Below are 57671 nucleotides of genomic sequence, written 5' to 3' on the forward strand. Positions count from 1 at the left end.
CCTGACCCTTGATGATGACCTGCTGGCCGCCCTCGATGCGCTCAGCGCCCGCCGCTGCTACCACAACCGTTCGGAGGCGGTACGCGATATTCTGCGCGACGCCCTCAACCAGGATCCTCCGTCGCCGGAATCACGGCGCGGGTATGCCGTTCTGTCGTACGTGTATGAACATGAGAAACGCGAACTGGCGAGCCGGCTGGTGGCCACCCAGCATCATCATCACGATCTCTCCGTCGCCACGCTGCATGTGCATATCAGTCATGACGACTGCCTGGAGATTGCGGTGCTGAAAGGTGATATGGCCGAGGTACAGCATTTTGCCGACGACGTGATTGCCCAGCGCGGCGTGCGCCATGGGCATTTGCAGTGTTTAGCGGATGATTAATTATTTGAAAATTCTTGGGTGGTTTATCAACAGTTGATAAACCACATAAACTATACGCTTTGTGAATTATCCCTCTTCGCCAATAATGGCGCCTCATTTAACGATCTCGTTATGGCGAGGCTCCTGCATAAATACAAGTTACCGCCCTGTTGGTATCGAGAGAGACCACTCAGGGAAATACAGGCTTCCATCGAATCAAGGTGTTGCCAAGGTAACTTCTGGCGGTCATGACCGTTCAGATACGTTATGCAGTGCTAAAACCAGGACGTAGGGATCTGCCTGCGCTAACCCTGTCTTGTTCGCCCCTATGAGTGATTTTTTATAGGGATTTTTAAACATGTCTTCCATTCAACTCTGCGCCGCCCATCAGGCGACCTCTGGCTTCGACGGCGATGCGATCGTCCAGTACATGCGTACCGATTTTATTACGCTGCAGGAACATCTCAGCGTTCATGAGGCGCGCGAACACTTTATCTCCCAGCTGGCCAGCGATGATATTCCCGGGCAGGTGTTTGTCGTCGCCGGCAAGAAGCTGCGTGGCAGCCTGTCGGTCAAAAAGCTACTCCAGGAAACGGATATCAACCAGTCTATCCGCCACCTGATGGACAGCTGCCTGTTTCGCGTCAAACCTGACGATGAGCGCCAGCAGGTGATTGCCGAGCTCAGCGAGCGCGGCCTCGACCTGGTCCCCGTCGTCGATAAAGGCGAGCTGGTCGGCTGCCTGATGGAGAAGGAGATCGCCCATCTGCTGGAGGATGACGTCACCGAAGATGCTCAGCTGCAGGGGGCAACGCTGCCGCTGGAAAAACCGTACCTCGAGATCAGCCCCTGGACGCTGTGGAAAAAACGCTCGGTGTGGCTGCTGCTGCTGTTCGTGGCCGAAGCCTACACCAGCAGCGTACTGCAGCATTTCGAAGAAGCCCTGGAATCGGCCATCGCGCTGGCCTTCTTTATTCCGCTGCTCATCGGCACCGGCGGCAACAGCGGAACGCAGATCACCTCGACGCTGGTGCGCTCGATGGCGCTGGGGGAAGTGCGACTGCGCGATATGGGGCGGGTGATCCGCAAAGAGGTATCGACCTCGTTTCTGATTGCCCTGACCCTGGGCCTGGCGGGCTGCCTGCGCGCCTGGATGATGGGGATTGGCATGGAAATCACGCTCATCGTCAGCCTGACGCTGGTGTGCATTACCCTGTGGAGCGCGATTGTCTCCTCGGTCATTCCGATGGTGCTTAAGCGGATCGGCATTGACCCGGCGGTAGTTTCCGCGCCGTTTATCGCCACGCTGATTGATGGCACCGGGCTGATTATCTATTTCAAAATCGCCCAGTATTTTCTTGGGTTGAACTGATCATATACGTCCGGGCACCAGGGCGCCCGGACGCGTAGATTACCCTTCCACCAGCGCCTGCGCGCAGGCCCAGGCGCTTGACCACGCCCACTGGAAGTTATACCCCCCGAGCCAGCCGGTAACGTCCATCACTTCGCCGATAAAGTAGAGACCCGGCGCCTTACGCGCCTCCATAGTACGCGACGAGAGTTCGTTGGTGTCCACGCCGCCGAGGGTCACCTCCGCCGTCCGGTAGCCTTCGGTGCCGTTCGGCTGCACGCGCCAGGCGGTTAACGTCTCCACCAGCGTCTGCTGATCGCGAACGTTCAGTTGCTTGAGCGTCACATCAGGTATCTGCCCCAGCTGCTGCAGACACTCCACCAGCCGCTTCGGCAGCTGCATCGCCAGGGTGTTCTTCAGGCTCTGGTTGGGATGCGCGCTGCGCTGCTCGTTAAGGAAGTCATCAAGATCGCAGTCCGGTAGCAGATTAACGGTGACGAACTCGCCGGGCTGCCAGTAGCTGGAAATTTGCAGCACCGCCGGTCCGGAAAGGCCGCGGTGGGTGAACAGCAGATTTTCGCGAAACAGAGTGCCGTTCTCGGCGGTAATGGTCGACGGCACCGACACGCCGGAGAGGACCTGCAGCTGCTCAAGCAATGGCTTGTGGAGGGTAAACGGCACCAGCCCCGCGCGGGTCGGCAGCACCTTCAGGCCGAACTGCTCGGCGACTTTATAGCCAAACGGCGAGGCGCCGAGCCCCGGCATCGACAAACCGCCGGAGGCGATCACCAGCTTTTTGGTCACCAGCGTTTCGCCGTTCACCTGTAGCCGGTAGCCTTGTTCATCGCGCTCCACGCTGAGGATTTCGCTGCGCAGACGGATCTGCACGCCGCCCTTTTCACATTCCGCGAGCAGCAGATTGACGATCTGCTCCGCCGAATCATCGCAAAACAGCTGGCCGAGGGTCTTCTCATGCCAGGCGATGCCGTATTTACCGACCAGCTCGATAAAGTCCCACTGGGTGTAGCGCGCCAGGGCAGATTTGCAAAAATGCGGGTTTTGGCTCAAATAGGCCGCCGGTTCAACATACATGTTGGTAAAGTTGCAGCGGCCGCCGCCGGACATCAGAATTTTTCGCCCCGGCTTTTTGCCGTTATCCAGCAGCAGGACGCGGCAGCCAAGCTGGCCCGCCTGCGCTGCGCAAAACATTCCCGCCGCTCCGGCGCCAACGACAATGGCATCAAACCTTTCCACACCGCGTTCCTCGTTCCCCAATTGTCGGGTTTTGTAAATATTTCACTCTGGTCACACCAGCGGGAAAAATCCCGCATTAGATACATCATTGAAAGATATAGGATTACTCCCAACAGGGTAAAACCTAAACAGGAAGAAAATCAAAAAAAGTCTATATTTCACTTTGCCCGCGCCGCTAAAGTCACTGATAATGCGCCGCGTTCATGTCCTCAAAATGGCGTAACGTCCTATGCTACATTTATTTGCCGGTCTGGATTTACATACCGGACTATTATTATTGCTTGCTTTAGCTTTTGTACTGTTTTACGAAGCGATTAACGGTTTCCATGATACCGCAAACGCGGTGGCTACGGTTATCTACACTCGCGCAATGCGCTCACAGCTCGCTGTGGCGATGGCGGCGCTCTTCAACTTCTTCGGCGTTCTGCTGGGCGGTCTCAGCGTAGCCTATGCCATCGTGCATATGCTGCCGACCGATCTGCTGCTTAACATGGGTTCCGCACATGGCCTCGCCATGGTGTTCTCTATGCTGCTGGCGGCGATCATCTGGAACCTCGGCACCTGGTACTTCGGTCTTCCAGCTTCCAGTTCTCATACCCTGATTGGCGCCATCATCGGCATTGGTTTAACCAATGCGCTGATGACCGGTACTTCCGTGGTTGATGCGCTGAATATCCCGAAAGTCATCGGTATTTTTGCTTCGCTTATCATCTCGCCGATCGTCGGTCTGGTGATCGCGGGCGGCCTGATTTTCCTGCTGCGTCGCTACTGGAGCGGAACCAAAAAACGCGCGCGTATCCACCTGACGCCCGCAGAGCGTGAAAAGAAAGACGGTAAGAAAAAGCCGCCGTTCTGGACCCGTATCGCGCTGATCCTGTCTGCTATTGGCGTGTCGTTCTCTCACGGTGCTAACGATGGGCAGAAAGGCATTGGCCTGGTGATGCTGGTGCTGATCGGCGTCGCGCCGGCGGGTTTCGTGGTGAATATGAATGCCTCTGGTTACGAAATCACCCGTACCCGCGATGCGGTCAACAACGTGGAAACCTTCTTCCAGCAGCGTCCTGAACTGCTGAAAAAAGCCACCGGCGTCGATCAGCTGGTGCCTTCTCCGGATACCAATACCGCGGCCAATGGCGAGTTCCACTGCCATCCGGCGAACACCATCAACGCCCTTGACCGCGTCAAAACCATGCTGACCGGCGTTGAGAACTACGAGTCGCTAAAACCGGAACAGCGCGGCCAGCTGCGTCGCATCATGCTCTGCATCTCCGACACCACCGACAAGGTGGCGAAGCTGCCGGATGTGAGCGCTGACGACCAGCGTCTGCTGAAGAAACTGAAAACCGATATGCTGAGCACCATCGAGTACGCGCCAATCTGGATTATCATGGCTGTCGCGCTGGCGCTGGGTATCGGCACCATGATCGGCTGGCGCCGCGTGGCGACCACCATCGGTGAGAAGATTGGTAAGAAAGGCATGACCTACGCTCAGGGGATGTCGGCTCAGATGACCGCAGCGGTTTCTATCGGTCTGGCGAGCTACACCGGGATGCCGGTTTCCACCACCCACGTACTCTCCTCCTCGGTAGCGGGGACGATGCTGGTGGATGGCGGTGGTCTGCAGAAAAAGACGGTGACCAGCATTCTGATGGCCTGGGTGCTGACCCTGCCGGCAGCGATTATCCTTTCAGGCGTCCTTTACTGGCTCTCCCTGAAACTGATTTAAGCGTTATTCGTTCAAAACGGGCCAGCTTGCTGGCCCGTTTTTTTATTCTGAAACGTTAGTGCCAGATCATCAGCGCAATCAGGCTCACCACCACCAGGCCGCACAGGGCGCTGGTCAGGATAAACTGGCGACGAACACGTTCGCAGCGACGAATAAATTCATCATCGTGATGGTCACGGTAGCGCTGGGCATAGATATACCACACCAGCCGCATCTGTTTGCTGGGCTGCCCGTGCGAGGTAAAAAAGCCGCCGCCATCAACATACTGATAGAGCAAGGGATCGCAACCACGTAGCACCACCAATAATGCACGCAACGATGAGAAGTAGCGTGCCATATTCACCACACAAACGACACACAGGGCCCAAAACAGCGCAATAGTGCTGATCATACCTCCTCCCCGGCGACCCGCCTACGGAGAAAACCTCCGCGGCTACCGCTCCCCAAATAACCCACGACGATACCGTAAAGAGTGCGATTCCGATCACATTTATTTTTCCGACCGGCTCATTAAATAGTGTAGGAGATCCATTAATTTTTTTACCACAAGGTTATTCGTTATCAATACGTAAGACGGATAAATTTGTTTAACTTTTAGGTGAACCCAGTGCATTGACGGAGTGCGGGGGGCGCTATAAGGTAGGAAATATCTTCTACAATGAAGTCCTTAAAGGCTACCCTCCCGCGAATGTAGCACGCAGGACGCGGGCGAAACGGCAGCGCCAGCTGTCAGGTCCAATGGTCATCGACAAACTTATGGAAGGAGTAACACTATGGCTTACAAACATATTCTGATTGCAGTAGACCTGTCCCCGGAGAGTAAAGTACTGGTTGAAAAAGCCGTTTCTATGGCCCGCCCGTATAACGCGAAAGTCTCCCTGATCCATGTGGATGTGAATTACTCCGACCTCTACACCGGGCTGATTGACGTTAACCTCGGCGACATGCAAAAACGCATCTCCGAAGAGACCCATCACGCGCTGACCGAGCTCTCGACCAACGCAGGCTATCCCATCACCGAGACCCTGAGCGGCAGCGGCGACCTTGGCCAGGTGCTGGTCGATGCGATTAAAAAATACGATATGGACCTGGTGGTCTGCGGCCATCATCAGGACTTCTGGAGCAAGCTGATGTCCTCTGCCCGCCAGCTGATTAACACCGTTCATGTCGACATGCTGATCGTCCCGCTGCGCGACGAAGAAGACGAATAACCGTCTCGTTTTATCCGCGCAATACGCCCGCCGATGCGGGCGTTTTTTATTTTCGCTTTCCCTCGCCATGCGGCAGAACTTCAATCCATAAAATCGCCATTCAATTAGTGTGATCAACCAGTTATTCGGCGAAATATCTATATAATAATCTATTCCATAAGCCAATAACCGCAGCATGGCGAGTTATCAGACATTTTCGGCGCGTTCTGGCATACGCGTTCATACTTTTTGGGAAAGTAATACAAGGCGAAGGAATATGAATACAACTGCACCTACGGGCTTGCTGCAGCAACCTCGTCCGTTCTTTATGATCTTCTTTGTGGAGCTCTGGGAACGTTTTGGCTATTACGGCGTTCAGGGGATCCTGGCGGTCTTCTTTGTTAAACAGCTGGGCTTCTCTCAGGAACAGGCCTTTATCACCTTCGGCGCCTTCGCGGCGCTGGTTTACGGGCTGATCTCCATCGGCGGCTACGTGGGCGACCATTTGCTGGGGACCAAACGCACGCTGGTGCTCGGCGCCATTGTGCTGGCTATCGGCTACTTTATGACCGGGATGTCGCTGCTGAAACCGCAGCTGATCTTTATCGCTCTCGGCACCATCGCCGTCGGCAACGGTTTGTTTAAAGCCAACCCGGCGAGCCTGCTCTCCAAATGCTATCCGCCGAAGGATGCCCGTCTCGACGGGGCATTTACCCTGTTCTATATGTCGATAAACATCGGTTCGCTGCTGTCGCTGTCGCTGGCGCCGGTGATCGCCGAAAAATTTGGCTACGCGGTAACCTATAACCTGTGCGGCGCGGGGCTGATTATCGCGCTGCTGGTCTACTTCGCCTGCCGCGGGATGGTGAAAGATATTGGCTCCGAGCCGGATCATCGCCCCCTCAGCCTACGCAATCTGGCGCTGGTGCTGGCCGGTACGGTGGTAATGATTTTTCTCTGCGCCTGGCTGATGCATAACGTGATGATCGCCAACCTGGTGCTGATTGTTCTGTCGGTCGTGGTTATTGCGTTCTTTTTCCGTGAGGCGTTTCGCCTCGATAAAACCGGACGCAACAAAATGTTCGTCGCCTTTATTCTGATGATCGAGGCGGTGCTGTTTTACATTCTGTATGCCCAGATGCCGACCTCGCTGAACTTCTTCGCCATCAACAACGTCCATCATGAGATCCTTGGCTTTACCATCAACCCGGTCAGCTTCCAGGCGCTGAATCCCTTCTGGGTAGTGGTCGCCAGCCCGGTGCTGGCGGCGATCTACACCCATCTCGGTCATAAGGGTAAAGACCTGACCATGCCGGTGAAATTTACCCTCGGGATGTTCCTCTGCGCGCTGGGCTTTCTCACCGCCGCAGCCGCCGGGATGTGGTTCGCCGACGCCCAGGGGTTAACCTCGCCGTGGTTTATTGTGCTGGTTTATCTGTTCCAGAGTCTGGGCGAACTGTTAATCAGCGCTCTGGGGCTGGCGATGGTTGCCGCACTGGTGCCGCAGCATCTGATGGGCTTTATTCTGGGGATGTGGTTTCTGACCCAGGCCGCCGCGTTCCTGCTGGGCGGCTATGTGGCGACCTTTACCGCGGTGCCGGCAAACATCACCGATCCGCTGCAGACCTTGCCGGTCTATACCAATGTGTTCAGTAAAATTGGCCTGGTGACGCTGGGCGTCACGGTGGTGATGGCGCTGATGGTGCCGTGGCTGAACCGGATGATTAATACACCGGCCAGCGCCGAGTAACCGTTTAAGATGGCCGATCCGCACTGGCGCCGTTTGTTCAGATATTGTGGTTCCCGGCTTGCGCTACAATTTGGTAGCCCGGATAAGGCGCTTTGCCCGCTATCCGGGTGATATCACAACGGCGAAAAATTACGCCGGCGTACCGGCGTAAATATCAAACCGATGTCCTTTGGTCACCACCGCGTTAGGCGTGGCGACATCCGCCAGCGGCGGCGCATAATCCGGGCGCTTGACCACCACTCGTTTGGTCGCCAACTGACGCGCTGGCGCCAACAGGCCATCGGCGTCTAAATCCGGCCCCACCAGCGACTTAAAGACGCGCATCTCTTTCTTCACCAGCGCGCTTTTCTGCTTATGCGGGAACATCGGATCGAGGTACACCACCTGCGGGCGCGGGGTGATATCGGTTAACGCCGTCAGGCTGGAGGCGTGGATCAGCTGCAGCCGCTCCTGCAGCCAGCCGCCGATTTCCGCGTCAGCATAGCCGCGCGCCAGGCCATCATCGAGCAGCGCGGCGACCACCGGATTACGCTCCAGCATCCGCACGCGACAGCCGACCGACGCCAGCACAAAGGCATCGCGTCCCAGCCCGGCCGTCGCATCGACGACATCCGGCAGGTAATCGCCTTTAATACCCACCGCTTTAGCCACCGCTTCGCCGCGGCCGCCGCCAAACTTGCGCCGGTGGGCCATCGCCCCGCCGACGAAATCGACGAAGATGCCGCCAAGCTTGGGCTCATCGCGCTTGCGTAGCTCCAGATGCTCCGTCGTCAGCACCAGCGCCATCGGGTTACCGTCATCCTGCTCCAGCCCCCAGCGGGCGGCTAAAACAGATAAGGCGCCGTCACCGGCGCCTGTTTCATCAATTAAGCAGATCTTCACGTAGCAATCAGCCTTTGATCCCGTAATGCTTCAGCATCGCGTCCAGCTGCGGCTCACGCCCGCGGAAGCGTTTGAACAGCTCCATCGGCTCTTCGGAACCGCCGCGGCTCAGGATATTGTCGAGGAACGACTGACCGGTTTCACGGTTGAAAATCCCCTCTTCTTCGAAGCGTGAGAAGGCGTCTGCCGCCAGCACGTCGGCCCACAGGTAGCTGTAGTAACCTGCCGCATAGCCGCCAGCGAAGATGTGGCTGAAGGCGTGCGGGAAGCGGCCCCAGGTCGGCCCCGGCACCACGGCGACCTGCTTTTTAATCTCGGCCAGGGTCTCAAGGATTTTCGCCCCCTGCTCCGGTTTGTACTCCGCATGCAGGCGGAAATCGAACAGGCCGAACTCCAGCTGGCGCAGAATAAACATCGCCGCCTGGTAGTTTTTCGCCGCCAGCATTTTCTCCAGCAGCTCCTGCGGCAGCGGTTCACCGGTTTCATAATGGCCGGAGATAAACGCCAGCGCTTCCGGCTCCCAGCACCAGTTCTCCATAAACTGGCTCGGCAGCTCGACCGCATCCCACGGCACCCCGCTGATGCCGGAAACCCCGGCGGTGTCGATGCGGGTCAGCATATGGTGCAGACCGTGGCCGAACTCGTGGAACAGGGTGATCACTTCGTCATGGGTGAACAGCGCCGGCTTGCCGTTGACCGGGCGGTTGAAGTTACAGGTCAGGTAGGCGACCGGCTTCTGCAGGGAACCATCCAGTTTACGCATCTGGCCGACGCAGTCGTCCATCCAGGCCCCCCCGCGCTTATGCTCGCGGGCATACAGGTCGAGATAGAAGCTGCCGCGCAGCTCGTTGTGTTCGTCATACAGCTCGAAGAAGCGCACTTCCGGATGCCACACATCGACATCGGTACGCTCTTTAGCGGTAATACCGTAAATGCGCTTAACCACTTCAAACAGGCCGCTAACGGCTTTGTTTTCCGGGAAATAGGGGCGCAGCTGCTCATCGCTGATGCTGTAGAGGTGCTGCTTCTGTTTTTCGCTGTAGTAGGCAATGTCCCACGGCTGCAGCTCATCGACGCCAAACTCGGCTTTGGCGAAGGCGCGCAGCTGGGCCAGCTCTTTTTCGCCCTGCGGACGGGCGCGTTTTGCCAGGTCGGTGAGGAAATCGAGCACCTGCTGCGGATCCTTCGCCATTTTGGTGGCGAGGGATTTATACGCATAGCTGTCAAAGCCCAACAGCTGCGCCAGCTCGTGACGCAGGGCGAGGATCTCCGCCATCACCGGGCTGTTATCCCATTTCCCGGCGTTCGGGCCCTGATCGGAGGCGCGGGTGGAATAGGCGCGATACATCTCTTCGCGCAGCGCCTGGTTATCGCAGTAGGTCATCACCGGCAGATAGCTCGGAATATCCAGGGTCAGCAGATACCCTTCCTGCTCTTTGGCCTGCGCCTGAGCCTGAGCGGCGGCCAGCGCGCTTTCCGGCATGCCGGCCAGATCAGCGACATCGGTCACCAGCTTGTTCCAGCCCATGGTGGCGTCGAGGACGTTGTTGCTGTACTGGTTGCCCAGCTCAGAGAGGCGCGCGGCGATTTCACCGTAGCGTTTCTGCGCCTCCGGCGGCAGGCCAATCCCGGATAATTCAAAATCGCGCAGCGCGTTATCAACCGCTTTTTTCTGCGCGGTATTCAGCGTGGCGTAGTTATCGCCATCGCGCAGGTCGCGATAGGCTTTATACAGGCCTTCATGCTGGCCGACCCAGGTGCTGTACTCGGAGAGCAGCGGCAGCGTCTGTTCGTAGGCCTCACGCAGTTCAGGGCTGTTTTTAACCGAATTCAGATGGCTGACAGGCGAGAAGATGCGTCCCAGCACATCGTCCACTTCCGCCAGCGGCTGGCAAAGATTTTCCCAGCTATACGGCGCGCCATGCGCCACCGCGCTTTCCACCGCGGCCCGGCAATCCTCCAGCGCTTTGGTGACCGCAGGGACCACGTGCTCTGGTTTGATCGCAGAAAAAGGCGGCAGGGAGAAAGGCGTCAATAATGGATTGGTCATATGCGCTGTCCTGTTGAAAAGGGTGAATGAAGCGCGCGTCCGGCGCTTATGCATGAGATCTAGAATGGGGGATAGTTGGGGGAATTTCAATGACGGGCGGTGCGTCAGCCTGGGTATTGCTGCGATAAGTCCGCCCGTTGCCGGAAAAGCGCGACACGCAGTGCAGCGTGCCGGAAACCACATTAATGCCTTTTTTGCGCCATCTCCCAGGCCGCCGACAGATTCAGCCGCTGCCAGAATTGCTGTTCGGGGGTGGCGCCGGATAGCGGGTAACCCGCCGGCAGCGCGGTGTTGACCATCAGCGCCCGACGCTGGGCCGCTGACAGATGCGGCAGGGCATCTTCCAGCAGCACTTCCGCCCCCTCCGGCACCTGTAAACGCGGCTGCGGACCCTTCTGCTGCGGCAGATCGTAGGTCATGGTGAAGCGAGAGAAATCACGCATCGCCGGATCGCGCCAGGGATCGTCTTTCACGCTGCTCTTCGCGCACTCGGCAAGCGATGTGCCGCAGGCCTTCGCCAGCGCGGCGCGCAGCTGATCGCGGGCTTCGTTAAATAATACCCGGTAGTGCGGATCGTTAAGATAGTGGGCCACGTTGCGCTCGGCCACCATCCGCGAGCCGATCACGTCCAGCGGGTAGTGGACGCCCAGCACGATGCGCGAGTAGCCATAGCGGGCGCCGCGCGCCACCAGCGCGTCGTAGCGCTCCGGGATCATCGCCGCCAGCAGCAACGCATCGGTATAGCCGGTGTTGGTGTGGCCGCTGGGGAACGAGCCGCCGTCGGCGGTGTAGGGCTGGTTATCTTTCACCACCACATCGTCAGGCACCAGGTGAATGGTGTTGCCCTGCACCAGAAACGGCCGCGGATTATTGAAGTGCTTTTTCGCCTCGCCGGTGCTGACCTCCGAGGCTTTGATCAACGCTGCCGCTTTCCCCAGCGCGCCCTGGTCATAGGCGGTCAGAAACGCTTTGCCAAGGCGTGGCCCCAGCGCATCGCTGAGGAAGTAGAGGTAGCTAATGCCTTCCGCATCGGCCAGCGCCTGACGGCGCGTGGTCTGCACGGCGTCGCGATTGATGGCGGTCACCGTCGCCAGATTCTGCTTCACGACGGTCTCCGGCAGGGTGCTGAACGCCGACAGCAGCGCAATGCCCGCCTGCTGGTTGGCCCGGGTCTGGAAGTCATAGCCGCTGGCCTTCAGCCAGGCGGTATCGGCCTGAGTTTGGTTTTGTTTGGTGTGCGCCAGCCGATCGCGGGTCAGCGTGGCGGCATTCCCCTGCAGAGCGTGGCGTAGCTGCGCCAGCGCCTGTTGCTCAAGATCGTCATACGCCTGGCTGGAGGCAGCCGGCGTCACGCTATTGGCGAGGGCCGCCGCCCTGTTCAGCGGGATGTCTTTAGCCAGAACCGGTTGCGCCAGCAGCAGCGCGACGGCCAGCAGCGAGAGTTGCCTTTTCATTATTTTTCCTTTTATTCAAATAATTACCTTGCCTGTACCCGACGCTAGCGCGGCCGTTTGACGTTTTTATGACAGCGTTATGTTTTGCAACGCTTTTGGCAGAAATGAAACAGCGCGGCGGCGCAGCGGTAATCTCGGCCGATCTGCGGTAAACTATCGGTTAACTTGTTTACTTCCCGGAATCTCTGCATCCATGCTCAGTTATCGCCACAGCTTTCACGCAGGCAACCACGCCGACGTCCTCAAACACACCGTTCAGAGCCTGATCATTGAATCACTGAAAGAGAAAGAAAAACCGTTTCTCTACCTGGACACTCACGCCGGCGCGGGCCGCTATCAGCTGAGCGGCGAGCACGCCGAACGTACCGGCGAATACCTTGAAGGCATCGCCCGCATCTGGCAGCAGGACGACCTGCCGGCAGAGCTGGAGCCGTATATTTCGGTCGTAGAACACTTCAACCGTAACGGCCAGCTGCGCTACTACCCGGGCTCGCCGCTGATTGCCCGCCAGCTGCTGCGCGAGCAGGACAGCCTGCAGATGACCGAGCTGCACCCGAGCGACTTCCCGCTGCTGCGCGCTGAATTCCAGAAAGACAGCCGCGCGCGCGTCGATAAAGCCGATGGCTACCAGCAGCTGAAAGCCAAGCTGCCGCCGGTATCGCGCCGCGGTTTGATTCTGATCGACCCGCCGTACGAAATTAAAACCGACTATCAGGCGGTGGTCACCGGGATTAACGAAGGCTACAAACGCTTCGCCACCGGCACCTACGCCCTGTGGTACCCGGTGGTGCTGCGCGCGCAAATCAAACGCATGATCAAAGAGTTAGAAGCCACCGGCATCCGCAAAATCCTGCAGATTGAGCTGGCGGTGCGTCCGGACAGCGACCAGCGCGGCATGACCGCCTCCGGGATGATCGTCATCAACCCGCCGTGGAAGCTGGAGCAGCAGATGAATAACGTGCTGCCGTGGCTGCACAGCAAACTGGTTCCGACCGGCACCGGCCACGCCACCGTCAGCTGGATCGTACCGGAGTAATCGCAACCATCGGTGGAACCTTTTAAGCCTCGCGCTACAATCGCGGCAATCAACGATTAAGGACATATGGGCATGAGCAAACATTATGATTACCTCGCCATCGGCGGCGGTAGCGGCGGTATCGCCTCAATTAACCGCGCGGCCATGTACGGCCAGAAGTGCGCGCTGATTGAAGCCAAAGAGCTGGGCGGCACCTGCGTCAACGTCGGCTGCGTGCCGAAAAAGGTGATGTGGCATGCGGCGCAGATCCGCGAAGCGATTCATCTTTACGGCCCGGACTACGGTTTCGATACCACCATCAACCATTTTGACTGGGAGAAGCTGGTCGCCAGCCGTAGCGCCTATATCGACCGTATTCATACCTCTTACGACAACGTACTGGGTAAGAATAAAGTCGACGTGATCAAAGGCTTCGCGCGCTTTGTCGATGCCCACACCGTGGAAGTCAACGGCGAGATCATCACCGCTGACCATATCCTGATCGCCACCGGCGGCCGGCCGAGCCACCCGGATATTCCGGGCGTCGAATACGGTATTGATTCCGACGGTTTCTTCGAACTGCCGGCGCTGCCGAAGCGCGTGGCGGTGGTCGGCGCAGGCTATATCGCCGTTGAGCTGGCGGGGGTGATTAACGGCCTCGGCGCCGAAACCCACCTGTTCGTGCGCAAACACGCGCCGCTGCGCAGCTTCGATCCGCTGATCGTTGAGACCCTGGTGGAAGTGATGAACGCCGAAGGCCCGCAGCTGCATACCAATGCGATCCCGAAAGCGGTGGTCAAGAATGCCGACGGCAGCCTGACGCTGGAGCTGGAAGATGGCCGCAGCCAGACCGTTGACTGTCTGATCTGGGCGATTGGCCGCGAACCGGCGACCGACAACTTCAATCTGGCGGCAACGGGCGTTAAAACCAACGATAAAGGGTACATCATCGTTGATAAATTCCAGAACACCAACGTGCCGGGCATCTACGCGGTGGGCGATAATACCGGCGCCGTTGAGCTGACGCCGGTCGCCGTGGCCGCAGGCCGTCGTCTCTCCGAACGCCTGTTTAACAACAAACCGGAAGAGCATCTGGACTACAGCAACATCCCGACCGTGGTCTTCAGCCATCCGCCAATCGGCACCGTCGGCTTAACCGAGCCGCAGGCGCGCGAGCAGTACGGCGACGACGCCGTGAAGGTCTACAAATCTTCCTTCACCGCGATGTATACCGCCGTGACCTCTCACCGTCAGCCGTGCCGCATGAAGCTGGTGTGCGTCGGCCCGGAAGAGAAGATTGTCGGCATCCACGGCATCGGCTTCGGGATGGATGAGATGCTGCAGGGCTTTGCGGTGGCCCTGAAGATGGGCGCCACCAAAAAAGACTTCGACAACACCGTCGCCATTCACCCGACGGCGGCAGAAGAGTTCGTCACCATGCGCTAAGACGCGATCGCCGGATGATAAAAAGAAGCCCCGGGGGCTTCTTTTTTTATGCTCAGGCCACGCCGTTATTGCCATGGCGCATAAACGCCGGGCGCTGATTGAGCGCCATATACCAGCGCTCCACGGCTGGCATCTCCGGATGGGCGAAAGGGGTCATTTTCCAGCGATGCACCGACAGCCCCAGCACGATATCGGCCAGGGTGAAGCGCTCGCCGGCTATCCACGCCCCGGTACGCTGCAGCTGCGCTTCAACAATGCGCACGCAGTGGGTCCAGGCGGCAATACTCTCTTTAATCGCCACCGGATCCTGAAAGCGCGGATCTTTACGCACCAGCCCCATAAAAGCATGGCGCCAGGCAGTGTTAAACTCGGTCGCCTGCCAGTCCATCCAGTGCTCCACCTCGGCGGCGGGCTGCGGCTCGGCGGGCAGCAGATCCCAGCGCTCCGCTTTGCGCGCCAGATAGCGGCAGATACTGTTCGACTCCCAGAGCACGAAGTCATCGTCCAGTAGCACCGGCACCAGGCTGTTAGGATTCAGACGCTGAAACTCAGGCGTATCCAGGGGCTTAAATCCGCTGCCGTAATCTTCCTGCTGGTACGCCAGCCCGGCTTCCTCGCAGGTCCACAGCACTTTCCGTACATTAATTGAAGAGCGTTTACCCAGAATTGTTAGCATCGTCAGCGATTCCTCAGCCATAAAAGACAGTTCATTCACTCTACTCTATTGCCAGCCAGCAACAAGGCAGAGCGCTGGATAATGTGTATAGTTGATTCCAGCCTGTTTGCCGAAAAGGAACCCGACATGTTGACCCCTTTTACCGTTTTGATGCCTGCAAATATTCGTTTTGGCCGTGGTCAGGCCGAGAGCGCCGCCCCCTGGCTGGCACAACAGGGCGGCCCAATCCTGCTGGTGCATGGCGCCAGCCCGCAGCGGGCGGCGTTTCTCCGCCAGCAGCTGGAGGCGCTGCAGCTTGCGGTCACGACGCTGGCGATAAGTCGCGAACCCTGGCTTAGCGATATCGAGCAGGGCGTCCAGCTGGCGCGCGAGAAAGGGATCAGAGCGGTGGTCAGCCTCGGCGGCGGCGCGGTGATTGACGCCGGTAAGGCGATTGCGGCGCTGGTCCCCGCCGTTGGCCCGGTGATCGACTATCTGGAGGTGGTGGGAACGGGCCGTCAGCTGGAAGCCAGTCCCCTGCCGTTCGTGGCGATCCCCACCACCGCTGGCACGGGCGCGGAGGTCACCAAAAATGCGGTGATCAACGTTCCGGAACAGCAGCGGAAAGTGAGCCTGCGCGACGACCGAATGCTGCCTGACCTGGCGATTGTCGACCCGGCGCTAACCGACAACGCGCCGCGGAGCATCACCCTGAGCTCCGGCCTCGACGCCCTGACCCAGGTGATCGAGCCCTGGCTCTGCAGCCGGGCCACTCCCTTCACCGATGCTCTCTGCCAGCAGGCGATCCCGCGGGGAATTCGCGCGCTAAAAATCCTGATGGAACAAGAGTGTCCGGCCAGCCGCGACGAGATGGCCTGGGTCAGCCTGTGCGGCGGACTGGCGCTGGCGAACGCCGGGCTGGGGGTGATCCACGGCCTCGCCGGCCCGCTGGGCGGCCTGAGCCGCGCCTCGCACGGCGCCCTATGCGGCAGTTTGTTGCCGTTTGGCCTGGCGCTCAATGAGTCGCAGATCAACGACCCTGGCCTGCGCCAGCGCGTTAACGATGTCCGCCGCTGGCTGGCCGACGGGCTGGACGTCCCTGTGGATCGGGTCTGGGACAGTCTGCGGGAATGGAGCCATCGCGCTGGCCTTGGCACCCTGCGCGACCTCGGCGTAGCGCGCGATGCGCTGGAACCGGCGGCGCTGGCCGCCAGCACCTCCTCATCGATGAAGGCCAACCCGGTCAGCCTGAGCGGCGAACAGCTGCTGGAGATGCTGGAGGCGGCGTGGGAGTGAGCGCCCCGGGATAAAATTTTGTTGCATAATGAATGCTCCGAATTTCATCTGCGCCAGGATGTACAATTTTTAATTACTTATCAACAGCGTACTTTGAAATGGCAGCTTTTCTTCTCGGCGGAAAAGCGTGATCTCACGCACAGTTTGCTTCACACTCACCGAAGCGACTGTCTACGCTTAATAGACAAGGCCGGGTATGCCCGGCCCCGAACTCACGCTATCCGGAGGTCCGTATCGCTATGTTCAGCCAGAAATTACGCCACGTTGAAGACGACGAGTTAAGGATCGACATCGATCCCTGCTACGAAGCCGATCCGTACGAATTAAAGCTGGATGAGATGATAGACGCTGAACCGGAGCCTGAGGTGATCGAGGGGCTTCCGGCGTCCGATGCCCTCACCCCGGCGGATCGCTATCTTGAGCTGTTTACCAACGTGCAGAAATCACGCATTTTCGCGGACAGCAAAACCTTCCCCGACTGCGCGCCGAAACACGATCCGCTGGACATCCTGCGGAACTACCGCAAGGTCAAACGCCAGCCCGACTTCGATCTGCGGCAGTTCGTTGAGGACAACTTCTGGCTGCCGGAGAGCCAGAGCGACATCTATATCTCCGACCCCAGCCTGACCCTGAAAGAACACATCGACAAGCTGTGGCCGGTGCTGACCCGCGAGCCTCAGGATCATATCCCGTGGTCATCGCTACTGGCGCTGCCGCAGGCCTACATCGTGCCCGGCGGTCGCTTTAGCGAAACCTATTACTGGGACTCTTATTTCACCATGCTGGGGCTGGCGGAGAGCGGCCGGGAAGATTTGCTGAAATGCATGGCCGATAACTTTGCCTGGCTGATTGAAACCTACGGCCACATTCCGAACGGCAACCGCACCTACTACCTCAGCCGCTCGCAGCCGCCGGTGTTCGCCCTGATGGTCGAACTCTTTGAAGAGGATGGCGTGCGCGGCGCGAAGCGCTATCTGGACCATCTGAAGATGGAGCACGCCTTCTGGATGGACGGCGCCGAGTCGTTGATCCCGCACCAGGCGTATCGCCACGTGGTGCGTATGCCGGATGGCTCCCTGCTCAATCGCTACTGGGACGACCGTGACACGCCGCGGGATGAGTCGTGGCGCGAAGACGTGGAGACCGCCCGACACTCCGGGCGGCCCGCCAATGAAGTATACCGCGACCTGCGGGCGGGCGCCGCGTCCGGCTGGGACTACTCCAGCCGCTGGCTGCGGGATATCACGCGGCTGGCCAGCATCCGCACGACGCAGTTTATCCCCATCGACCTGAACGCCTTCCTGTTCAAGCTGGAGACGACCATTGCCAACCTCTCCGGCCTGAAGGGCGATCGCGAGACGGAGACGGCCTTCCGCCAGAAGGCCCAGGATCGGCGGGCGGCGGTCAACCGCTATCTGTGGGATGATGAGAACGGCTGTTTCCGCGATTATGACTGGCGCCGTGAACAGCTGGCGCTGTTTTCCGCAGCCAGTATCGTCACCCTTTACGTCGGCCTGGCGACCCACGAACAGGCAGAACGCCTTGCCGATGCGGTGCGGGCCCGCCTGCTCACCCCCGGGGGGATCATGGCCACCGAATACGAAAGCGGTGAGCAGTGGGATAAACCCAACGGCTGGGCGCCGCTGCAGTGGATGGCGATCCAGGGATTTAAACGTTACGGCCAGGATCCGCTGGGAGATGAGATTGCCTGGAGCTGGCTGCAGACGGTCAACCACTTTTACAAGCAGCATCACAAGCTGATTGAAAAATACCATATTGCCACCGGCGTCCCCCATGAGGGCGGCGGCGGGGAGTATCCCCTGCAGGATGGCTTTGGCTGGACCAACGGCGTGGTGCGCCGACTGATTGGCCTGTACGGTGAGCCAACCTAGTCGGGCTGTTCCCGGCGGCTTTCTCCTGCTATGTTCAGAGGATTCGCCCTGCCCGGAACGACGCTTATGCCTGAACTTCTGACGCCGCGCCTGCGCTGCTCACCGCTGCAGCTGGACGACTGGTCGTTTTTTCTTTCCCTGCAGCAGGATCCGCAGGTCATGCTCTACGTCGCCGATCCCCGACCGCAGGCGGCCATCCGCGAGGCGTTCGATTCGCGGCTGCCGCCGTGGACGCCCGGGGATGAACACTGGCTGTGCCTGGTGGTGCGCGACAGGCTGACCCATACCCCGCTCGGCCTGACCGGCTACCAGCATCATCAGCGCGACATTGCCGAGGTTGGCTTTCTCTTCGCCCCGGCGGCGCAGGGCCGGGGCTACGGCTACGAATCGCTGCGCGCGCTGTGCGACTACGCCTTTACCACCGGCGGCGTGCGCCGCCTGACCGCCAGCGTCACCGCCGGCAACGAGGCGTCTAAGCAGTTACTGCTCAAAGCCGGCTTCCGGCTGGAGGGAGAGCTGCGGGAAAACTACTGGCTCAACGGACGCTGGCACAACGACTGGCTGTTCGGTCGGCTGCGTGGGGAGGGCGATGCGCCGTAGCGCACCGCCGGTCACAGGCTGGGGGCAGTCAGGATCAGAGGAACATCCCGCCCGAGACTTCCACACGCTGCGCGTTCATCCACGCCAGCTCATCGCTGAGCAGGGCGGCGATGGCGTCGCCGATATCATCCGGCAGCCCAACGCGCCCCAGCGCAGTCTGGGCGGCGATATGCCGATTCACCTCGGCGTTATCGCGCACCTCCCCGCCGCCAAAGTCGGTCTCAATGGCCCCCGGCGCGATGATGTTCACCGATATCCCCCGTCCGCCCAGCTCTTTCGCCTGATAGCGCGTCAGAACCTCCATCGCCCCCTTCATCGCGGCGTAGGCCGCATAGCCCGGCAGGGCAAAGCGCGCCAGGCCGCTGGAGACATTGAGGATACGCCCCCCATCCTGCAGGAGAGGCAGTAGACGCTGGGTCAGGAAAAACGGCCCTTTGAACTGGATATTCATCAGCTCGTCAAACTGCGCTTCGCTGGTCTCGGCGAAGGGCGCGTTGAGTCCGATCCCGGCATTGTTCAGTAAATAATCAAAGGTTGTGCGTCCCCACTTCTGCGCCAGCACCTGCGCCACCTCGCTGGCGAATGCGTCAAATGTTGTGGAATCGCCGACGTTCAGCGCTAATGCTGCCGCTTTGACCCCTTTTTGCTCTATTTCCGCCACCACGTCGAGGGCCGCCTGGCGGTTGCTGTGATAGGTCAAAAGAATATCGGTTCCCTTTGCCGCCAGCTTCAACGCGGCGTTTTTACCCAGACCGCGGCTGCCGCCGGTCACTAAAGCGATACGTTGTGTCATCAGAAGACCCCTTTCAGGTTGCGTTGTGATTGTGTTGTAGCTTATTAACTGCTCATGCAACAATAAATACGCTACATTGCGTTTTACTGTTTCATTAACAACAACAATAGGCGATCGGCATGGATAAAATTCATGCAATGCAGTTATTCATTCGCGTAGCGGATCTGGAGAGCTTCTCCCGCGCCGCCGAGACCCTGGCGCTACCTAAGGGTAGCGTCTCGCGACAGATTCAGGCCCTGGAAAGCCATCTTGGCGTGCGGCTCCTGCACCGCACCACCCGCCGGGTCCAGCTCACCCAGGATGGGATGGTCTACTACGAGCGGGCGAAAGATCTGCTGAGCAACCTCGACGAACTGGATGGCATGTTCCAGCACGATCCGGCGAGCATCAGCGGCCGGCTGCGGGTAGATATGCCGGTCGGTTTTGCTAAAAAAATGGTGATCCCGCATCTGCCGACTTTTTTACAGCAGTATCCGGGCATCGAACTGGAGCTGAGCAGCAGCGATCGGCTGGTGGACGTGATCCGCGAGGGGTTTGACTGCGTGGTGCGCGTCGGCGCGCTCAAAGACTCAGGGCTGATTGCCCGGCCGCTGGGCAAGCTGACGCAAATTAACTGCGCCAGCCCGGACTATCTGGCGCGTTTTGGCTATCCGCAATCCCTGGAGGATCTGGCGGATCATGCCCTGATCCACTACGCCAGCACCCTCGGGGTCCGTCCCCCCGGCTTTGAGGTAATGATCGACGGCGCGGTGCGCTGGGTAAAAACCGGCGGCATATTGACGGTCAACAGTACGGAAACCTATCAGGCAGCCTGTATCGCCGGGCTGGGGATTATTCAGGTGCCACGCACCGGCGTGCGCGAGGCGTTACGCGCCGGCGACCTGATTGAGATCCTGCCCCAGTACCGCGCCGAGCCGCTGCCGGTCTCGCTGATCTACCCGCACCGGCGCAATCTCTCCCGCCGGGTAAATCTGTTTATGGAGTGGCTGGGCGGACTGATGAAAGCGTATGTCGATTGAGCGGCGCGGCCGGAAAACGGGCGGCGGGGAGAGGCATTCCTGCAGGATACGGCATTTAAGGTATACTTTTTGCTGAATCTCGCTGTAAAAAAGGAAGAAATTACGTATGACGCCGGAAAACGACGATCGACGCCCGCCACAGGAACCGGATACGCAGCCGGAGAAAAGCAAAAGCACGCTCGAGGCCCTTAATGACACCGCCGTCGGGCAAAAAGCCAGCCAGGCGCTGAAGACCGTCACCGGAACGGCGGCCAAAGTGCAGCGCAACCCGGTGATCGCCCATTTGCTGCGCGCCGCAGAGCGCTTCAATGACCGGCTCGGCAATCAGTTTGGGGCGGCTATCACCTATTTCTCGTTCCTGTCGATGATCCCGATCCTGATGGTCTCCTTTGCCGCCGCCGGCTTCGTGCTGGCCTGGCACCCGACCCTGCTGCAGGACATTTTCGACAAAATTCTGCAAAACGTCAGCGACCCAACGCTGGCGGCAACGTTGAAAAACACCATCAACACCGCGGTGCAACAGCGCACCGCCGTCGGTCTGGTCGGCCTGCTGGTCGCCCTTTATTCCGGTATTAACTGGATGGGCAACCTGCGCGAAGCGATCCGCGCTCAATCGCGCGACGTCTGGGAGCGCCGGCCGCAGGACGAGGAGAAAATCTGGGTAAAGTACTTCCGCGATCTTATCTCGCTGATCGGTCTGCTGGTGGCGCTGATTATTACGCTGTCGATCACCTCCGTCGCCGGCTCCGCCCAGCAGATGATTATCTCCGCGCTGTATCTCGACAACATTGAATGGCTGAAACCCGCCTGGCGGCTAATCGGCCTCGCCATCTCGATTTTTGCCAACTATCTGCTCTTTTTCTGGATTTTCTGGCGCCTGCCGCGCCATCGTCCGCGGCGCAAGGCCCTGTTTCGCGGCACGCTTATCGCGGCGATTGGCTTTGAAATCATAAAAATCGTCATGACCTGGACGCTGCCGGCGCTGGTGAAATCCCCCTCCGGGGCGGCGTTCGGATCGGTGCTGGGGCTGATGGCCTTTTTCTATTTCTTCGCCCGCCTGACGCTATTCTGCGCCGCATGGATCGCCACCGCGGAGTATAAAGACGACCGGCGGATGCCGGGCAAAACCCACCGCTGAGGTATTGCGAGGATGAATAAAAGAGGCAAAATTCATCCTCGCGCTTGATTTCAGCAGATAAATCCAGCATGTAACTTTTATTTAACTCAAAACTGGTTTTATTCTCTATCTTTTTAATTGTGTGAAGCATTTCATAGAACTATTTTTACTGGTGTAAAAATTATCCGCTTTTTGCCTCTTTTTTGCCCATTTTCCGCGTTTGTTACAGATTGAAATGTCCCTGTGGCTGTGGCTATATGGCTTTTCGTTCGCGCAAAAATAAGAAAGATCTATGCAAGCCACAGCCACCACTCTCGAAAACACGCAGGAAACCGCCCCGGTCAACTCACGCAACAAGGTTGTTGTCGCCTCGCTCATTGGCACCGCCATTGAGTTTTTCGACTTCTACATCTATGCCACCGCCGCGGTCATCGTCTTCCCGCATATCTTTTTCCCGCAGGGCGATGCCGCTGCGGCCACCCTACAGTCGCTGGCCACCTTCGCCATCGCCTTCGTCGCCCGGCCGATCGGCTCCGCGCTGTTTGGCCACTTCGGCGATCGCGTCGGCCGGAAGGTCACCCTCGTGGCCTCGCTGTTAACCATGGGGATCTCCACCGTGGTGATCGGCCTGCTGCCCGGCTATGAAAGCATTGGCATTGTCGCGCCGATGCTGCTGGCGCTGGCGCGTTTCGGTCAGGGCCTTGGCCTCGGCGGGGAATGGGGCGGCGCAGCGCTGCTGGCTACGGAAAACGCCCCGGCGCGCAAGCGCGCCCTGTACGGCTCCTTCCCACAGCTGGGCGCGCCGATCGGCTTCTTCTTCGCCAACGGCACCTTCCTGCTGCTCTCCTGGCTGCTGACCGACCAGCAGTTTATGGAGTGGGGCTGGCGCGTGCCGTTTATCTTCTCCGCGGTGCTGGTGATCATCGGTCTGTATGTTCGCGTCTCGCTGCATGAGACCCCGGTCTTCGCCAAAGTAGCGGCGGCGAAAAAACAGGTCAAAATCCCGCTGGGTACCCTGTTGACCAAACACGTCCGGGTGACGGTGCTGGGTACCTTCATCATGCTGGCCACCTATACCCTGTTCTACATCATGACCGTCTACTCGATGACCTTCAGCACCGGCGCGGCGCCGAATGGCCTGGGTCTGCCGCGTAACGAAGTGCTGTGGATGCTGATGATGGCGGTGATTGGCTTTGGCGTAATGGTGCCTGTCGCCGGCCTGCTGGCGGACGCTTTTGGTCGTCGCAAGAGCATGATTATCATCACCACGATGATTATTTTGTTCGCCCTGTTCGCCTTTAAACCGCTGCTGGGCTCCGGCAATCCGCTGCTGGTCTTCGCCTTCCTGCTGCTGGGCTTAAGCCTGATGGGACTGACCTTTGGCCCGATGGGCGCGCTGCTCCCGGAGCTGTTCCCGACGGAAGTGCGCTACACCGGCGCGTCGTTCTCCTATAACGTGTCGTCGATCCTCGGCGCTTCGGTCGCGCCGTACATTGCCGCCTGGCTGCAGGGTAACTACGGTCTCGCGGCGGTCGGCACCTATCTGGCGGCGATGGCGGCGCTGACGCTGATCGCCCTGCTGCTGACCCACGAGACCCGCCACCAGTCGTTGTGATCCTTCGCCCTGACGCCCCCGGCGTCAGGGCTCTCCTCTACTTTTTCATCTGCGACAAAATGGTCCGACACTGGTTGCTATCGCCCTCCGCCGGGGAGATCAGCGCCAGCAGCGCGGCGGCCGGCGTCACCAGGGTTGCCAGCGCCGCCGCTACCGCGCCGCGGACAATCAGCGGCCCGGCCTTCACCCCCGCCTGCGGCGATTTAAAGGTGCCCCGGACATACAGCGGGGAACGCAGGGTGATCACCCGAAAGCCTTTGCTTTCCGGATCGATGGTCAGGTCCAGCTGCTCGGAGGCGAAGCTGGCGGTCCCGGTCACATTGATTAGCGCGTTTTCTGTATCGAAGGCAAAAATCTGCGGCCGGGCGACGCCGTTGGTTACGTCGATATTGGCCGCAGCGCAGTTTACCCGAACCTCCTCATCGCCAAAAATCTGGCCGATCAGGTAGTTACCGACGTTAAGACCGAGGATTTCCATCAGGTTGCGACTGATCAGTCCGTCGTTCATCAGCAGCTTCAGGTTACCGTTGCTGTTGCCGAGCAGGGCCGCCACCGAGTTGCCGCTGCCGCGCAGCTGGACGTCGCCATTCATCTCGCCGAGGGTTTTCTGCATCATCTCGACGTTTGGCATCAGCGCCTTCAGCTTCAGGCGTCGCGCCTGCAGATTGGCCTCACCCTGCAGCGGCTTTTTATCGCCCTGCAGGTGTACGCTGCCGGCAATCGACCCGTTGGCCAGGCCAAAGCGCACCGGCTGCAGGCGCAGGTCACCATCCTCCAGAATCACATGGGTCGACAGATCGCTGATCGGCAGGGTACCGCCGTGCTCAATTCTCCGGCCCTTAAAGCGCACATCGGCATCCATCACCTGCCACTTGTCGGTTTCAAAGCGGTCCGCCGGCAGCACTTTACCCGCCGGCTGCGGCCGGTCACCCGCCTGGCGCGAAGCGCTTTTCTTCGTCCCTTTGCCGGAATCGACGCCGATTAATGGCCCGAGGTCCGCCAGACGCAGCTGCTTCGACTCCATATCGCCGCTGAGTTTCGGCCGCGGCTTGCCGGTGGTGTAGGTCAGGGAGCCATGAATGTCGCTATCGCCGATTCGGCCGTTAAAATTCTGATAGTTAAAGCGCATGCGGTTTTTTTGCGTAAAGTCGGCGCGCAGGCGGCCGTCGGTGGAGAATGACGGCGTCTCCGGCAGCAGCACGCCGGTCAGGTCATAGAGATCGCGCAGCGAGTCGCCGGCGAATTTTAGCCGCAGGTCAATGCCGCCGACGTTGAGCGGGTCGCTGACCGTGCCGCTGAACGCTACCCGGGTGTTACCGGAGTGGAAGTCGCCCTGCAATGGGAAGGGGGCGCTTGCGCTGCGCAGGGCCAGCATGCCGCCGATTTTCCCGTTGCCGGTGACCGGCTGGCCCTTGTAGCGGCCCTTCAGCGACAGACCAAAGACATAGTCGCCTGGTTTCGCCGCGCTATGGCTATCTTTTGTGCCGGTCACTTCGCTGAACGGCAGCGGTTTGCCTAGGGGATCGACGAGGATGGTGATATCGCTGCGGGTGATCTTGTCGTCAATGGCGATAGTCCCGCGATCAAAGAGAATATTATCGAGGCGAAAGGACCAGCTGGAGGGCGCGCTGTCGCCCGGAGTACGCTTATCGCCCGCCAGCTGAAAGGTCCAGTTATTGTTGTCTTCCGCCAGGCGGATCAACCGTACGTCGGGCTGCTCCAGCTTGATCCACGGCAGGTACACCGTTTTGCTCAGCAGCGCCAGCGGGGCAAGGGTCGCCTCCACCCGCGGCAGATGGATCATGGTCACCTGGGGAATGGCCGGCGGGTTGCCCAGCACGATATCCTCCGCGTGTACGTGGGGCCACGGGATCCAGCTGCGCCAGCCGCGCTCGTCCGGCTGCCGCTCCCAGACCACGCCGAGATCGCCGCGGATGGCGAACGGGCGGTTAAGTTCGGCGGACACTTTCTGATTGATCGTCGGCTTCAGCCGGTTCCAGTCAAAGGTGGCCAGCACGATAAAGAAAAGAACGATCAGCAATAGTATCGTTCCTGTGATGATAACCAACGTTTTACGGGTTCTGCTCATCCCTACTCCGCTCCTTTTGCATCACGTCAGTCCTGAATATAGTCAAAAAGCGGCGTTTATCCTGGAAATGCGCTTTTCGTCACATTACGCGCGTCAGGTCAAAAAAATAATGGAACGATGTTTTAATATGATTGACCAGCAAAACAGCGCAGCGCACACTAGCGCTTATATCGATTCCATTGCAGGTTCTGGCTATGTCTAAAAAAATTGCCGTTATTGGCGAATGCATGATTGAGCTGTCAGAGAAAAACGGGGCCGTTAACCGCGGCTTTGGCGGCGATACCTTAAACACCTCGGTCTATATCGCGCGGCAGACAGATGCCAGCGCATTGAGCGTCCACTACGTCACCGCCCTGGGAACCGATGCGTTCAGCCAGCAGATGCTCGACAGCTGGCAACAGGAAAACGTCAACACCGATCTTATCCAGCGGATGGCCGACCGCCTGCCGGGACTGTATTACATTGAAACCGATGACACCGGCGAGCGCACCTTCTACTACTGGCGCAACGAGGCGGCGGCAAAGTTCTGGCTGGAGAGCGATCGCGCGGCGGCGATTTGCGAAGAGCTGGCCACTTTCGACTATCTCTATCTGAGCGGCATCAGTCTCGCCATTCTCAGCCCGGCCAGCCGCGACAAGCTGTTCACGCTGCTGCGTGAGTGCCGCGCCAACGGTGGCAAGGTGATCTTCGACAACAACTATCGTCCGCGCCTGTGGGCCAGCCAGGCGGAAACGCAGCAGGTCTATCAGGAGATGCTCGCCTGCACCGATATCGCGTTTCTGACCCTCGATGATGAAGACGCGCTGTGGGGAGAAAAACCGGTTGCTGAGGTGATCGCCCGCACCCATGCCGCCGGCGTGGAAGAGGTGGTGGTGAAGCGCGGCGCGGATGCCTGCCTGGTCTCGGTTAGCGGGCAACCGCTGCGGGAAGTGCCGGCCGTCAGGCTGGCCAAAGAGAAGGTGGTGGATACCACCGCCGCCGGAGACTCCTTCAGCGCCGGCTACCTGGCCGTTCGCCTGACCGGCGGCGATGCCGAATCCGCCGCCAGACGCGGACACCTGACCGCCAGCACGGTGATCCAGTATCGCGGGGCGATCATCCCGCGGGAAGCGATGCCGCAGTAATTCTCCGCACAAAGCGCTCTCCGGCCGCCGCTGGCGCGCCGGAGAGGCGTTAGGTTACTGCCCCGGCGGGATGTCGCTGGCCTCGCTGTGGGCGTCAACCGTATCGGCGCTGCCGCTAGCCGCCGTGGCCGCCGGATTCGGCGCCATCAGTTTTTCCCAGGTGGCCTGCAGCTCCTTCATATTGTATTCCGGTTCGCCTTTCGGCTGTTGCAGCACCAGCGCCATGTCCTGGGAGAGCTGCTGGCGCAGATACTGGTTCAGCATGTCCACCGTCAGGGAGTTGAGGAACTCCTGACGCAGCTTCTGGTACTGCTCCGGCGCGATGTCCACCACCTGATTCTGCAGGGAACGCATGCGCTGGCTCATCAGAATGTCGGTGTCAGTGCGCGCATAGGTGGCAAACAGCTTCTGCAGCTCGAGGCTTTTCTGAGCGATAAGCGCGTCAAACTCCTCCTGAGGCAGCCCGTTGTCCCGCACTTTCGCCAGCTCGCGCGAAACCACGCTCAGGTTGTTGTTCAGGCGCTCGCCCGGGGAATCGATGTTGATGGCGCACTGCGCGCGCTGATATAGCACCCGGCAGTCAAAGCCAAGGCCAATATCCTTCACGTTATTTTTGCTCAGGCTCTGCTGCACGTGCCAGAACAGCGCTTCACGGGCGAGATCGTCACGCCAGTAGCGCTGCAGCGCCGCGGAGTCGCGGATCGGCTGCCATGGCGCATCCCACATGATGGACAGTTTGTCCTGACGCACCGCGTTGGTCATGATGCTGACCGGCACGGTAGGCAGCGGCGATAAGGTCGGCACCGCTGCGGGGGTTTCCCGCTTGCCCTTCAGATCGCCAAAGGTCTTATTGATTTGCTCGGCAACGCTGCGGCTGTCGACATTCCCCACCACGATCAGCGTCATGGCGTCGGGGGTGTACCATTTTTGATAAAAGTCTTTCAGCTGCGCCACGTCGATCGGCTGCTTCAGCGGCGCGGCGGGGTCATGGCCCAGCATGGTGGACCCTTTCAGGCGATAGCGCCACCAACCCTCTTTGGTATCCAGTGGCCAGGTCGCCACCATGTCGCTGCCCTGCAGCGCATGATTGATCGATTCAGGCGTAATGGCCAGTTTACCGCTGGCGTCCGCCAGCCAGCTCAGCGCCTCTTTCAACAGATCGTTGCGGTTATTGGGCAGGCTGAGATTAAACATCGTGTAATCGTAGGAGACGATGGCCGGCGGCAGAGGACGCTTCGGGTCAATACTCTGCTGCCATAAAGAGCGCGCCTGCATCGTCGGCAGGCTGCCGCTTTGCGTCAACGCCAGGCGGGGAATAAAGCGGCTGAAACCGCTCTGCTGAGTGCTTTCGCTCAGCGAGCCAATATTGACGGACAAACGGACTTCGATACGGTCGCTGGGACGTTGCGGCGTGGCCAATACCTGCCACGACAAACCATTCGCTAAGGTCCCTTGTTGCCAGGCCGGATCAGGCTGGAGCGCTTCTGCCTGCACATAACCGGCCGCCGCTACCATAAGCAAACCGCCCGTTAAGAGTTTAATTGTTGTGCCCTGCATGTGAACCCCTGATGAACATTCCTGGTTACAACAGCACCCCACTGACGGGCTGCCGAAAAAAGTGAGAGTGAAATACGTCGGTTAGACCACACGGAGACGAAAATGTCGCATGACAACGTAAAATAATCATTTCGTGTCATTCCCGCCGGGCGGGAATGACCTCTAATTATGCGCAGGAGGCCGTACTCCAGCAAGGGAGTACGGGCCTAAGAGGAGGATTTAAGAGGATAATTCGTGCGTTTTGTTCGCCGGAACACGGTTATTCAGAACGTCATCCATCTGTTTGGCATCCAGTTCTTTCACCCATTTCGCCACCACCACCGTGGCAACGCCGTTACCCACCAGGTTAGTCAGCGCGCGGGCTTCGGACATAAAGCGGTCGATACCGAGGATCAGCGCCAGGCCAGCCACCGGTAAATGCCCGACGGCCGAGATGGTCGCCGCCAGCACGATGAAGCCGCTGCCGGTCACCCCTGCCGCCCCTTTCGAGGAGAGCAGCAGCACCACCAGCAGGGTGATCTGATGGAAAATATCCATATGGCTGTTGGTCGCCTGGGCGATAAAGACTGCGGCCATCGTCAGATAGATAGAGGTGCCATCGAGGTTGAACGAATAGCCGGTCGGGATCACCAGGCCCACCACCGATTTGCGGCAGCCCAGCTTCTCCATCTTGTCGAGCATTCTCGGCAGCGCCGATTCTGATGAGGAGGTCCCCAGCACAATCAGCAGCTCTTCCCGGATATAGCGGATAAATTTGAAGATGCTGAAGCCGGTGGCCCGGGCGATGCTCCCCAGCACCACCACCACGAACAGGATACAAGTGATATAGAAGCAGATAATCAGCTGCCCCAGCTGCACCAGGGTGCCGACGCCATATTTACCGATGGTAAAGGCCATGGCTCCGAAGGCGCCGATCGGCGCCAGGCGCATGATCATATTGATAATGCCGAAGATAACCTGGGAGAAGCTTTCAATGACGTTGAAAATCAGCTGGCCCTTGCTGCCCAGACGGTGCAGGGCAAAACCAAACAGGACGGCGAACAGCAGAACCTGCAGAATGTTGCCGCTGGCGAAGGCGCCAATGACGCTGCCCGGGATCACATCCAGTAAAAAGGCCACTACCCCTTGATCTTTAGCCTGCTCAGCGTACACCGCCACCGCTTTCGCATCGAGCGTCGACGGGTCGACGTTCATCCCGGCGCCAGGCTGCACCACGTTAACGATAATCAGACCGATAATCAGCGCGATGGTGCTGACCACTTCGAAATAGAGCAGCGCCACCGCCCCGGTACGGCCGACGGCTTTCATGCTTTCCATCCCGGCGATCCCCGTCACGACGGTACAGAAGATAACCGGAGCAATCACCATTTTAATCAGCTTAACGAAGGCGTCGCCGAAGGGTTTCATTTGCGCGCCCAGTTCCGGGTAAAAATGGCCCAGCAGAATACCGATCGCTATGGCCGTCAGCACCTGGACATAGAGGCTTTTAAAGATAGAGGTTTTCATAGGGTGTCCTTTGGGAATAACCACAGAGCAAGAAGGGATATTTGACGTCTGTGGCTTAAAAATAACACCCTGGAAACATTTCAGAAATAACTAACGCCGAAAGTGCAACGCAATTGTTAAAATCTTTGAGCTGACTCGCACAAGTCAACAAAACATTTACAAATTTTCATCCTCCCGGGCCGGGGAGAGATAGCGCGCGCTGAATGCCTCCTGCGGCAAAGCGCAACCGAACAGATGGCCCTGGAGCACCTCGACGCCCGCGGCTTGCAACCAGCGGTACTGGGCGTCGTTCTCCACCCCTTCCGCCACGATACGCAGCGACAGGCCGCGCGCGAGCTGGATCATCGCCGGCACCATGCTGACATCCTCCGGCAGCATATCGATGAATACTTTATCGATTTTCAGAATATCCACCGGCAGAGCTTTCATCTGCTGCAGCTGGTGCAACCCGGCATAACCCATGCCAAAATCATCCAGCGCAATCTGCACCCCGGCCTCGCGCAGCGGTCGCAACCGGGCCATCACATCCTGCGGATCGTCCATCCGGCAGCTCTCCGTCACCTCGAGGATGAGGGTGCCCGGGGCGATGCGGTAGCGGGCGATCAGCTTCAGCATCTCCTCGCCGCGGTCATGCTCCAGCAGCTGGAGCAGCGAAACATTGACCGACAGCGGCAGCATAATCCCCTGGCTTTGCCAGGCCGCCAGCTGGCGGCAGGCCTCTTCCATCACCCAGTAGCCGACCGGGATAATCAGCCCGCAGGACTCAATGCGCTCAATCAGCGACGGCGGTAGCGACCAGCTGCCATCCGCCTGCCGCTGACGCAGCAGTACCTCGGCGCCGCAGATCTCGCCGCTGGCGCAGGCCACCTGCGGCTGCAGCCAGATCGCGAACTGCTGGTTATCGAGCGCGGTCATAATGTCGTGCTCTTCCATCAGGCGGCGCTGAGCCTTTTCCATCTGCTCGGGATCGAAGAACTCGATCTGGTTTTTGCCTTTACGTCGTGCGGTGACGGCGGCCGACACCGCGCGCCGGTAAAACTGCTCGGCGCTGAGCCCGGCGTGGAACATGGCGATCCCGACGCTGGCGTAGGGGCGCAGCTGCAGCCCATGCAGCGGTAAACGCTCATTAATAATAGTGAGCACTTGCTTACTTAACGTTACCGCCTGCCACGGTTCGGCGAGGCCATCGGCGAGAATCGCGAAGTCATACCCGCTCACCTGAGCCAGCACCATCTGCGGCGGGATCGCGGCCCGCAGCTTCTCCACCAGCGTCAGGAGCAGCATTTCGCGCTGACTCTCCTTGAGGACCCCGGCGGCGTCCTGCAGGGTTTCACAGGCGACGACGATCAGCGCGGCGCTCTGCGGGCGGGCCACCGTCTGCTCCAGCATCGCCAGCAAAAAGGCTTTATTCGGCAGCTCGGAGACCGGGAAGCGGGTCGACTGGATGGACAGCTCATCATGCTGGCGGACCAGGCTCTGCTGGTTGCGGTTATAGCTACGCACCAGCATACCGATCTCGTCGTCATGGTGCAGGCGCGGGAGGGTCAGCTGATGGCCAAGACGCTCCTGCTGGGAGAGATCGTTCAGCTCGCGGGCGATACGCCGCAGAGGGCGAACCATAAGCCGGTTGATGCACCAGGTGAGCGCCACCGTCAGCATCAGCACCAGAAGTAAGTAAGCAGTCACTAACGTAGCAAGGGCGCTCATGACAAATTTATACATGCGATAGGAGTCGGCCTGCAGCACCAGATAGGCCAGCGGCTGCGGGTTGGCCGGTCGCTCCAGCGAATAAATGGGCAGCGAAATCTGCACCGGCAGCTCAAACAGCCGGGTGACGGTTACCGGCACCGGCCGCTCGGGGATAAATCGCATCCGCAGCGCCTGGAACTGGTTCGGCAATACCACATCCGCCCGGCTGACGATGCCAGCAGGCTGGATACGGCTTAAAATGGCTTCCGCTTCCGGAATATCGGCTTTCAGAATAGCCGCAGACAGCGGTTCGCGAACGGATCGCGCGATACTTTCTAACTGCGTGGCCGTGGTAAAGCGACTCTGTTGCACAAAGTGAAACAGCAAAATAGTGCAAAAAACCAATACAAAGGCCATGGACACGCTCGCGACCATCGCCATCTGTTTGATTGTAAGTGAACGGCTGACGCGCAACGGTGTTCTCCACTGATACTGAATACATACCCGGTATCAATCCTTCAATCCCGGTCGTTTCAGGCTGATTATATACTTAAATCCTTCGCCCACGCCCGCGAGGGATGAAGTGACGGGATATTTCCGCGCGGTGGCGCGGACGCCGGGATACATCCCCGACGGCCAACGGTGGGCAACGCCTCACGAGTATACGCGAAGCGCGTCGCGGAGTGGCGCTCTGTAACGTAATTCAGCCTATTCTGCTACCAGTCGGCGTAGGGCACCAGCGGCTGGGGCGGCATATCCAGATCCCCCTGCCAGCCGGCCGCCGAGTAGCGGACGTAAAGCAGCGCATGGCTCGGGGTGTAATCCTTCGCCTGCTGAATATCGACCGCGGCGCCGACGAACCAGTTGCTGGTCACCCGCCGCTCCACCAGCGCTCTGGCGGTGTAACCGAATCCATGGCTGCTGCTCCCCTCCTCCGTCAGCTCGCTGGCGCGCTGCCGGTAGTCGGACGGGATCAGGTTCAGCAGCGGATAGCGGGCTTGCGTCTGGGTGCGCGAATGGGACCATGACACCGACCCGCCGAGCTCCCAGGACCAGTTCTCGGTGCGCTGACGCCAGGTCACCGGCACGGCGAACGAGAGATACTCCTGTGGGCTGTAATAGCCGCCCTGGCCGAGGGTGTAGCCGCTGAGATCTTTGTCGTAGTGCCAGATCATATTGTTGAGGCCGACGGTGACGCGACGATTATTCTCGTTGATGACCTTGTAGTAGTACCCGGTCATCCAGCGCACGCGCCAGTTATCCGCCACGTTTTTACCGGTCAGCGAGTCGGCGCCCAGCGAGGACCAGATGCCGTGAGCCTCCCCGCGATCGTAGCTCAGGCTCAGGCCGCCGCCGTCGGCGCGGACGCCGCCCCAGGTGGCGCCGGTATGGCTGCTGCTGTCCTTCTGCCCGCCAAAGGAGAGCAGCGAGCTGGAGATAGGCCGCCGGTGGACGTTGACCGTGTACCCCACCGGCCCGACGTCGCTGCTGTAGCTCAGCCCCCCCACCACATCGACGACATTGAAGCCCATCGGCGTGGTGCCGATATCCCCGCTCCAGGTGTCATTCTTCCAGCCGACCGCCACGCTGGCCCCGCTGTCGGTCTGATTTTTACTGCCGCTGGTACAGGCGATCTCCCCGCAGGTGCCCCAGCTGGGCGAGTAGCTCCCGTCGCTGTGGGTGGAAAAGCTGCCGGCATCCATATTGACCAGGTCGGTGCGGAAGAACATCCGGCCATCCGCCAGCGGAGCATCCACCTGCAGCATGGTGGTATGCGCCTTCAGGTCGGAATAGCCGCCGGTGCCGCTGGAACCCCAGAAGTCATGTTCCAGGGTGACGTTCAGATCCTGCTGACGATAAAGGTCGGCGGCATCGCTGCGGATCCCGCGCTTCAGCCAGTCATCATGGCTGTCGTTGCGCGTCAGCCGCGTAAAAGTATCGTTATCCTGCGGCTGCGCGGGGGTAATGCCGGAGGCCACCATCGCTTCCCGGTAGTGCGTCAGCGCCTGCTGCGGCGCCCCGCTCTGGGTGGCAAAGCGCGCGGCATCGCGCAGCACCAGCGCGCTCTCCATCGAGGGCGGCTGCGCCTTCGCCTGCGGCACAATCTGATTAAAAATCCGTTGCGCGTCAGCGGTATCGCCAAGGCCAGCTCGCGCCAGCGCCACCCGCCGCTGCATGTTCATGGATTCGGTCTCTGCGCCTTTCAGCTGCATGACCTGCGCCCGGGCGGCCGGTTTATCGCCCTCGGCCAGGTAGACTTCCGCAAGGCCGAGGCGCGCATCGCCGTTGTCGGCCTCCTGACGCAGCACCCGCTGATAGTCGGCAATCGCCGTCTGGCTGTCGCCGCGCTGCTGCGCCCAGTCGGCCAGCGTCAGGTCATAGCGTACTGAAGACGGCTGCCGTTTGATGAGGGCGATCGCCTGCGCTTCGTCGCCGCTGTCGCGCAGCTGGTTGGCCTGGCGCAGCACCCGGTCGCTTTGCAGGCGCGCTTCGAGTTCACGAATGTTATCCGTCCACGCGCTGCGCGGCAGAGCGGCGATTTGCGCCAGAGCCAGATCGTCCTGGTCGTTCCCCGACAGGTAGAGTCCCGAGGCGTAGACCCGTTCGGCGTCCTGCGGCTGGCGGTTGACCATCGTCCGCATCAGCGCGTCGGCCTCCTGGCGTTCGCCGGCGCTGACCAGATCCCGCGCCAGACGGTAGGTTATCCAGACGCTGTCCGGATCCAGCGCCAGGCGCCGACGCTGAACTTCCGCCGCCTGCGCCCAGTTGCCCTGGCTCTCCAGAGCCTGCGCCTGTTTCTCCAGCCGGTCGTTAGTCAGGCTGCGCTCAATATCATCGATGCTCCGCCGCTGAGCGGGAGGGAGGCCGGCGATCCAGGCGCTGGCTTTCTCCGGCGATTCGGCGCGATAGAGGTTGGCCAGGCCGCGCACCGCCAGGTTATTGCCGCGATCCAGGCGCAACGCCTGCTGGTAATAGCGCTCCGCCGCCGCCGCCTCTTTGCGCGCCGCCGCGACGTCCCCCAGCCCCAGCACGGCATAGCTGTCGGTGCGATCGACCCGCTGCGCCTGGGCATAATAGTTCTGCGCCTGCGAAAGCTGGCCGGCTTTCAGGGCGTTATCCCCCTGCTTTATCAGCAGCCAGTAGCGGTTAGTTTGCAGCAGGCTGTCCCACTTGCCGCGGTTCGGGCTGTCAGGGTCCATGGCAATCGCTTTACTGAGCTGCGCCACTGCCCGCGCGCGGTCGCCGCGCTGGGAATAGGCCTGGCCGAGAGCGCCCACCGCGTCGCTGTCGCGGCTGTCGGCCTGAACGGCTTTCTGCAGATCCGCGACCGCCTGCGTGGTATTCCCGGACTTGACCGCCGCCAGCCCTTCCGAGCGGGCGCGGAAAGTCGGATCCTGCAGCTGCGCCTGCTGTTGGTCGAGCAGAACGCGGGCGTTCGCCGCCACCGAGCCGGTGGGAAACTGCAGAAGAAATTGCTGCAACGCCTGCACGCTGGCCTTACTCACCGGCATGCTTTTCACCTCACTGAACCACATATCGGCGGCGATACCGCGTCCCGAGGCCGATCGGGCCATCTCCGCCAGATAGGCGAACCCCTCCTGCGGTTTGTTATCGGCGAACATCTGCTTCGCCAGCGAAGTCAGCAGGCTGACGTTGCCCGGCGCGCTGGCGTTCAGTTTTTTCAACTGGCTGACGCCTTCGCTATGGCGGGCCGGCAGGCGCGCCACCAGCGTCCAGTACTCAATGGCGACGTCAACGTCATCCGGCACCCCGCCGTACAGTTTTTCATAGGCGGCGATGGCTTCATCGACCTTCCCGGCCACGCCCAGCAGTCGCGCCTGCTGCAGCGCCTGGCGGCCCTCGCCGGTGTTGCTTTTCATCTCATTGCGCGACGCCTTCAGCTCCGGGGAGTCCGGCGCCAGCTTCGTCAGTCGTTCCAGCTCTTTTTGCGCCCCGGCGGCATCCCCCTGACGCAGCAGATAGCGCATCCGCGCGGCAATCAGCTCCGGGTTGTTGGGATCAATCAGCTCCAGACGGTACAGCGACTGGCGCACCAGGTCTTCACGATTGCTGGCCTCGCCGAGGCGGACCTGCTCCAGCAGATGCTCCTGGGCAGGCGTCGTCGCCGCCTGCGCTAACGGCAACAGCGCAACGCCGAGGGACAGCGTGAGTAAACTTAGTGAGAGCTTGCGCATTCCTGGTTCCAGTCAGGTTGTAATTCGCCACTCGCCGTGAAACGAAAACGGTGTTGATCCCAACCCTGGCCGAACAGCGTCAGAACTGCGCTGTAGTAGGCATCCGCGCCGGGATAGTTATCGGCGACGCGCTGGCGTTGCACCGACCGGGCCTCGTCGTCCTGTAAAAACGGCAGCATTGCCGCGGAGAAGCCCACTGGCCCCTGACCGCTGGTTTTGCCGGTGGCGATATTCACTTTCTCCGGCGGCACCCCCTGCTCCGTGGTCTGCGCCGCCATCGGCGCGAAGCGTTGCAGCAAACGCGCTTTCTGCTTATCGCCATCATGGAGCATGCCCACCCACAGGTAGACGCGAATCGCGTCATAGCTGCCGATCGGCGGCTTTTCGGTTTTCAGCTGCCAGCCTTTCCCTTTCTCATAGCGCACCCAGTCCGGGGTAAAGCCTTTCGGCGCGGTCTCCAGCAGCAGGCGCAGGTTACTGTCGCGCAGAGCGGGCCACGGCGCGCCAAAACGCACAAAGTAGGTGGCCAGCTGCGGCGGAAGATAGCTGGGGTTAAACCGCCAGCCGCTGTCATCGGCAAAACCGACTTTTCCCGGCAGCAGCATCGTGCCGAGGCCCGGCACCGCCACCGTCTCTTCAGCGACAATCCGCGCCAGCAGGGCTTTACCGGTCTCGGTGTACTGCGGCTGTTGCCACAGGCGGCCCGCCTCCAGCAGCGCCCAGGCTATCCACAGATCCGAGTCGGACGCCGAGTTGCTGTCCAGCAGGGTCCACTGCTCATCGTCCTTTTTGCCCCACAGCCAGCCCGGCAAATGTTGTTTCAGATCGCCTTCCGCCAGGTTGTTCTGCGTCCAGGTCAGCAGTTTGTCGAACCCCGCGCGATCGTTGGCCGCCAGGGCGAAAAACAGGCCATAGCTCTGCCCTTCGGAGGTGGAGATTTTGCGCGCATCGCTGGGGTCAATCACCCGTCCCTCGGGGCTGACGTACGCTTGTTTAAACTGCTCCCAGGCGGGCCACTGGCAGGCGGCGCCCACCTGGCCCGCCGCCAGCAGCAGCGCCGAGAGCACCGCGCCACAAAGTACTTTCATCATGGTTTACTCATCATCCAGGCTAAGACGGCGGCGGCTGATGATGCGCAGCATGCGCCACAGCACCCATGCCAGCAGCACAATGCTGATGGCGGCGAAGATCGCCAGCAGTATCGGGTGGTTAGAGAGCGCGAACCAGATGCGCTCGAACCAGGGCAGATGACCCACGTAGTAAATATCCCCCACCCGCAGGCTGTTGACGCCGGATTCGCGGATCACCGCCACCGAGCCAAACATCGCCGCCCGCTTACCGCTGTCGTTGAGGGCGTTGGTCAGCAGTTCATTACCGCGCGGGCTGTCGGCCAGCAGGGCCACCACGCTGCGCTGATCGTTATACGGCGACTGGAAGCCAATCACCGCCGCCATCGGCCCGGAAGAGGTAATGTCGGTGCGGGTATTGGGCGTGCGGGCCTCATCGTCGGGATAAATGCTCGCCAGGTCATAGTGGCGCATCGGCATTTTCACCCAGCTTTTGGTCGCCTCGACCAGCAGGTTGATTTTGGTGTCGTCCTTGAGCGACGACGGGATCGCGCCGATCAGCAGCAGATCCGCGTCTTTATTCTTGATCTGATTGCCATCGTCGGTCATCTGCAGATTAATCGCCGCCAGACCGGTCTGCGAGCCGATGCCCTCCAGCGCCTGCAGCAGCGTCGCCACCTGGCCCTGGGTCGGCGCCTTCGGCACCACCACCAGCGTGTCGGAAAGGTCCGCCATACGGCTGTAAGGAAAGCCCGCATTGGCGAAGACGCGCAGGTCCGGCAAGGCGATAAAGTGATAATACTTCGAGAAGTCGATGGTCGAATCGTCGCCGATCACCACGTGGTTCTGCACCGGCTGGAAGGTAATACAGTTGTCGATGGAGCCGCCGGGCATCGGGTTCATATACTGGAAGTCAAAGCGCAGCTGGTTGACCGCCCCAAGACGCAGCGCGGGGATGGTGACCTCCGATTTGCCGTCCAGCAGCCCCTGCAGCACCGGCAGGCGCAGGATCAGTTTGTTCACGTCCTGGGAGCTGTTAAGGCTGAACGACTGCAGGAACTGGTCGTTGAGGCTGATATCCATCCGCGAGCTGTCCTTCACCGGCGGCATGGTGTAGCGGTATTTCAGATCCATATCGATGCCGTTGGCCCGCAGCAGATAGAGATCCGGCGGCAGGTTAAGCGCCACGGTGATGGCATCCGGCACCAGGCCGCTGGACTGCAGCTGTTGCTCATAGGTTTTCAGCTCAGCAAAGGTGACCGAACAATCGGTGCGCACCCAGTTCGGCGCGTCGTAAGGCTGACGCGGCTGCAGGGTTTTGATGCCGTCCACGGTGACGCTGCTGCCGCGGAACAGAATATTGCCCTGAGCAATCCCCTTCGCCGCCAGCAGCAGGTCGTTATCATCGCGGCCGAAAATCACCAGCAGCTTGACGTAGGGATCGTTCGGGTTGTCGATCATTTCGATGGTCGGCGCCTTGACCGGCGGATGATCGCGCAGGAAGTCCGGACGCTTGTCGTTGGTGGCGAAGACAATGGCGTTACGATCCGGCAGTTCATTGAAATAGACCGGGAACTGCTGGCCGCGCCAGCCGGCCTTGCTGCCGAACCAGGAGGCGACTATCGCCGCCGCCTGCTGCTGGGTGACCGCTGGCGAGCCCGGGAAAATCATCGGCAGCTTCAGCGGGCGGTTATCGCGCGGATCGTAGAACGGCACCGGGAAGTGTGACAGATCGTTATTTACCTTCAGCGACTGGTAGGTGAGATCCAGATAGCTTTCGCGTCCGACGTCCAGCCACAGCGTGCTGCTGGCCGGGTTTTCGCAGACGTCGCGGTAGTGGCCGACAAACTCCAGCCGTACGCGGTTGAAGTCGGTGATGTACAGCGGGTCAATCGGCAGCTGCGCGCGGATCTTTTTCCCCAGCTGCTCTTTAGTGACGGGCAGAACGCCCATCAGCTCATCGTTAAGATAGACCTTCAACTGCGACTGCACGGGCAGCAGCGAGGGCGATGGGGTGTATTCCAGATTGAGCAGCGCGTTGGCGACCAGCTCATCGCTGCGCATGCCGAATTCGACCGACGCGTCAGGCCGTGAGCCGCGCAGCACGATGCTGCCGGGCGGCGGCGCGATGGTGGCAAAGCTCAGCTTCACCTCCCGCTGCGGCACGTTCTCGGCCAGCGCCGCCGGAGCGGTCGGTTCGGCGAGGGTCGCCGTCGGCTCGCCCACCACGATCGGCGCAGCCGGGGTCGCGGCCTGCGGCTGAACGCCAGGGGCAGCGTTCGCCACCGCGGCCGGCGCCGCGTAAGAGGCCAGTGGATACCAGCTGCACATGCCCACCGCTACTGCACACATCCAGGAAAGTTTTCTTTTCATCGCATTATCATCATTGTTGAGCCATTGCCGGGTCTGCGGAGAGCGTCGGCGCGGCGCGTTCAGGGCGTCGGGGTACAAACGACGCTATCCAGGCCACCAGCGAAGTGAGCGCGCGGAAAACCACCTTCACCGACGGCGGCGAAAACTCCGCCAGGTGACGATAGCCACGAAAGCCCAGCTTGAGGATATCCAGCAGGCTTTCCATCGGCTTATCTTCCGGGAAGCTATCCTGCCAAAGCGCCCACGTATCAGCGCGGGCAAACGTACACTGCACAAAATCGATATGCTGCTGGTTGGTTAACGGCAGCAGCTGGAGCCCCACTTCGCTGCCGTTGACCCGCGCGACCCTGACCGGGAAGGCATACTCCTGCTGTCCCCGTTTGAGCAGCAGCCTGGCGTTCTGGCCTTCCAGCACCTGCGCGTCGCCGTTAATTTTGATCCCCAGTCCGCCGTCGGAATAGTCGTGGACGGTGCAGGAGAACAGGTGACCATCTTCGCGGGCGATAGCCGCCGGCATGCTCATTTCGACACGGTGCGAACGGCGAACCTGCTTGCTTTCAACCGAGACCGCCACCGCGCCGCCAAGAATAATCAGGTTGTAGAATACCCAGACAATACTCACCCAGACGGTGAGGATTTCATTTTCCGGGCCGTACATGAAGCGCCAGATCCCCACCGCGACGCCGACCAGATTGAGCAGCACCAGGTAGATATAGGGCCGGGAGATCACCCAGTCGACATACTCCTCTTCCACCAGCCCGCCCTTCGCGGTGACGTTGAACTTGCCTTTATGCGGGTTGATCAGCGCCACAAAAGTGGGCGGCGCGATATACCAGGCCAGCACCGTCTCGTAAATTTCACTCCAGAACGAATGGCGATATTTGCCCTGAATCTTCGAGTTGGTCAGGCTGGCGTGGATCATGTGCGGCAACACGAATAGCGCGATCATCAGCGCTGGCGCATAAATGATATAGGCATGGAGCAGCAAAAAGGCCAGCGGCGCCGTGAGAAAGATGAGGCGCGGAATACCGGAGAGAAAGTGAAGCATGGCGTTGGCGTAGCAGACGCGCTGCACCAGCTTCAGGCCTTTGCCAAACAGCGGATTATCGAGGCGGAATATCTGCACCATCCCGCGCGCCCAGCGGATGCGCTGGCCGATATGCGCGGATAAACTCTCCGTCGCCAGCCCCGCCGCCTGCGGAATACGCATATAGGCGGAGGTATATCCCCGCCGGTGCAGACGCAGCGAGGTGTGGGCATCTTCGGTCACCGTTTCGACGGCTATCCCGCCAATTTCGTCCAGCGGGCCGCGGCGGATAACGGCGCAGGAGCCGCAGAAGAAGGTGGCGTCCCACATGTCGTTCCCGTCCTGCACCAGGCCGTAGAATAGCGTCCCTTCGTTCGGCGTTTTGCGAAAACGACCAAGGTTGCGCTCAAAGGGATCGGGCGAGAAGAAGTGGTGCGGGGTCTGCATCATCGCCAGCTCTTTCTCTTTCAGGAACCAGCCCATGGTCATCTGCAGAAACGAGCGCGTCGGCACATGGTCGCAGTCAAAGATCGAGACGAACTCACCTTTGGCATATTTCAGCGCATTATTGATGTTGCCGGCCTTGGCGTGTTCGTGGCTGGTGCGGGCGATATAGTGCACCCCAACATCTTTGGCAAACTGACGAAACGCTTCCCGTCCGCCGTCGTCGAGGATCCAGATGTTCAGCTTGTCCTTCGGCCAGTCGATGCCCTGCGAGGCGTAAATGGTGTTTTTCACCACGTTGAGATCTTCGTTATAGGTGGGGACGAAGATGTCCACGGTTGGCCACAAATCCATGTCCTCCGGCAGCGGCACCGGCTGGCGATTCAGCGGCCAGACCACCTGGAAGTAGCCCAGCACCAGCACCACCCAGGCGTAGGTCTCTGCGAACAGCAGAATGATCCCGCACACCAGGCTTACCGGGTCGTTCCAGTTCAGCGTCGAGGTATAGCGCCACCAGATATAGCGGCACGACACCGTCAGCGACAGCACGATCAGCATCAGCGCCGAGAAACGGCCCGGGATGCGTCGCACCAGCAGCGCCACGCCCCACAGCAGCATCAGGAAGATAAACTGCGACAGCGGGTTAAAGGGCTGCGTAATACACATCAGCGCCAGCACCAGCGAGCAGAAGGTCACCCCCCCAAGGATCGCCCGGCGCAGTTTAGGATTGAGGTGCGCCAGCTCTTTCTGTTTATCCAGATGGCCGGTGCGGGCGTTCATCTGCTCAGGCAATTTTTCCAGCCACTGCGTATAGCGACCGTGCACCCCTTCCAGCGCCGCCAGCGAACGCCAGTTGACCTTTTTCTCCGGCTCCGGCACGCGCGTCGTCAGTAACCACAGGGATTGCAGCAGGTAGCGCAGCGGATCCAGCGGACGCGGGCGATGCGGATTTATGTGGGAAAATAGGTTTCATGGCGGGCCAGAATCGCCTGCCAGCGCGGCGTCTCCAGCGGCATCAGCGCCCAGACCAGCGACGCCCACAGACAGCCAAGCGACGCCGACAGCCACGAAGCGCCGTGCTGGCGATAGTCATCATAGCGCGCACGCAGCCGCTCCCCCACCGGCGGGGCCAGCAGCAGCGTACTGAGGCGGATCATGCCGCTCTCCCGGCGGAATAGTGGATCAGGCACCAGTTCGCCAGGGTCAGCACCTCTTCCGCCGCCAGCGAATCCTGACGATACTCCCCGAGAGGTTGTTTCGCCGCCAGGCACTCGGCCATCGCCTCGTCGCGGTGAATCGTCACCGGCAGGATGCGCGGCTGGCTCTCCAGCCACAGCTGGTAGAGATCTTCCTGCAGCTGGCTGCCGACCCGCAGATCGTTAATCAGAATATCGCCGTTGGCCGGGAGGGGCTGCTGGTGTAGACGGATATGGCTATTGGCGTCGGGATGAACCACCACCAGCGAGCGATCGCAAAGCGTCAGCAGCTCGCGGGTCAACGGCGAATAACCCGCCGGCAGATCCAGCAGCAGCCAGCGGTACTGGCCCTGTAGCTGCTGTACTGCCTCCGCTATCGCCCCCAGGGTGGGCTGCAGTTGGTCGACATTTTCTCTTTCGCCGGCGCTGAGCTGGCCAAACGGCAGCAGATCGATATGCTGCGTATAGCGCAAGCCCGCGTCACGCCAGTCCCGGCCGTCGAGCAGCGCCCGCGCCCAGCCGTCCTGATGATGGATATCGGTATTAAAGAAAAAGCGCAGCATATTATCCGGGCTGGCGTCGATCGCCAGCACGCTTTCACCGAGCAATTGCAGGGCCCAGGCGAGTGCAGCCGTAATGGACGTGACGCCAGTTCCCCCGCGCACGCCCTGTAATCCCAGAATAGCCATCTCCGGCTTCCTTATTTTTTCTCTGCAAACTCTGCCAGCAGCGGCCAGCGCTTCAGCGCCGCGTTCAGCTGTTCGCGCCTGGAAATATCATGATAATCAATATCCGGCAGGGAAAATGCCCGGCTAAGCGCCAGAAAATCATTTTGAAAGGTGTACCCCAGCGTGGCGTCCGTGGGTACCGCAGGATCTTTTGCTGGCATATCTCTGTCCGTTCGAAATTTATTATTAAACCAGAGGACGTATACAGCTCATCCTTAAAAGCAGGTGTACATGCTAAAACTGATGACCTTTAATTTCAATGTTAGGTTTACTCTGTCGGTTTCGCTAGTAAACTTATTCAGTGTCAATCAGGGCGCACGAGGGATGCCGTGGATAATGTATTTACTTTGGGTATTTCATCATTATGGGATGAAGTGTGCCATATGCCGGTCGGCGGAGTATGGTGGCTCAACGTCGACCGTTATGCCGATGCCGTCAGCCTGTTTAATCAGACGCTGGCCGCGCAGGCGAAAAACAGCCACGTTGCCGCGCTGGTTATGGGAAACAAACCCAAGGATATCATTTCCTTAGATCATACTCACGGTCCGGATAATATCGCGCTGTTCACCCTGCCGAATCGCCCGCAGGCGCTGGAGGAAATACACCGCGATTTAGTCTGCTCCCTCGAACCTGGCAATTATTTGTTTATTCTGCTATGCGCTGAAAATGCCTGGCAAAATATAAATAATGAAAAGTTATGCGCCTGGGTAGAAAAGACCAGCCGCTGGGCGCAATATCACCGTTGCGCGTTCTTAGCGATCAATTCCGCGCAGGATATCGATCGGCAGCTGACTCCCTTATTACGTGAGTACCGCTCCCTTTCCGGACTGGCAAGTATTCGTTACCAGGGCGACCGGCATATCTTTGATATTGCCTGGTGGGGAAGCGATAAGGGTATCAGCGCCCAACAGCAGCTGATGGTGCAACATGATGACGCCGGCTGGCGATTAGCGCAGGACGCTGAAACCAGCGTGCAGCCGCGCAGCGACGAAAAAGCGATCCTCAGCCATGTGCGCGTGCTGGAAGGCGCCCCGCCGCTGTCGGAATACTGGACGCTGTTTGACACCAACGACGAGGTCTTCAACGCCGGGCGCACCGCGCAAGCGGCGACGATCCTCTTCTCCATTACCCAAAATACGCAAATTGAACAGCTGGGCCGCTATATTCATACCCTGCGTCGCCAGCGCGGTACGGCGCTGAAAATCATCGTCCGTGAACAAACCCCGAGCCTGCGCGCGACCGATGAGCGGCTACTGCTCAGCAGCGGCGCCAGCCTGGTGATCCCCAGCAGCGCATCGCTCTCCCGCTGCCTGACGCTAATCGAAAGCGTACAGAACCAAAAGTTCTCCCGCCATATCCCGGAAGATTTTGCCACCCTGCTGACCTGGAGCCAGCCGTTAAAGCTGCGCGGCTACCAGAAGTGGGATGCCTTCTGCGAAGCGGTGCACAACGTGATGACCAATACCCTGCTTCCACCCGACAGCAAAGGCGTGATGGTGGCCCTGCGCCCGGCGCCGGGGCTGCGCGTTGAGCAGGCGCTGACGTTATGCAAACCTAACCGGATGGGCGACATCATGACCATCGGCAATAACCGGCTGGTGCTGTTTTTGTCGTTTTGCCGGATCAATGACCTCGATACCGCGCTAAACCACATTTTCCCGCTGCCGACCGGCGATATTTTTTCTAACCGTATGGTGTGGTTTGAGGACAAGCAAATCCTCTCGGAAATCGTAATCATGCGCGGCGTCGAGCCGGCGCGCTGGAACACGCCGCTGCCTCTCTCGGTCGGTAAAAACGAGACCATTAACGCCACCCACGATGGACGCCACTGGCGACGCTACCCCGAACCACGCCGGTTAACCACCCGCGAGGAGCAAGCCTGATGATGTCTCTCGCCGATATTCTGCAACTGGTGGTGCTCTGCGCCCTGCTGTTTTTTCCGCTGGGCTACCTGACGCGCCACTATCAGCGCCGGATCCGCACGACGTTAAGACTGATGTTCTTTAAACCCCGTTACGTGAAACCGGCAGGGGTATTACGCCGGGGAACAACGGTTAAGCAAGGCAAAGCGAACAAATGACAAATAAAAAAACGACCGCGGCACCGCTTCCGCTCTGGCAGTACTGGCGCGGCCTTGGCGGCTGGAACTTCTACTTTCTGGTCAAGTTTGCCCTGCTGTGGGCCGGGTATCTCAATTTCCATCCGATGCTGAACCTGGTATTTCTCGCCTTTCTGCTGGTGCCGATCCCGCGCGAAAAGCTACACCGTATCCGCCACTGGATCGCTATTCCGCTGGGATTCGCGCTGTTCTGGCACGATACCTGGCTGCCCGGGCCAGAGTCGATTTTTAGCCAGGGGTCGCAAATCGCCGGCTTCAGCGCCAGCTATATCTGGGATCTGATTGTCCGCTTTATCAACTGGAGCATGGTTGGCGCCTTCTTTGTTTTACTGGTGCTATGGTTGTTTATCAGCCAGTGGCTGCGCGTCACCGTGTTTGTCTCGGCAATGGTCGTCTGGCTGGCGGTCAGCCCGCTGCTGCCGGCCTTTACCCTATGGTCCTCCGGTCAGCCCACCACGGCTGCCGCCACGACCGCACAGGCCAATACCGGGGCCAACGCCGCCGCTGGCGCCGCGTCCAGCCCCGCCAACAGCGATATTCCGCCGCAGACCGAGCCGCCGACCTCAGCCAACCTGACCAACTGGCTGAACGCTTTCTATGCCGCCGAGCAGAAGCGCAAGACGCCGTTCCCGGACCAGCTGCCGGCGGATGCGCAGCCGTTTGACCTGCTGGTGATCAACATCTGCTCCCTCTCCTGGTCGGATATTGAAGCCGCCGGTCTGATGGATCATCCGCTATGGAAGCACTTTGATATTGTCTTCAAAAACTTTAACTCCGCGACCTCCTACAGCGGCCCGGCGGCGGTGCGCCTGCTGCGCGCCAGCTGCGGCCAGCTGTCGCATACCAACCTGTATCAGCCGTCCGGCGCCGATTGCTACCTGTTTGAAAACCTGGCGAAGCTCGGCTTCAACCAGCAGCTGATGCTCGGCCATAACGGTCTGTTCGGCGACTTCCTGAAAGAGCTGCGTTCGCTGGGCGGCATGCAGAGTCCGCTGATGGACCAGACCGGCCTGCCGGTCAGCCTGCAGGCGTTTGACGGCTCCCCGGTGTATGAGGATCTGGCGGTCCTCAACCGCTGGCTGAAGACCGAAGAGGCCAGCAGCAATCCGCGGAACGCCACCTTCTATAACACCCTGCCGCTGCATGACGGCAACCACTTCCCGGGACAAAGCAAAACCGCAGACTACAAAGTGCGGGCGCAGAAGCTGTTTGATGACCTGGATAACTTCTTCACCGAGCTGGAGAAATCGGGGCGGAAAGTGATGGTGGTGATGGTGCCGGAACACGGCGGCGCGCTGAAGGGCGATAAGATGCAGGTATCTGGCCTGCGCGATATTCCAAGCCCGTCGATCACTAACGTCCCGACGGCGGTGAAATTCTTCGGCATGAAGGGGCGCCGATTATCATCGATCAGCCCAGCAGTTATCTGGCGGTGTCGGAGCTGGTGGTGCGCGCCCTCGACGGCAAAATGTTCAGCGAGGACAGCGTCAACTGGCAGCAGTATGTCGCCAACCTGCCGCAGAGCGCGGCGGTGTCCGAGAACGCCAACGCCATCGTCATCCAGTATCAGGGCAAGCCTTATGTCCAGCTGAATGGCGGTAGCTGGGTGCCTTATCCGCAATAAGCGACAAGGCCGCCTATGTTGGCGGCCTTACATCGTGAGACGTTCCCATTCCACCTTCTCAGCCCGCAGGCATACGGGCGGGGGAAGGCGGCAAATCAATCACCGTATTTAGCGCTGATCCTGTTTCGCCAGCCAGACCAACAGCTTGAGACTGGCAGAGTAATAATCATCCTTGTCGTCAATCTGCGGCGCCTCCTGCGGTTCACCCAGCGTCAGATCGCGCACCGCCAGCAGGCCGCCGGCCATATACCAGGGGGCCACCTCGTTGGTGCTGACGTTGATCCACGCCGGGGTTTGCAGGCGCGGGTAACTCTGCATCCAGGCCTTCCAGGGCGCGAGCAAGGCGCTGTGCGGATCGGCCCACGAGAGATACAGCGGGATACGGATCGCATCGAAACTCATCCGCGGCGGCCACTCTTTGGCTGGCAGCATCTTGCCATCCGCCCGCAGCGCCACCCAGTCGCTGGGTAGATGAGATTTCCCCCAGCCCATCTGCCCCAGCAGCGCCTGTCCGTCGCTCTGCAATGTCCGCCAGGCGGTGAGATGCGTCCGCTCCGCGAAGGCGCGCCAGGCCGGGAAGATGAAATAGGAAGGGTTAAGGTTCAGGTGATCATTGAGGTTGAACCCTTTCACACCCGGGAGCATCACCTGGCGACCGGCGAAAGTCACCACCGTAGACTTCAGCAGGGCGGCGGTGATGGCGTCAGAGGCAATCGCATAGCGCTTATCCTGCCACTGCTTTTGCGCGCGCAGCAGCGCCCAGGCGATCAGGGTATCGCCATCGGAGGCGTTGTTTTTATCAGCGATAGGGTCCGGCGCCACCGGGTTATAGCGCCAGTAAAACAGCCCGTTAGACTTGTTGCGCAGGGTGTTGTCCGTCCACTGCCACAGCTTGTCGAACGCCGGACGATCGTTATTCGCCACCGCCAGAAGCATGGCGAAGCCCTGACCTTCCGTATGCGACACATTGCCATTGGCGGTATCAATGATACGACCATCCGGCATCATAAAACGGGCCTTATAGCGCTCCCAGGCCGTATCCGCCCACGCCCTGGGCACCAGCATCACTACCGTTGTCACTATCACCGCCACTAAAGCACGCAGGGGCATAAATTCACTCTTTATGGATGGTAGTAGAGAAACTGAACGTCAGAGACGGAGAACACCCGCTCACGCTGCAGTATCACGTGGGCACTGCCTCCCTGACTCTGCAGCCAGCGAGAATATAACCCCTCGAGTATGGCACAGAACGCGTTACACCAGCGCACGCGCCCCGCTTCGTCGCGGCTGACCGGCAACGCCTGATGGCGCAGGCGCAGGCCGTCCTCACCGACATCGATGGTCACCACGCCCCAGTGAAAATGAGTCAGCAGCCGGTTAATGTTGGCCTCCAGATCCCCCACCGTCTCCGACGCCGGCAGCGGATGGGTCTCCGCCAGCGAGGCGCCCATCTGACGCAGGAAGGGCTGGCTTTCCAGCTCGCCGGCATTATTTAGCATACCTTCGACCATAATAATCAACAGATCGAACCATCCGGCAGGCGTCTGCTGCTGCTGAAACCAGGTCATCACCACCGGGTTATTGTTCTCCGTCATCATCAATGATCTCCTAACATATAGCGAATATAGAGCCCGGCGGTGCTTTCGTTATAATCCCCGAAGGTGTCATAGCCAATCTGGCCCCCCAGGGTCATTTGTTTGTTGACCTTGTAATCCGCCCCGGCGCGCAGGGTATACCCTATGCCGCTCTTCGAGGTCGCGGAGTAGTAGGCTTCCTTGGCAAACCCGTTGCTCACCGCCGTCTCCAGGGTCTGCTGCCACTCCGAATTGGTCGGGAAATAGGCGCTCTTATCCTGACTGTAAGACTGATAGCCCACCGAGCCGCCGAGCTTCATGGTCCAGTTATCATATTTCTCCGTCAGACTGACCGGCAGCGATACGCTGACGTAGTTTTGCGGACTAAAGTAGCCCCCCTGACCATAGGTGAAGTAGCTGAGGTTTTTGGAGTAATCCATATAGCTCATGCTCAACCCGGCCTGCAGCTGGCGGTATTCGTCATGGTAGGGACGAAGATAGACCCCGGCATTGGCGTTGATACTGGTGTTGCTGGCGACGTTCTGCCCCAGATAGCTGTATCCACCGCCGCCGACATAGAAGCCCGCGTCGCCGTCGTCATAGCTCAGCTGCAGGGTGCCGCCGTTTTTCGTCACCTGCCCCCAGGTTTTCCCGGAATAGGCGTCTTTCAGACCCACGTAGGAAAGCAGGCTGTCGGTTAGCGAGCGGCGTTCGCCGGTGAGGATCAGCGACAGATAGTTGGTCAGCTTGGGCGACCATTTCACCCCGCCGACTACGGTATTAAGATCCTGGCCCAACGGCGTGCTGCCGATATCGACCCGGTAATCGTCACCGCTTAACGCCAGCGCCAGTTCGACGCCATTGGCCTTCTGCGAATCGGTCGAGCCGCTGGTCTGGTCAACGTTCGGCTTGCGGCTGGACGAAGAGAGATAGCTGGCCACCTGCCCCGCATCATAGCTCCCGAGCTTCGCCAGGTTTTCCATCCCGCTGCTGGTGGTCGGATTGAAATCTGCCGCGTTCAGGGTGCCGAGGCCGCTTAACGCCTCGGCCCCTGGATTGCTGGCGAAATAGGCCGTCCGCTCCGCCTCGGTCATCGAGGCGATCGCCGCCTGCTCGCTGGTGGCGGTACTCACCATGTTGGAGACCGCGTTAGCCAGCGGGTTGGCGCCGTAGCGACGCCAGGCGTCGCCGCTGGCGGTCCCGGCGTTCAACGACACCGGGGTGACGGTAAAGTCAAAGCGCGAGTCGCCAAACGGCGAGGATGACCAGGTCAGCGGCGTCCGGAGCTCCGTCAGCTTGCTGGTGCCCGATTCGCCGTCGCGTCCACGTACGTCCATTCCCCCCTGCAGCCAGCTGCCGGTTTTCTCCTGCAGCGACTCCATCATGGTGTCCACCTGACGCAGCATCCGCGTCTGGGCGGTGTCCACCGGCAGATCGGTGCGCTGGATCCCCGGCAGCGTGGAACCGGGCGCGGCGGCCGACTGGGCAACCTGCCACGGCATGTACTGCCCGTAGGCGGAGGCCGTCCGCGTCGGCGCCGACGTTTGCGACACGCCGATAAAGGGGTTATCCGCCGCCAGCACCCCGCCGACGGTCGGCGTTTCGCTACTGTTGGTGCTTTGCATGCCCAGCAGTTTGCCGCGGGCGCTGCGCAGATAGGTCATCGCCTGCTGATGATGTCCCTGGGCCTCCGCCACTCTCGCCAGCAGCAGCAGGCGATCCGGGGTGTTATCCTGGCGCAAACCGCCGGCCAGCTGTTCAGCGCGATCGTTGTTCCCCGCCGACAGCGCCACGTCGATGGCCCCGGCGCGCGCATCCTGGTTCGGCGTATCGCGCGTCATCAGGTAGTCATAGACCACCCCGGCCTCTTTGTTCATTTTGCCGCTCTGGTACAGCCGCGCCATGGCGAACATCAGATCGGTATTTTGCGGATCGCTTTGCATAGCGCGGATCAGCTTGTCATACGCCGCAGCGTAATTGCCCTGCTCGCGCAGGCGGTCGGCTTCGTTGATCACATAGCCATTGCGAATGCTCGCCAGCTGCGTCGGCGTACTGCTGGCCTGCAGCTGCGGATTGCTGATCAGGTTCTGCGCCTCGCCGGTCAGCCCGGCCTGATTCAGGACGGCGATCTGATCGGCGTAATCACCAGCATTGCCGGATACGCCGCTGCTGATATTGTTGCGCACCAGCGAGACCGCGGTGGTCAGGTCGCCGCTCTCGGCCAGCAGACGCGCCAGCTTGCCGGCGTCCGCCGGGGCTTTTGGCGGCGTGGAGGCCATCGCCCGCAGGGTATTGCTGGCGGCGATGGTATTGCCCTGCGCCAGGTAGTTTTCGGCCGTCACCAACTGCAGGTTGTAGTTCACCCGCTGGCGCAAATCGCGCATGTCGCTGGTCTGGCTGCCGCCGGGAATGCGCGCCAGCAGCGTCTGCGCCTGCTGCCAGGCGCCGTTTTCGCTGGCAAACAGGGCGGCGGCATACAGCGCACTGTTGCTGGCGCCGGGGCGATAGGCCGCCGACATCAGCGAAGAGGCCTCGCTGCCGTTACCCGATTTTTGCAGCAGCCGGGCCAGGTCGAGGCGCAGCCAGGGATCGTCCGGATAGCGGGCGACGCCTTCGCGCAGGGTGGCAATGGCGCCGGCTGGGTTACCGCCGCTGACCTGCGCCTGGGCCTGACGGCGCAGGGCATCGCCCGGCATACCGGCCACCACCCGCGGCTGCAGTTTTTGCCGCAGGCTCTGCGGGAGCGTCTGCAGCATCGCCTGCGCCTCGGCGGATTTATTCTGCTCGCGCAGCACGTAATAGAGGTTTTCCCGCGCCGCCGCGTTCTGCGGATCGTCATTTAACAGTGAGCGCAGCGTTTGCTCCGCCTGGGGCAAATCTTTGTTGTGCCGCAGCACATCGGCGCGGAACAGCTTCGCCGAGGCGCCCTGCGCCCCGCTCTGCTGCGCCAACGGCGCGGAGAGCGCCAGCGCCTGGCTGATATTGCCCTGCTTATAGGCCTGCTGGGCCTGCGCCAGCTGGCCGTAGAACAGTGCATCGGCCGCCTGCTGACGACGGGTCGCCGAGGCGTCGCCGCCGAGGTCCGCGGCCCGGCTCAAATACTGCGACGCGGCCTGGTAGTCGCCGCTGCGCTGGGCGATATAGCCCATGCCCGCCAGCGCATCGGCATCCTGGGGGTTGGTCTGCAATACCTCTTCAAACTGCTGCTTCGCGGCGGCGGTATTGCCGCTGTTGAGATTGGCGTAGCCCTGGCCGCGCGCCTGACCGCTGCGCCGTTCGCGAAAGTAATTCTGAACTTCGCTGTCCTGGGGATGCCGCTGCATCCAGGTGTCGTAATACTGCTCATCCCCGGCCTGCGGGCCCAGCCAGAGCAGCGCCTGGCGCAAGCCGCTGTCCGCCTCTTTATTGCCGCTGGCCATCGGCTCGAGCAGGGCGATCCCTTCCCGGCGAGTCTCTTCCCGCCAGGTTAACGCTTTGCCCAACGCCACCCGCGGGGCGTTCTCCTGCGGATGCTGCGCCACGTACTGGCGCAGCTCGCTGATAGCCTGCGGATAGAGCGATTTGTCGCTGGCCATGGTCAGGTAATATTCCGCCGCCAGCCCGGCAGGCGGCGTATTGCCATTGAACATGCTGCGCCAGGTCGCCAGCGCCCCGGGGATATTGCCTCCGCGCGCCTGCTGGCGGGCCAGGCTGAGCTGGCCCTGCGGCACCTGCGACATCTTTTTGGCGTTGTCCAGATCCTGTAATCCCGGGCTGTCAGGGGCCGCTTTCGCCAGCCGCGCGCGCCACTGCGCCGCCGCCTGCATATCGCCGCCCTGCTGCGACCAGAGCGCCATCAGATACAGCGCCTGGGTGTTGTTGGCATCCACCGAGAGCACCTTCTGCAGGGACTCCATCGCCAGCTCGTCATGAGATTTCTCATGCCAGTAGTTGGCCTGAGCGAACAGCGCCTGTAGCGCCGCGTCGTTCCCCGCCGCCAGCGCGCCGCCCGAGGCAGCGAGAGTCAACGCGCCGGTGAGGCAGAACGTGGTAAGCCGACGGGAGGTCTTCATCGTTATTATTATTTTTCTTTTCATTGGTTATCCCCCGAACCCAGACGCTTACGGGCGTGACGTTTAAACATCGCGGTCAGCGCCAGTCCCATTATCGAGGTGGCAATCAGCCCCAGCACCGCCAGGAAACCTGAGTGCTGGCTGGCATACCAGACCGCCATCATGTACCACGGCATCTGACCGCTGGGGAACGGCGTACTCACCTGGAAGCTGCGCACCCCGTTATCGCTGGTGATCACCGCGGTATCGCCGCGGATCCCGGCGTTAATGCGCGGCGATTCCAGATCGGTCTTCAGTCGCGCCAGCTGGTCATCATTGCTGGCCAGCGCCACCACCACCAGGCGGGTGGAATTCCACGGCGAGCGATAGCTGATGAACCCGCGCCAGGCGCTGCTCGACGAAAAGTAGCGATCGGCGTCGAGGCTGGCGGAAGTCCAGTCGCCGGTGAGCCGGCGCTGGACTTTTTGCCACAGGTCTGGCTCGCGGACGCTCAGCACATTATCTACCGGGCGATAGGGTGAGTCGGCCAGCAGGCTCTGGTTAAAGGCCTGCTGATCGAGAGCGGTGACCGCCAGCACGTCACGTTCACGCAGTGACTGCAAATCCCCCCCGCCGGTGGGCATCCCGAGCACGACGCGGTTATTCGCCAGCGCGGTGCCGGTCGCGTTCCCGGAGCGTGCCGCCAGATTCAGCAGGGTCGCCACCTGGGTTTCAGACGGGTCCGCCGGCAGCAGAAGAGTCGTCTGCGAATAGTCCGCCAGCCGCGAGAAGGGGAACGAGGCGCCGACAAAGTAGGAGAGATTGGGCAACAGCGAGAAGTGACGCGTCTTGCTCAAATCGATCCAGGAGTCGTCAGTGATCCGGCTCTTGATATTGTTATTCAGCAGCACCGAACACGGAACATCGTCCTTTGGCACCACATTGAAGTACATCGACAGCTGGTTATCGCCGTAAATCAGGTAGGGCGCCAGCGGGATTGTAAAGCGCTCCTGGCGCGCATCGCCCCCGAGGTAGCGCCAGACTTTCTCCAGCGGCCCCTGCTTGTTCATCGGCAGGTTGTTGAGGAAGGTGCCGTTGAGCGTGACGCTCAGCAAGGACTTGTCCTCATTAATCCAGCTTTCCGACGGGAAGCGGTAGCCAACCTGTAGCGGAATGGTCTCCCCATCCCACAGATAGAGATCGGGCGCGGCGCGGAAGGCGATACGTAAAGGTTCGTGCCAGACGCCGCTGACGGTCGGGCTTTGGTCCTTACGCAGCAGCTCGCTGAGCTTGACCGGACGATCGGTGGTGATCCAGCGCGGGGCATCATATGCTTTGCCAACCGGGATGGTCTGCGGTTCGACATCCAGCGTCGCGGTTTGCGGCGCAAAGTTGCCGCGGGTTAACCGCCAGGCGGCCATGCGCAGCGCCGTATCGTTTTTGCCGACAATCAGCAGCAGTTTATAGGCCGGATTGGCGGGGTTGGCGATGATGCGCAGCAGCGGCTTATCGGTTTCCGGCAGCATCATGCCGCCCACCTGCTCCCCCGGATGGCCAATCACGATGCCGTGGCGTTCCGGCAGACGGTCGCGCAGAGCGCTGAAGGCGATGCCGCGATAGTCCGCCTGGATACCCAGCCAGGAGGAGATCAGCGCCGCGGCGCTGAAGACGTCCGCCGACGGCTTGGCCCCATAGGCGACCGCAATGTCCGCCGGGGTCATCTGCATGCTGTCAAAGAAGGGCCGCGGGAAGTGGCTCAGGTCGTCGCTGATGTTCAGCTGCTGGCTTTCCCAGCTGAAATGCGACGTGGGCAGCACCGTCACCCGCGACGTATCATGAATGTCACGCTGGCACTGCAGGGTATCGCCATCGTTGATCTTCACGCTCAGGTTATTGCTGGAGACCATCAGCGCGGGCGGAATATCCAGCTGATAATGGGAGACATCCTCGCCATCGGCGCCCAGCGGCAGCGTGCCGAGCGGTTGACCGTTGAGCATCAGCTGCAGGGTGGCGTTGCGGCTCGCCATCTCCGGCGATACGCGAACGGCAAGGCTGAGCTGCGAATGGATCACCACCTGATCGGCAGGCAGGGTAAAGCTGACCCCACCCTGTCGCTGGCCGCCGCTGAGGATAATCCCGTCCGGCATCCCCATCTGCGCCAGATTCAGATCGCCTCCCCAGACCGGAGCGACAGGAATGACCTCCGTCGCGGCCGTGCCGCTCACCGGCGGGGGTAAGTCCGGCATAACCGGCGCAGGGGCCGTCGCCGCCGCATCGCCGGCGGCTGCCGGAGAGGCGCCCTCCTCCGGCGAGGCAGCCGGAGGTTCGTCGCCTGGCTCGCTGTCCGCCGCGTCGTTGAGCTGCGGGAAGCTCAGCGGGGCAGCGGAGCCGGAGCCCGGTTCTTCACTGTGTAGCGCAGGCGCAGAGAGCATCCCTGCCAGCAGCGCCAGCGTGGTTAATCGCTTCATAACGTCCCATCCTCCTGCGCCGTTTTCGCCACTGTTGCCCGATTGCGCTGGCTGCGACGGGTTTTCCACGTCAGCCAGAACAGTTCGAACACGCAGCGTAAAATGGTGAAGAAGGAGCGGAACGGGTTATCCTGCGGGCGCGGCGGATTAATCCACGCATCCGCGCGGGCCAGCACCACGCGCACCAGTTCACGGCGGCGCGAAAGCGGAATATCTTCATCAAACTTGAGGCGCAGGAAGCGCTCGTCAGAGGTGACCAGCTGGGCCGGGATCGAGATAGCCCCGGACTGCAGGATCAGCTCAATCTCTTCGATGTCATCCTCCAGATGGCGATTATCAGGCGCGACCACGCGGCAGCCGCCCATCGACAGGTCCGCGGTATGGCTGCGCGAGACGATGCCGCTGGCGTAATGGATCACCACCGGAATATCGACATCGATACGAATGGTTTTTCGCACCTGCCGCGTTTCGCGCGCCACGGCAATCGCCGCCAGCAGGAAGATCAGACTGTAGATCCCCCACCCGACGTTGAGGGCGATAACGTTGGGATCCGAGCCAAAATAGTCATGGCCAATCGCCCGGACGATGCCGACCACCACCCCCAGGGCCAGCAGGCAGGCCACCACCAGGTGCGGGCGCACCACGGTGAAATCGAAGTAGCCGACGTCAAGCAGCCCCCCTTATCGGTAACGTTAAACTTGCCGCGTTTGGGGAAAATCATCGTCACCAGAGTCGGCAGCACCAGGTGGAAGGCCAGCACAATATCGTAGATCTCCCCCCAGAAGCTGTAGCGATAGCGGCCGTTCATTCGCGAACCAACGTAAATAGCGAGGAACAGGTGCGGCAGGGCATAGGAGACGATCAGGCTCGCCGACGAGTAAATAATATTGAGGTTAAACAGCAGGTAAGCCAGCGGGGCGGTGACAAACACCACCCTGGGCAGCGCGAACTGGTAGTAGAGCATGGCGCTGAGATAGCACAAGCGCTGCTGAAAAGTCAGCCCGCGGCCAAACAGCGGATTATCGACGCGGAAAATCTGCGTCATCCCGCGCGCCCAGCGGGTACGCTGGATGACGTGCACCACCAGGCGTTCAGTAGCGAGGCCTGCGGCCAGCGGGATATCGAGAAAGGCCGACTTCCACCCCAGACGCTGAAACTTCAGCGCCGTATGAGCATCTTCGGTCACCGTTTCGACGGCGAAACCGCCGATCTGCGCCAGCGCCTCGCGACGGATCACCGCGCAGGAGCCGCAGAAAAAGGTGGCGTTCCAGTTGTCGTTCCCCTGCTGAATCGGGCCATAGAACAACATCCCTTCGTTGGGAATGTTGCGTCCGACGGAGAGGTTACGTTCAAACGGGTCCGGGGAATAGAAGTAGTGCGGCGTCTGCACCAGAGCCAGCATCGGGTCTTTCAGGAAACCGCCGACGGTGGCCTGCAGGAAGACGCGCGTGGCGACGTGGTCGCAGTCGAAAACGCAGATAAGCTCCCCCTGAGTCAGGGTCAGCGCATGGTTAAGGTTCCCCGCTTTGGCGTGCTTGTTGTCATTGCGGGTGATATAGCCCACCCCAACGTCGGCGGCGAAGACGGCAAACTCGCTGCGCTTACCGTCATCCAGAAGATAGATTTTCATTTTATCTTTTGGATAATCAATGCATTGTGCCGCCAGGACGGTATCGCGCACCACCTCCAGCGGTTCGTTATAGCTCGGAATATAGATATCGACCGTCGGCCACTTACTCATATCATCCGGCAGCGGAACAATGCCGCGCTTCAGCGGCCAGACCGTCTGCAGATAGTTAAGCAGTAGCATCACCCAGATATAGACTTCCGCCAGAAAGAGTCCCATGCCGAGAATAGCTTCAATGGACGAGTTGAAGTGCAGGGTCTGCGTGAGGCGAAAATACATGTAACGGGTGGACATCAGCAGCGACGTGACGACCATAATGACCGATACGCTGCGGCGCTTGCTGAAGCCCATCAGAAAGAGAATACCGATACTTAACAGACCAAAAATATACTGCTTTTGGCTGTCCATCGGCGTGATCACCACCAGCACGGCGACCGGTGACAGCACCAGCGCCAGCAACCAAAAAAGAGATTTTTTCATTCAGCAGCCCTGCAAAAAGTTAACGCCCTGACATGCGTGGCTGGCTGTGCACCGTGCCATCGCCAATATGAATACCCAACAGCGAAGATATTTTTTTAGCCATGATTTCAATATCGAAGGCCGCTGCCGAGGAAGCGTTAAAGTCCAGGATCGACTTCTGCGAGGCATTGGCCTCCACCACGCTTTCATCACGATGGATCACTCCAAGCAGTCGCTCGCCCAGTTTCTCTTCCATCAGGCTGGTGACGTCCCGGCTGACCTGGCGACGGCTATCGCTTTGGTTAATGACGAAATAGTGCCCGTGCTTATGATTCAGCGCCGCGCCGGTCAGGCGCTGCTTTTCTACGTGCGCCAGGGTCGACATCGAGGCGGTATCCGCCAGCAGCGGGATAAGATGCAGGTCCGCCAGCCCCGTCAGCGCCTTTAGCGCGGGCGAAGGTCCAGGGGGCATATCGGCGATGGTGATAAGCCCGGGATAATTAAGCAGCGCGGACAGACCGCGCTGGAGGAAATGGTCATTATGGGTCAGTTGCTCATCAAACGCCTGACGCTGCGCCTCGCTCACTTCGCCATATGGCAGGACGAAAATATTACTGCCGGCGCTCAACACGCACTGGCTCCAGTCGTGCAGCTCCAGCGCCTTCGCCACATAGCCCCGCTCATCGTTCAGCGGTACGCCAAAATGCAAACGCAGCGCGTTCTGGACATCAAAATCCAGCGCCAGAACTTTGCTGCCCGTCCGCGCCAGCGAATAGGCTAAATTGGCCGCCAGGGTCGTTTTCCCTACGCCGCCTTTCGGTGAACAGACGCAAATCAACGGCATGTCGCGATCCTTTCCAGAAGTGATTTCAAAGGCTGGTCTTTATTTTTCGCCACCGGCTCCGCGCTTTTCGCGGCGAACAGGTGGGCATAGTTCTCGGCGGCGGGCGCGGGTCGGGGGGCCATTCTCGGCGGCGGCGCCATGGCCGGTTCCGACGCCGGAATTGAAGGCGCAGGGGTCGGCGCAGGCTCCTGCCTGACCGGCTCCGGTGCGGCTGCGGCGGTCTCCACGACCGGCTGGGAAGTAGCAGGCGCGGCCGAAGCGGCAGACACAACAGGATCAGAGGTTGGCGCCGCTGCTACGGCCGCCTCTACCTGGCGGAACAGATCCGCGGGCACCGACTGCGGCAACGGCGCGGAGACCGAGCCTCCCAGCGCCAGAGAAGAGGGTTTCTCGGCGCCGGGATTTAGCTGATTGAGGATCGCCCAGTCGCCGTGTTCCCGCGTGGCGGCTTGCGAAGAAA

At 60.3% G+C, this 57671-nt stretch carries 37 protein-coding genes, 4 pseudogenes and 1 riboswitch (2 of these 42 cut by a window edge); of the genes and pseudogenes, 17 read left to right on the plus strand and 24 right to left on the minus strand.

The window, feature by feature from the left end:
• Together nikR and DR88_RS03655 are read left to right on the plus strand one after the other, a co-directional pair.
• Positions 1-385, plus strand: partial view of a nickel-responsive transcriptional regulator NikR gene (gene nikR, locus DR88_RS03660; RefSeq protein ID WP_025861784.1) — the 3' portion only. Its footprint begins 14 nt before the window's first position; only the last 385 of its 399 coding nucleotides appear in the window; the start codon falls outside the window, past its left edge; the stop codon is at positions 383-385.
• 98 nt (positions 386-483) lie between these two features.
• Positions 484-665: riboswitch (M-box (ykoK) riboswitch) on the plus strand.
• Positions 666-722: 57 nt separating this feature from the next.
• Complete coding sequence (locus DR88_RS03655) at positions 723-1736, plus strand: magnesium transporter (RefSeq protein ID WP_002921192.1); 1014 nt, start codon at positions 723-725, stop codon at positions 1734-1736.
• 39 nt (positions 1737-1775) lie between these two features.
• Here DR88_RS03655 and DR88_RS03650 read toward each other — a convergent pair whose 3' ends face one another.
• Entirely contained in the window at positions 1776-2969 is a 1194-nt protein-coding gene (locus DR88_RS03650; RefSeq protein WP_004150109.1) for a BaiN/RdsA family NAD(P)/FAD-dependent oxidoreductase, read from the minus strand.
• A 229-nt stretch (positions 2970-3198) separates the two neighbouring features.
• Between DR88_RS03650 and pitA the strand changes: the two genes are divergently transcribed.
• Positions 3199-4695: an inorganic phosphate transporter PitA gene (pitA, locus tag DR88_RS03645; RefSeq protein ID WP_002921200.1), complete on the plus strand. Its 1497-nt coding sequence runs from the start codon at positions 3199-3201 to the stop codon at positions 4693-4695.
• Positions 4696-4750: 55 nt separating this feature from the next.
• Here the strand turns inward: pitA and uspB are convergent, their stop codons facing one another.
• A complete protein-coding gene (gene uspB, locus DR88_RS03640; RefSeq protein ID WP_002921203.1) occupies positions 4751-5086 on the minus strand; it encodes a universal stress protein UspB in 336 nt (111 codons plus the stop codon).
• Between the two features lie 382 nt (positions 5087-5468).
• On the opposite strand from uspB, the gene uspA reads away from it, so the two are divergent.
• Both uspA and dtpB read left to right on the plus strand, forming a co-directional pair.
• On the plus strand, positions 5469-5906 hold the full coding sequence (gene uspA, locus DR88_RS03635; RefSeq protein WP_004145166.1) for a universal stress protein UspA: 438 nt from the start codon (positions 5469-5471) through the stop codon (positions 5904-5906).
• Between the two features lie 256 nt (positions 5907-6162).
• Positions 6163-7635: a dipeptide/tripeptide permease DtpB gene (gene dtpB / locus DR88_RS03630; RefSeq protein WP_004188264.1), complete on the plus strand. Its 1473-nt coding sequence runs from the start codon at positions 6163-6165 to the stop codon at positions 7633-7635.
• A 129-nt stretch (positions 7636-7764) separates the two neighbouring features.
• Here dtpB and rsmJ read toward each other — a convergent pair whose 3' ends face one another.
• From rsmJ to DR88_RS03615, 3 genes are all read right to left on the minus strand, one after another.
• Entirely contained in the window at positions 7765-8517 is a 753-nt protein-coding gene (gene rsmJ, locus DR88_RS03625) for a 16S rRNA (guanine(1516)-N(2))-methyltransferase RsmJ (protein ID WP_025861782.1), read from the minus strand.
• 7 nt (positions 8518-8524) lie between these two features.
• Positions 8525-10567 (minus strand): oligopeptidase A, encoded by a 2043-nt coding sequence (prlC, locus tag DR88_RS03620; protein WP_032443992.1) that lies wholly within the window; start codon positions 10565-10567, stop codon positions 8525-8527.
• A 182-nt stretch (positions 10568-10749) separates the two neighbouring features.
• A complete protein-coding gene (locus tag DR88_RS03615; RefSeq protein WP_004150114.1) occupies positions 10750-12021 on the minus strand; it encodes an acid phosphatase in 1272 nt (423 codons plus the stop codon).
• Positions 12022-12214: 193 nt separating this feature from the next.
• Between DR88_RS03615 and DR88_RS03610 the strand changes: the two genes are divergently transcribed.
• Together DR88_RS03610 and gorA are read left to right on the plus strand one after the other, a co-directional pair.
• Positions 12215-13057 (plus strand): 23S rRNA (adenine(2030)-N(6))-methyltransferase RlmJ, encoded by an 843-nt coding sequence (locus DR88_RS03610; RefSeq protein ID WP_002921269.1) that lies wholly within the window; start codon positions 12215-12217, stop codon positions 13055-13057.
• A 72-nt stretch (positions 13058-13129) separates the two neighbouring features.
• Positions 13130-14482: a glutathione-disulfide reductase gene (gene gorA, locus DR88_RS03605; RefSeq protein WP_002921271.1), complete on the plus strand. Its 1353-nt coding sequence runs from the start codon at positions 13130-13132 to the stop codon at positions 14480-14482.
• Between the two features lie 52 nt (positions 14483-14534).
• Here gorA and DR88_RS03600 read toward each other — a convergent pair whose 3' ends face one another.
• A complete protein-coding gene (locus DR88_RS03600; protein ID WP_002921273.1) occupies positions 14535-15158 on the minus strand; it encodes a glutathione S-transferase family protein in 624 nt (207 codons plus the stop codon).
• Positions 15159-15284: 126 nt separating this feature from the next.
• Here DR88_RS03600 and DR88_RS03595 point away from each other — a divergent pair, with 126 nt between their 5' ends.
• From DR88_RS03595 to DR88_RS03585, 3 genes are all read left to right on the plus strand, one after another.
• On the plus strand, positions 15285-16433 hold the full coding sequence (locus DR88_RS03595) for an iron-containing alcohol dehydrogenase (RefSeq protein ID WP_004901183.1): 1149 nt from the start codon (positions 15285-15287) through the stop codon (positions 16431-16433).
• Between the two features lie 239 nt (positions 16434-16672).
• The gene (locus DR88_RS03590; RefSeq protein WP_004150117.1) at positions 16673-18325 is read left to right on the plus strand and encodes an alpha,alpha-trehalase; all 1653 of its coding nucleotides are present in this window, start codon (positions 16673-16675) and stop codon (positions 18323-18325) included.
• A gap of 66 nt (positions 18326-18391) precedes the next feature.
• Positions 18392-18925: a GNAT family N-acetyltransferase gene (locus DR88_RS03585; protein WP_002921333.1), complete on the plus strand. Its 534-nt coding sequence runs from the start codon at positions 18392-18394 to the stop codon at positions 18923-18925.
• Between the two features lie 34 nt (positions 18926-18959).
• On the opposite strand, the gene DR88_RS03580 is transcribed toward DR88_RS03585, so the two are convergent.
• Complete coding sequence (locus DR88_RS03580; protein WP_002921336.1) at positions 18960-19718, minus strand: SDR family NAD(P)-dependent oxidoreductase; 759 nt, start codon at positions 19716-19718, stop codon at positions 18960-18962.
• A 119-nt stretch (positions 19719-19837) separates the two neighbouring features.
• On the opposite strand from DR88_RS03580, the gene DR88_RS03575 reads away from it, so the two are divergent.
• The 3 genes from DR88_RS03575 to DR88_RS03565 all read left to right on the plus strand — a co-directional run bounded on the left by DR88_RS03575 (position 19838) and on the right by DR88_RS03565 (position 23469).
• A complete protein-coding gene (locus DR88_RS03575; protein WP_004145179.1) occupies positions 19838-20737 on the plus strand; it encodes a LysR family transcriptional regulator in 900 nt (299 codons plus the stop codon).
• Between the two features lie 106 nt (positions 20738-20843).
• On the plus strand, positions 20844-21875 hold the full coding sequence (gene yhjD, locus DR88_RS03570) for an inner membrane protein YhjD (protein WP_002921337.1): 1032 nt from the start codon (positions 20844-20846) through the stop codon (positions 21873-21875).
• A 271-nt stretch (positions 21876-22146) separates the two neighbouring features.
• The gene (locus DR88_RS03565) at positions 22147-23469 is read left to right on the plus strand and encodes an MFS transporter (protein WP_004150118.1); all 1323 of its coding nucleotides are present in this window, start codon (positions 22147-22149) and stop codon (positions 23467-23469) included.
• Between the two features lie 37 nt (positions 23470-23506).
• On the opposite strand, the gene DR88_RS03560 is transcribed toward DR88_RS03565, so the two are convergent.
• Positions 23507-25558, minus strand: a complete 2052-nt coding sequence (locus DR88_RS03560) for an AsmA family protein (RefSeq protein WP_004186039.1) — start codon at positions 25556-25558, stop codon at positions 23507-23509.
• A gap of 194 nt (positions 25559-25752) precedes the next feature.
• Here DR88_RS03560 and kdgK point away from each other — a divergent pair, with 194 nt between their 5' ends.
• Complete coding sequence (gene kdgK / locus DR88_RS03555; protein WP_002921434.1) at positions 25753-26682, plus strand: 2-dehydro-3-deoxygluconokinase; 930 nt, start codon at positions 25753-25755, stop codon at positions 26680-26682.
• Between the two features lie 54 nt (positions 26683-26736).
• On the opposite strand, the gene DR88_RS03550 is transcribed toward kdgK, so the two are convergent.
• From DR88_RS03550 to bcsR, 9 genes and pseudogenes are all read right to left on the minus strand, one after another.
• The gene (locus DR88_RS03550) at positions 26737-28239 is read right to left on the minus strand and encodes a M16 family metallopeptidase (protein WP_002921436.1); all 1503 of its coding nucleotides are present in this window, start codon (positions 28237-28239) and stop codon (positions 26737-26739) included.
• Between the two features lie 219 nt (positions 28240-28458).
• A complete protein-coding gene (locus DR88_RS03545; protein ID WP_002921438.1) occupies positions 28459-29745 on the minus strand; it encodes a dicarboxylate/amino acid:cation symporter in 1287 nt (428 codons plus the stop codon).
• Positions 29746-29901: 156 nt separating this feature from the next.
• Positions 29902-31908: a biofilm formation regulator HmsP gene (gene hmsP / locus DR88_RS03540; protein ID WP_019704409.1), complete on the minus strand. Its 2007-nt coding sequence runs from the start codon at positions 31906-31908 to the stop codon at positions 29902-29904.
• Between the two features lie 242 nt (positions 31909-32150).
• On the minus strand, positions 32151-35630 hold the full coding sequence (gene bcsC, locus DR88_RS03535; protein WP_021465322.1) for a cellulose synthase complex outer membrane protein BcsC: 3480 nt from the start codon (positions 35628-35630) through the stop codon (positions 32151-32153).
• A complete protein-coding gene (gene bcsZ, locus DR88_RS03530; protein WP_004151431.1) occupies positions 35612-36721 on the minus strand; it encodes a cellulose synthase complex periplasmic endoglucanase BcsZ in 1110 nt (369 codons plus the stop codon). The genes bcsC and bcsZ overlap by 19 nt, the downstream gene beginning before the upstream one ends.
• Positions 36722-36724: 3 nt before the next feature.
• Positions 36725-39070 carry a cellulose biosynthesis cyclic di-GMP-binding regulatory protein BcsB gene (gene bcsB, locus DR88_RS03525; protein ID WP_004150127.1) on the minus strand — a complete coding sequence of 782 codons (2346 nt, stop codon included), beginning with the start codon at positions 39068-39070 and terminating at the stop codon, positions 36725-36727.
• A 10-nt stretch (positions 39071-39080) separates the two neighbouring features.
• Positions 39081-41698, minus strand: a pseudogene (bcsA, locus tag DR88_RS03520) (UDP-forming cellulose synthase catalytic subunit).
• The gene (bcsQ, locus tag DR88_RS03515) at positions 41695-42426 is read right to left on the minus strand and encodes a cellulose biosynthesis protein BcsQ (protein WP_002921510.1); all 732 of its coding nucleotides are present in this window, start codon (positions 42424-42426) and stop codon (positions 41695-41697) included. Before bcsQ ends, bcsA (DR88_RS03520) begins: the two are co-directional and overlap by 4 nt.
• An 11-nt stretch (positions 42427-42437) precedes the next feature.
• Positions 42438-42626 (minus strand): cellulose biosynthesis protein BcsR, encoded by a 189-nt coding sequence (gene bcsR / locus DR88_RS03510; RefSeq protein ID WP_002921513.1) that lies wholly within the window; start codon positions 42624-42626, stop codon positions 42438-42440.
• 168 nt (positions 42627-42794) lie between these two features.
• On the opposite strand from bcsR, the gene bcsE reads away from it, so the two are divergent.
• From bcsE to bcsG, 3 genes and pseudogenes are all read left to right on the plus strand, one after another.
• Positions 42795-44348 (plus strand): cellulose biosynthesis protein BcsE, encoded by a 1554-nt coding sequence (bcsE, locus tag DR88_RS03505; protein WP_004150130.1) that lies wholly within the window; start codon positions 42795-42797, stop codon positions 44346-44348.
• Entirely contained in the window at positions 44348-44545 is a 198-nt protein-coding gene (bcsF, locus tag DR88_RS03500; protein ID WP_002921518.1) for a cellulose biosynthesis protein BcsF, read from the plus strand. Before bcsE ends, bcsF begins: the two co-directional genes overlap by 1 nt.
• A pseudogene (gene bcsG, locus DR88_RS03495) lies at positions 44542-46208 on the plus strand (cellulose biosynthesis protein BcsG). Before bcsF ends, bcsG begins: the two are co-directional and overlap by 4 nt.
• 108 nt (positions 46209-46316) lie before the next feature.
• On the opposite strand, the gene DR88_RS03490 reads toward bcsG, so the two are convergent.
• The 7 genes and pseudogenes from DR88_RS03490 to bcsO form a co-directional block, all read right to left on the minus strand.
• Positions 46317-47318, minus strand: a complete 1002-nt coding sequence (locus tag DR88_RS03490) for a family 8 glycosyl hydrolase (protein WP_002921526.1) — start codon at positions 47316-47318, stop codon at positions 46317-46319.
• Positions 47319-47329: 11 nt separating this feature from the next.
• Positions 47330-47806, minus strand: a complete 477-nt coding sequence (gene bcsD, locus DR88_RS03485; RefSeq protein WP_020324200.1) for a cellulose biosynthesis protein BcsD — start codon at positions 47804-47806, stop codon at positions 47330-47332.
• Positions 47806-51858 carry a cellulose biosynthesis protein BcsC gene (locus tag DR88_RS03480; RefSeq protein ID WP_004150132.1) on the minus strand — a complete coding sequence of 1351 codons (4053 nt, stop codon included), beginning with the start codon at positions 51856-51858 and terminating at the stop codon, positions 47806-47808. The genes bcsD and DR88_RS03480 overlap by 1 nt, the downstream gene beginning before the upstream one ends.
• Positions 51855-54281: a cellulose biosynthesis cyclic di-GMP-binding regulatory protein BcsB gene (gene bcsB, locus DR88_RS03475; protein WP_032443994.1), complete on the minus strand. Its 2427-nt coding sequence runs from the start codon at positions 54279-54281 to the stop codon at positions 51855-51857. The genes DR88_RS03480 and bcsB (DR88_RS03475) overlap by 4 nt, the downstream gene beginning before the upstream one ends.
• Positions 54278-56388 (minus strand): annotated as a pseudogene (gene bcsA, locus DR88_RS03470) (UDP-forming cellulose synthase catalytic subunit). Before bcsA (DR88_RS03470) ends, bcsB (DR88_RS03475) begins: the two are co-directional and overlap by 4 nt.
• 19 nt (positions 56389-56407) lie before the next feature.
• Positions 56408-57200 (minus strand): annotated as a pseudogene (locus DR88_RS03465) (cellulose synthase operon protein YhjQ/BcsQ).
• Position 57201: 1 nt separating this feature from the next.
• Positions 57202-57671 carry the 3' portion of a cellulose biosynthesis protein BcsO gene (gene bcsO / locus DR88_RS03460; RefSeq protein ID WP_004186070.1) on the minus strand. 70 nt of this gene lie beyond the right edge of the window, so the window shows 470 of its 540 coding nt (coding positions 71-540); the start codon falls outside the window, past its right edge; the stop codon is at positions 57202-57204.

The organism is Klebsiella pneumoniae (assembly GCF_000742135.1).
GTDB classification, from domain to species: Bacteria; Pseudomonadota; Gammaproteobacteria; order Enterobacterales; family Enterobacteriaceae; genus Klebsiella; species Klebsiella pneumoniae.

Excerpts from the sequence above, each read along its gene's own strand:
- DR88_RS03655 (WP_002921192.1), top strand. The coding sequence starts at position 723 with ATGTCTTCCATTCAACTCTGCGCCGCCCATCAGGCGACCTCTGGCTTC.
- pitA (WP_002921200.1), top strand. The coding sequence starts at position 3,199 with ATGCTACATTTATTTGCCGGTCTGGATTTACATACCGGACTATTATTA.
- uspB (WP_002921203.1), bottom strand. The coding sequence starts at position 5,086 with ATGATCAGCACTATTGCGCTGTTTTGGGCCCTGTGTGTCGTTTGTGTG.
- uspA (WP_004145166.1), top strand. The coding sequence starts at position 5,469 with ATGGCTTACAAACATATTCTGATTGCAGTAGACCTGTCCCCGGAGAGT.
- dtpB (WP_004188264.1), top strand. The coding sequence starts at position 6,163 with ATGAATACAACTGCACCTACGGGCTTGCTGCAGCAACCTCGTCCGTTC.
- prlC (WP_032443992.1), bottom strand. The coding sequence starts at position 10,567 with ATGACCAATCCATTATTGACGCCTTTCTCCCTGCCGCCTTTTTCTGCG.
- DR88_RS03615 (WP_004150114.1), bottom strand. The coding sequence starts at position 12,021 with ATGAAAAGGCAACTCTCGCTGCTGGCCGTCGCGCTGCTGCTGGCGCAA.
- DR88_RS03610 (WP_002921269.1), top strand. The coding sequence starts at position 12,215 with ATGCTCAGTTATCGCCACAGCTTTCACGCAGGCAACCACGCCGACGTC.
- gorA (WP_002921271.1), top strand. The coding sequence starts at position 13,130 with ATGAGCAAACATTATGATTACCTCGCCATCGGCGGCGGTAGCGGCGGT.
- DR88_RS03600 (WP_002921273.1), bottom strand. The coding sequence starts at position 15,158 with ATGCTAACAATTCTGGGTAAACGCTCTTCAATTAATGTACGGAAAGTG.
- DR88_RS03595 (WP_004901183.1), top strand. The coding sequence starts at position 15,285 with ATGTTGACCCCTTTTACCGTTTTGATGCCTGCAAATATTCGTTTTGGC.
- DR88_RS03590 (WP_004150117.1), top strand. The coding sequence starts at position 16,673 with ATGTTCAGCCAGAAATTACGCCACGTTGAAGACGACGAGTTAAGGATC.
- DR88_RS03585 (WP_002921333.1), top strand. The coding sequence starts at position 18,392 with ATGCCTGAACTTCTGACGCCGCGCCTGCGCTGCTCACCGCTGCAGCTG.
- DR88_RS03580 (WP_002921336.1), bottom strand. The coding sequence starts at position 19,718 with ATGACACAACGTATCGCTTTAGTGACCGGCGGCAGCCGCGGTCTGGGT.
- DR88_RS03575 (WP_004145179.1), top strand. The coding sequence starts at position 19,838 with ATGGATAAAATTCATGCAATGCAGTTATTCATTCGCGTAGCGGATCTG.
- yhjD (WP_002921337.1), top strand. The coding sequence starts at position 20,844 with ATGACGCCGGAAAACGACGATCGACGCCCGCCACAGGAACCGGATACG.
- DR88_RS03565 (WP_004150118.1), top strand. The coding sequence starts at position 22,147 with ATGCAAGCCACAGCCACCACTCTCGAAAACACGCAGGAAACCGCCCCG.
- DR88_RS03560 (WP_004186039.1), bottom strand. The coding sequence starts at position 25,558 with ATGAGCAGAACCCGTAAAACGTTGGTTATCATCACAGGAACGATACTA.
- kdgK (WP_002921434.1), top strand. The coding sequence starts at position 25,753 with ATGTCTAAAAAAATTGCCGTTATTGGCGAATGCATGATTGAGCTGTCA.
- DR88_RS03550 (WP_002921436.1), bottom strand. The coding sequence starts at position 28,239 with ATGCAGGGCACAACAATTAAACTCTTAACGGGCGGTTTGCTTATGGTA.
- DR88_RS03545 (WP_002921438.1), bottom strand. The coding sequence starts at position 29,745 with ATGAAAACCTCTATCTTTAAAAGCCTCTATGTCCAGGTGCTGACGGCC.
- bcsC (WP_021465322.1), bottom strand. The coding sequence starts at position 35,630 with ATGCGCAAGCTCTCACTAAGTTTACTCACGCTGTCCCTCGGCGTTGCG.
- bcsZ (WP_004151431.1), bottom strand. The coding sequence starts at position 36,721 with ATGATGAAAGTACTTTGTGGCGCGGTGCTCTCGGCGCTGCTGCTGGCG.
- bcsB (WP_004150127.1), bottom strand. The coding sequence starts at position 39,070 with ATGAAAAGAAAACTTTCCTGGATGTGTGCAGTAGCGGTGGGCATGTGC.
- bcsQ (WP_002921510.1), bottom strand. The coding sequence starts at position 42,426 with ATGGCTATTCTGGGATTACAGGGCGTGCGCGGGGGAACTGGCGTCACG.
- bcsR (WP_002921513.1), bottom strand. The coding sequence starts at position 42,626 with ATGCCAGCAAAAGATCCTGCGGTACCCACGGACGCCACGCTGGGGTAC.
- bcsF (WP_002921518.1), top strand. The coding sequence starts at position 44,348 with ATGATGTCTCTCGCCGATATTCTGCAACTGGTGGTGCTCTGCGCCCTG.
- DR88_RS03490 (WP_002921526.1), bottom strand. The coding sequence starts at position 47,318 with ATGCCCCTGCGTGCTTTAGTGGCGGTGATAGTGACAACGGTAGTGATG.
- bcsD (WP_020324200.1), bottom strand. The coding sequence starts at position 47,806 with ATGATGACGGAGAACAATAACCCGGTGGTGATGACCTGGTTTCAGCAG.
- DR88_RS03480 (WP_004150132.1), bottom strand. The coding sequence starts at position 51,858 with ATGAAAAGAAAAATAATAATAACGATGAAGACCTCCCGTCGGCTTACC.
- bcsB (WP_032443994.1), bottom strand. The coding sequence starts at position 54,281 with ATGAAGCGATTAACCACGCTGGCGCTGCTGGCAGGGATGCTCTCTGCG.